Source organism: Cellvibrio fontiphilus (assembly GCF_042646205.1).
Lineage (GTDB): Bacteria > Pseudomonadota > Gammaproteobacteria > Pseudomonadales > Cellvibrionaceae > Cellvibrio > Cellvibrio fontiphilus_A.
Map to the genome: position 1 here is coordinate 807,399 of NZ_JBHRTF010000002.1, position 57,671 is coordinate 865,069.

Below are 57,671 nucleotides of genomic sequence, written 5' to 3' on the forward strand. Positions count from 1 at the left end.
TAGGCCAGTTCCATGCTGAATCCAGAGCAAGAGTTCTGTTGGGTGAACCGGTAAAAAATAAAGTAAAAAATGGGCAGGTCATTCAGGATACGGCACAACTGGATGCTGCTGAGCTATATCACCCTACAGTCCATTCTGCAGACTTTTGGTTGGGCAGCAAAAATACGCTTGCTTATCTGGCGTCTTTACCTAAGGTTATCGATCTTGGTTGGCCGGTGATTGCAATGGTGCGCCATCCGTTAGACACAATTACATCATGGCGTAATACATTCAACCACTTGCGTGATGCAAAGCCAAGTGAGTTACCCATCGCTAATCCACAATTCCACGGGTGGTCGGCGCAGCATCGAGAATATCTTTTAGAACTCGATTCTATGCCTGATGCTCGCCTGCGTAGAGTATTGTTTTGGCGCTTACTCGCCAGTGTTCTTATAGAGCATCGCAATGCGATTCAGTTGTATCGGTATGAAGATGTCATTACAGATCCTTCTTCATTTTTAGCGAGCGTTGCACAAAAGCTGAATTACCATAAACCAAATGTTTTAGCCTCGGGTAGTTTACGCAACCGTGTTGATCAATATGATCCTCTTGAGCGTGAAATGCTCGCCGATCTTTGTGCGAGTGAATTAGCCTTGCTGGGATACACGGTGTAGTTTTTATAAAAAGTACACCGATGCGTTCGCTAGAAAAAATTGTTATAGATGAGATAGATGATGAATATAGTGGCTACAACTTTACCGGACGTACTTGTCATTGAGCCTAGAGTATTTGGTGATGATCGGGGCTTTTTCTTTGAAAGCTTTAATCAACAACAATTTAATAAAGGGGTGGGCCGCGACATTAATTTTGTGCAGGATAATCATAGTAAATCTGCACGTGGTGTATTGCGTGGCTTGCATTATCAAATTGAACAAGCGCAAGGGAAGTTGGTGCGTGTTGTTACAGGCCGCGTATTAGATGTCGCTGTGGATTTACGCCAAACTTCCTCAACCTTTGGACAGTGGGTGGCAGTGGAGTTGACAGCAGAGAACAAGCGACAATTATGGGTTCCGGCCGGATTTGCCCATGGTTTTGTTGTACTGAGTGAAAGCGCTGAGTTTTTATATAAAACGACGGACTATTATGCCCCTGAAAAGGAGCGTTGTATTGCGTGGAATGACCCGGATTTGTCTATAGACTGGGGTATTGATTTTCCCCCTCTGTTATCTGCGAAGGATGCTGCAGGCGTCGCCTTTAAAGATGCTGATTACTATCGCTAGGACGGTACAAAATGAGCCCGGTATTTGATCTGCAATTTCAGGCGCGTCTGAATTGGTTGTCTGAGAAGACATTTTTAGTGGGGCGTGGCTACTCCTTGGCGTCAAGTGCTATCAGCGAAGGAAAGCTGCCGGTTACCGCAGTGCGTATCAAGCAGATATTGCAAACGTCGCAGCTCCCCGGGCGTAGCCGGTTGAACCAGTTATTTCCAGGGGACTCTGCGATCATTGAGTTTTCTTCTCCATCGGTGTTCCCACAAGCCGGCGTTTATGAGTCGGCGCCTTTTGTTGTCCTCGATTCACAAAGCAACGAATCGTTGGGCGAAGGCGTCATTGAATTTGTGTTGCGCCGCTCAACCAACATCCGCTGGCAAAACCTGACGATTAATAAGCAGGCTCGCGCTTTTGCCAAACAGCAGCAGCCGTGTTGTATCTGGTTTACTGGTTTATCCGGTGCAGGTAAATCAACTATCGCTAATCTGCTGGAAAAAAAACTGTACGACAGTGGTTGTCATACTTATTTGTTGGACGGCGATAATCTACGGCATGGTTTGAATCGCGATCTGGGGTTTACCGAGGCAGACCGTATTGAAAATATTCGCCGTGTTGCCGAAGTGGCAAAATTAATGGTGGATGCAGGCTTGATTGTTATCGCCTCTTTTATTTCCCCTTTCAAAGCGGATCGACAATTAGCGCGTGCGCTATTTGAGAGCGATGAATTTATTGAGGTTTTTGTTGATACACCTCTGGTCGAATGTGAGCGGCGCGATGTGAAGGGCCTCTATGCCAAAGCGCGACGTGGCGAATTAAAAAATTTTACCGGAATAGATAGTGGCTATGAGCCTCCGGAGAACCCTGAGTTGTGTGTACAAACAACTGTGCAAACGCCAGAGCAGTGCGTTGAACAGTTAGTCCAGTATCTGGTTACACAGAACATACTTTTGCAAAAAATAGTGGAATAATTTTTGTGGCTGGTGATAACAAATTACTGAGTGAAAAAAAATTAGTTGTGGTGTTAGGAATGCACCGCAGCGGTACCAGTGCGGTGATGAAGGCGTTGTCCTGCGTGGGTTATGCTTTGGGCGATAAATTAATGCCTGCGCGCGCAGATAACCCCAAAGGTTTTTTTGAAGATTCAGATATCGTTGAATTAAATAATCAAATGCTGGCGCACATAGGCCAGCACTGGTTTAGTTTGTCGCAAGTATCCAGCGAAAATGTTTCTGTGCTTGAACGTGCCGGCTTTGTTGATAGGGCGCTTGGGTTGTTACAGCAAAAACTGCAACAACACGCACAGCTGGCGATTAAAGATCCGCGTATCACCAAGCTAATTTTACTCTGGCAGCGAGTGTTCGCTCGACTGGATTGCCCTGTTAGTTTTGTCTTTAGTTTGCGCAATCCACTCAGTGTTGCCCAGTCTCTTTATCAGCGTAATCAGATGCCGCTTAAAAAAGGTTGCTGGTTGTGGCTGAGTCACAACATGGCTGCTGCCGAAGTGTTGCGCGAGCAGCCGATTAGTATTATTGATTACGATTTTTTGATGGATGATCCGGTTAGTTGTGTAAGTGGCTTGGCGACTGAATTAAATGCGCCGTTAGATGGTGAAATGTTAGCCGCCTTTGCCGCTGACTTTATCGATCCCGAGCTGCGTCACGCCAGTTATGACGAGCGTAGTCTTACTGATCATGCAAAGTGCCCCATGCCTGTAGGCAGCGCATATGCCTTGTTCAAAAACGCCCGCACAGGAACTGAAGGGCGGTTACAGCTGTGTGATTTTTTATCCGCACAGCGGGCGCTATTAGTTACCGAGTTTGCTGAAATAGATGCAATAGAAGCGGCAGCTATGCGTGCCACCGATATTGAATCGGTAAAACAATTGTTGGATGAACGCACCCACTGGGCCAAGGATTTGGAACAGCAGTTGGGTGAGCGCACACGCTGGGCTAAAGATTTGGAGCAGCAGTTGGATGAGCGCACACGCTGGGCCAAGGATTTGGAACAGCAGTTGGATGAGCACACGCACTGGGCCAGGGATTTGGAGCAGCAGTTGGATGAGCGCACGCACTGGGCCAGGGATTTGGAGCAGCAGCTTGATGAGCGTACTCAATGGGCTCAGACGCTCGATCGTGAGCTGGTGAGCAGTAAAGCGGATGCAGTGCGGTTGCTTGAACTGAACGCTACTCTAGAGCAAAACCTGCAGCAACAAATTGCCATAACGGCACAAAGCCAGCAGGAACTATCCCGGCAGCAGCAGCTTTCACACTATCTACAAAATCAGTTGGATGAATTACGTAGTAATTATCAACAGGTGATCCAGTCACGTTCCTGGAAACTGACCAAACCACTGCGTGCTATGGGGCGTTTATTACGTGGTGAGACGGCATTTCTGGTTCCTTATTTAAAACCGCGTGCTCAGCGTTTGGGGCGCTTGGTTTATCAGCGCTTACCTGTGCCACTGGTGGTGAAACACAAATTGGCCAGTTTTGCTTATCGCCTTGCCGGCCCCTTATTTGAAGGCGTAGTGCATTACGAAATGTGGCGCCGTAGCGGCAAGCCTGATCTTCCTGCTGTTGCTGCGAGCGGTGTTATCGCTCAGGAGAATATTCAACAAGCGCTGACTGAGTTGGTCTTGCCCTGTGCTGAAGCGCCGTTGGTGTCGGTGATTATTCCCAGCTACGGCAATCTACCGGTGACCTTGACTTGTCTTTTATCCATTGCACGGAACCTGCCCAGTGTTGATATAGAAGTACTGGTGGTAGAGGATCATTCATCAGATCACGATATTCATCTGTTGCAGCAGGTGAAAGGGCTACGCTATGAAGTTAACCCCGTTAACCTTGGCTTTTTGCGTTCCTGTAACCGCGCCGTGTCGCTCGCCCGTGGCACTTACGTCTATCTGCTTAATAACGACACCGAAGTGACACCCGGCTGGCTGGATAGCCTGCTGGATGTTTTCCAGCGTTATCCCGATTGCGGTTTGGTCGGATCCAAACTGGTCTACCCGGATGGGCGCTTGCAGGAGGCTGGCGGCATTCTGTGGCGCGATGGTTCGGCCTGGAACTATGGTCGTTTGCAAGACCCAAGTCTGCCGCAATTTAATTATCTGCGCGAAGCAGATTACTGCTCGGGTGCATCCTTGCTCATCGAAAAAGCATTTTTTACCCAATTGGGCTTGTTTGATGAGCGTTATGTACCGGCCTACTACGAGGACACAGATCTGGCGTTTATGGTGCGGGCCGCGGGTAAAAAGGTGTATTACCAACCAGCATCCACCATTATTCACTACGAGGGGGTCTCCAACGGCACGGATACGGGTGCAGGTATCAAGGCGTATCAAGTCACTAACCAGCAGAAGTTTTTTTCCAAGTGGCAGGCAAATCTGGCTGATCACTACCCCAATGCCGAGCGGGTTTTTACCGCCAAAGATCGCGCTTGGGAGAAACCCTGCGTACTGGTAGTGGATCACTATGTACTCCAGCCAGATCGCGATGCTGGCTCGCGCTCCACTTTGGCAATCATGACCGGATTGCAAAAGATGGGATTTGTGGTGAAGTTCTGGCCAGATAATCTTTGGTACGACCCTGAATACACTCCCCGTTTACAACAACTCGGGATAGAAGTGGTTTACGGCGGTGACCACTTGGGTGGCTTCCGCGAGTGGCTCAGTGCTGCAGAGGGTGGCATAAGCCATGTGTTACTGAATCGTCCGCATATTGCTAGCAACTATGTAGATACCCTTGCCAACTTTCCGAATATTCGTGTCGTGTATTACGGACACGATCTTCATTTTGAGCGCCTCGAACGTGAATATGCGCTCAACCCAAGTTCAGCCTTGTTGAAGGACAGAGACTATTTTTATCAACTCGAAACTGCCATTTGGAACAAGGTGGATGTGGTGCTCTACCCATCTGTGGATGAGGCTGAAACGGTTAAGCGAATTGCTCCCGGGATCAACGCTGCCGCCGTATGTCCCTATATTTACGAAGGCTTGCAGGCCTATGCAAATCGCTCCGCGGTAACAGGAAAAAAAGTGATTTTTGTAGCTGGTTTTGGTCATCCGCCAAATACCGATGCTGCGCTTTGGTTTGTAAAGGACATCTGGCCACTGATTAAAGCGCGCCAAGGCGATGCCACTTTATATCTGATTGGTTCAAAACCAACAGCGGAGGTTATGGGGTTAGCTGATAGCGATATTTTTGTCACTGGCTATGTAACCGATGAAGCGCTCGCTGCACATTATGCGTCAGCCAGGGTTGCTGTTGTGCCGTTACGTTTTGGTGCTGGAGTAAAAAATAAAGTGGTAGAGGCCATGGCCTTTGGTGCGCCTTTGGTTACCACTGAGGTGGGCGCACAGGGGTTGCCGGGGCTGAATGAATTAATTCCTGTGACGTCGCAGGCTGAGCTTTTTGCTGGCCATGTTCTGGATATCATTGAGAATGATAATGCCTGGTTGCGCTATTCGCATGCAGGCAATCAGTATGTTTCTCAACATTATTCTATTGAGTCGATGATCTCGACTTTACAGCTAGCATTTTTACAGCAGGAGTAGAAAGTTAATGGATGCCAAGCGTGAATATTTACGGCATGTCGATGGATTGCGGGCACTTGCTGTTCTTATCGTTATCTTTTTTCATTTTGGTATTAGTGGATTCTCTGGCGGTTATGTCGGGGTCGATATTTTTTTTGTCATTAGCGGATTTCTGATTACCCGTATTTTAATTGCCGAGATTGAAACTACCGGTAGTTTTAGTTTTTTGAATTTTTATAAACGCCGAATTCGCCGCCTATTTCCTGCGCTAATTTTTATTTTGTCGCTCTCTACTCTTGCTGCCTTAATAATTTTTGCGCCTGAAAATCTGGTTCAGCATGGCGGTGCGCTCGCTTCCGCTGCACTGTCTGTGTCAAATATCTTGTTCTGGTTTGAGAGTGGCTACTTCGATTCGGCGGCACATCTCAAGCCGCTATTACACACTTGGTCACTCAGTGTTGAAGAACAGTTTTATTTAGTGTGGCCAGCATTTTTATTATTGCTGCGCAATCGACTAAATATAGCAATCGGTATTACGCTGGTTGCTTTAATCAGTTTCTATTTGAATTTTCACTATGTGAAAACTGCGGAACCAGGTTTTGCTGACACACTATTTTTCTGGGCGCCGTTCAGAGGCTTTGAATTCGCCATAGGTGCGGCATGTGTGCTGCTGGAAAAGCGCCTCGAACTAAGCCAATTTGTGCGCAATGTTTTCGCTGTGATTGGTCTTGGTTTGATTAGTTACAGTGTGGTGACTCTTACAGATACCTCTGTTTTTCCTTACCTCAATGCACTTCCTCCTTGTATAGGCACAGCATTAATTATTTTGTCTGGCGGTAGCATGGCCAGCAAAATAATCTTTGAGAACAAGCTCGCGGTCGCCATTGGTCTATTGAGCTATTCGCTGTATCTTGCGCACTGGCCAATCTATTCATTTACCCGGTATGTATTAACGGATGTGAGTTCGTTTACCGTTATTTCTGCAATGCTGGTTGCGTCATTTTTATTGGCCTTGATTAGTTTTTTTGCAGTTGAGCGCCCCTTCCGCTTTGCAAGCAGCGGTTGGCAAAAGCGTTGGGTATATCCTGGTTCGCTGGCAGGTTTGTTGTTGCTTTGTATATTCGGCCTTACCTTGAAATTCTCTGATGGTTGGCCCTGGCGCTTCTCATCGGCTCCGCTCACAGCCTCACAAATAGAAGAAGGGAAAAGCAAACGTTTTATCGATTTGCATTCGGGCTGCAATCTACTGGTGCTGGAAAATACCGAACGCTGTCATATGGAGCGTCCAATCCAGATCCTATTGTTCGGCAACTCCCATGAGCCAGATGGCTACAATATCTTTAACTATTTGTATGGTGCTAACGCGAAGGTCAATATTATTTCCTTCGGAACAGTTAACGATTGTAACTTTATAATTAATGAACAGGGATTATCTTCGCCAGTAAAAGCTCTGGACTGTCAGCGTCGATTTGAAACGTTAAACAATCCGGAATTTATCAGTAAGTTGACGCATGTTGTTTACAGCAATCACACCGGCTTTGAATATGTTGCGCGGGATTTGTGGGCGGCACTCGCACATATCCAGCAGCGCAATAGCGCTCTAAAGTTGATTGTTCTTGGTAGTTATTTGGAGACATCCTTGGGGTGTGCCACTATCCGCAATAAAGAAGGAAGTTTTGATGCCTGCAAAAAGCCTGAATATATAAATTATTTCAAAACGGATGAGCGTGATCAATCAATAGTGCCAGAAGTAAAAACGTTAGAGTATCTCTACATCAGTAAGTTTGATTTGCTCTGCCCCGATGGAAAACTTGAGAGCTGCTTAACCTTTGCAAATGGTGAGCCTATGTTTTATGACGAACACCATTTGTCCTATGGTTTTGCCCAATATCTGGCCAAGCTTATCGCTTCCGAATATCAGCAGCCGCTAGTACAGTTGGGCCTGCCAAAACCATTAAGTTCGGAGTAAATACCATGTATGGTTTTTTTATGAATATCCAGAGGCTATGGAGGCAGTGCCAGCTGTGGTTGATTGCTGTTCTATTTGTTGCCGTTAATGCAGTTTTTATTCTTGGCGTTACCTTCGGTATTCCACTCAGTGATGAGTGGCGTTGGGTTAAAGAACTATTATTTCCGCTGCAACGTGGTGAGATTGGCTTAGGTCAGTATTTATTAGGTGAATATGCTTTTTTGTCCCATTCACATTATTTAGCTCTACTATTTTTGTGGTTCGATTATTCCTACCTGAGTTTGGATTTTCGGTATTTTAGCTACCTGGGTTTGTTGTTCTATTTGAGCACCTATGTTGCTTTACTGGTGTATTGCAAGCGTTATTTATTTCAAGATATAAATTTCAGCCTTGCTCCGATTCTTATACTCAGTGTCGGTTATTTTTGTATCACCAGCGATTTTCCTTGGTTGCTTGTAGTATTTGAATATGTGTATTTTTTTATTGCCATCATTACCTTGTTGATGCTGGATTCCTTCCTGCAGGGCAGAGTAGGCCTGAAGCTTTTGCTGGCGACAATGCTTGGTTGTTTAGTATTGGCTGACACTATTGGTATGGCGGCAGTTTTTATGTGCCTGTTCGCTTTGCTTATTAACGCCATTTTTGTACCCGCAAAACGTAAACCGTTTTTTCTTATAATGGCAGTAATCACTGCTTTTTTTGTATTGCAATATTTTTTGTTGGGAAAGGGCATAGGTATCAGTGCACATTCGCGTGTTGACACACTTATAGCCATGCTGCGTAACCCGGCTGATACATTGATCTCATTTATGTCCATATTTAGTCAGCCGCTAGTGGATATTAATATTCTCAAATATGTTGTCGGCGAGCGCAATGCGCCAATTTTGCAGTTTGGGCTTGGTATTTGTGGATTTATATTTACAGCTTGGATGTTGTATTACTATTTTAATGAACGCGGCTGGCAAAAATCCCAATTGCCCTTGCTTTTTATTGGTTACAGCATGATGACTTGGGCGTTGATTTTTATTTCCCGATATCAGGATTACGGTGTGTCGGTTATGGATGAGCCGCGTTACGTGCGCCTGTTTACGCTGATTTACGTGGGCGTTGGAATTGCTGCCTTTTGCATAACGCACACTGTGCAAATACGCAGAGTCTTCACTTCTGCCGCAGTTATTTTACTGTGCACATATTCTGGTTCTGCAGTCTTTAAATATTGGCAGGATCAATATATTGAATCCTACTTTAGCAATGCAAAGGCGGAGCTGTTGAAGGAGCCTATAGATTCGCAAGCGCTTGCTGTGTATATAGGTCGTTGTGCAAATGATTATTGCACCAGTGTTGTTGAGCAAATGAGAGCGGAGAAGCTAAGTATTTTTAAGGAGTCAGATATTACCCGCTAACTATAGCGGGCAATATTCTCCAGCGCCGCGCCCCAATTGCTTGGTTTGATACCAAAATTTTTTTCAATTTTGCTGCAATCCAATTTGGAATTTGCGGGGCGTTTGGCGGGGGTCGGGTAATCAGCAGTGCCAATAGCATTCAACTGTGGAATCGCTTTGTTATATAGCTTTGTTTTTTCTGCTGCGGAAAAAATTTTCTGCGCAAAACCAAACCAGCTGATATGCGGTGCACCTGAGTAGTGGTAAATGCCCCAAATAGTTGGGTTGCCCGAAGCATAGTGTTTGACAATCTGGATTAATGTCGTGGCGATATCACCAGCATAGGTTGGTCCGCCTTCTTGATCTGCCACTATACCTAAACTCTCCCGCGAGCTACCCAGGCGCAGCATAGTTTTCACAAAGTTATTGCCGTGCTCACCAAAAACCCAGGCAGTGCGCAGAATTATATGTTTATCGTTGGTGGCGATAACCGCGTGTTCGCCTGCTAATTTGCTCTGCCCGTAAATACCCTGTGGTGCAGCCTCATCTTCTTCGCGGTAGCTTCCACTGGCATCACCGCCAAATACATAATCGGTTGAGATATGCAAAATCGCAGCGCCTACTGTTTTTGCAGCACGTGCAAGATTAGCCGGGCCATCGCGGTTGATCGCATAAGCTAGCTCAGGTTCTTGTTCGGCTTTGTCTACTGCTGTGTAGGCTGCTGCGTTGATAATCACATCAGGTTTTAGCTCGGCAATACAGGTGTTTACTGCATTAGTATCGCTGATATCCAATTCGCTGCGGGTAAGTGCGACAAAATCAAAATCCTGCTCACGCAACTGTTGTTGCAGGCAATAACCGACCTGACCGTTAGCACCGGTAACTACAATCTTCATGCTTTTGCCTGCTCTGCAATTTTTAACAGATATTGACCGTATCCGGTTTTTGCCAGTGCTTTGCCTTCAGCAATTAATTGCTCTTTGTTGATCCATTTGTTGGCGAAGGCAATTTCCTCAAGGCAGGCAACTTTTAAGCCTTGCCGATGTTCAATGGTTTGCACAAAGTGACCAGCTTCAAGCAAGCTATCGTGAGTGCCGGTATCCAGCCATGCGTAACCACGGCCAAGCAGCTCTACATTTAAATCGCCACGCTCTAAATACGCATTATTAACACTGGTAATTTCCAGCTCACCGCGAGCAGAGGGTTTAATGGATTTGGCAATTTCTATTACGTCGTTATCGTAAAAATACAAACCCGTCACTGCATAATTGGATTTGGGTTTTGCAGGTTTTTCTTCGATGGAAATAGCGCGCATTTGTTGGTCAAATTCCACTACTCCGAAGCGGCCCGGATCATTGACGTGATAACCAAATACTGTTGCGCCGGTTTTACGTTTGACAGCATTGTGCAAGTGTTGGGTGAGGCCATGACCGTAATAAATGTTGTCGCCTAGCACCAGGCAGACATTGTCTTTTCCGATGAAGCCTTCACCAATAATAAAGGCTTGTGCCAAACCATCCGGGCTTGGTTGCACGGCGTAATTCAAACGGATTCCATACTGCGAACCATCACCCAGTAGGCGCATAAAGCTGGCGGAATCCTCTGGGGTGGTGATGATGAGAATGTCTTGAATGCCTGCCAGCATCAACACCGATAGCGGGTAGTAAATCATTGGTTTGTCGTAGATCGGCAGCAGCTGTTTGGACACACCCTTGGTAATGGGGTGGAGGCGAGTGCCGCTGCCCCCTGCGAGAATAATGCCTTTCATAAAAAATCCTGGTGCTTTGAATACGCATCGCCAACGCCGGTTGAGGATGCATAGATTGGATTATTGGTTGCCGAGGCGCTCACGCTGATAGCTGCCATCCTGGACGCGCTGCGCCCAGGTCAGGTTTTCCAAATACCAAATGACGGTTTTGCGAATACCTGACTCAAAGGTTTCCTCGGGTGACCAACCTAGTTCGCGTTTGATTTTGCTGGCATCAATTGCGTAGCGAATATCATGGCCGGGGCGATCCTGCACAAAAGTAATCAGTTCGCGATGCGCGTTGATGGGCAGGTCAGTGGAGGCCAGAGGGCGCAACTCATCCAGCAATTCGCAAATTTTCAGTACCACATCGAGATTTTGTTTCTCGTTGTGGCCACCGATATTGTACGTCTCGCCGATAGCGCCTTCTGTAACCACTTTGTAAAGGGCGCGGGCATGGTCTTCCACAAAGAGCCAGTCGCGAATCTGGTTGCCTTTACCGTAAACCGGCAGGGGCTTGCCTTCCAGCGCATTGAGTATGACCAGCGGAATCAATTTCTCGGGGAAGTGGTAGGGGCCATAATTATTGGAGCAGTTGGTAACCAGGGTTGGCAGGCCATAGGTCCGGCGCCAGGCGCGCACCAGGTGGTCGGAGCTGGCCTTGCTCGCAGAGTAGGGCGAGCTGGGGGCATAGGGTGTGGTTTCGGTGAATAAATCTTCCGGCCCTTCGAGGTCGCCGTAAACTTCATCGGTGGAAATGTGATGAAAGCGGAATGCGGCTTTGCGGGCTTCTGGCAGGTTTTTCCAGTAGTCGCGACTGGCTTCCAACAACTGGTAGGTGCCGACAATATTGGTTTCGATAAACGCGGCAGGGCCGTCGATGGAGCGATCCACATGGCTTTCTGCTGCCAAATGCATCACCGCGTCGGGTTGATGCTGGGCAAATACTCTATCCAGCCCGGCGCGGTCACAAATATCTACTTGCTCAAAAGCGTAGCGAGCATTGTCGGCAACACTGGTGAGTGATTCCAGGTTGCCGGCGTAGGTGAGTTTATCCAGATTAACTACCGAGTCATCGGTGTTATTAATGATATGGCGTACAACGGCAGAGCCGATAAATCCGGCGCCGCCGGTAACCAAAATTTTCATAACCAATCCCGTTATTGCTGGCGGCCAACCGAGTAGTAATTAAAACCGCGTTTGGCCATACGTTTAGGGTCATACATGTTGCGGCCATCAAAAATCGTGGCTTGGCTGAGCATGTCTTTAACCAAGTCAAAATCCGGTGCGCGGAAGGCTTGCCATTCGGTCACAATAATCAGCGCATCGGCATGTTTCAGCGCGCTTTCTTTGGTGCCGCACAACAGCAGGTCGTCGCGGTTACCGTAAATGCGCTGGGTTTCGTTCATGGCTTCCGGGTCAAAAGCCTGTACCTTGGCGCCGGCCGCCCAGAGCGCTTCCATTAATACGCGCGATGGTGCCTCGCGCATGTCGTCAGTGTTGGGTTTGAAGCTGAGGCCCCAGAGTGCAAAGGTTTTGCCTTTGAGTTCTCCGCCAAAATGCTTACTGATTTTATTGAACAGAGTGGTTTTTTGTTCATTGTTGCGCGCTTCGACGGCCTTTAGCACCTTGGCGTCAAACTTGATTTGGTCTGCGGTTTGGATGAGCGCCTGCACATCTTTGGGGAAGCAGGAGCCGCCGTAACCCACACCCGGGTAGATGAAGTGATAGCCAATACGTGGGTCGCTACCAATGCCATGACGCACTGCCTCAATATCTGCGCCAAGGATTTCGGCGAGGTTGGCCATTTCATTCATAAAGCTGATTTTGGTGGCAAGCATGCAGTTGGCGGCATATTTGGTCAGCTCTGCACTGCGTACATCCATCACGATGATTTTTTCGTGGTTGCGATTGAACGGCGCATAAAGCTCGCGCATTACATCTTCGGCGTCCTTGTTGTCGGTGCCAATAACGATGCGGTCCGGCTTCATACAGTCGGCAACGGCTGAACCCTCTTTGAGGAATTCGGGGTTGGAGATCACATCAAAGGTAAGTTCGGTTTTGCCTTTGGCTTGAAGTACTTCGGTGATACTGGCTTTGACTTTGTCACCAGTACCCACCGGCACGGTGGACTTATCCACCACAATTTTGTGGGATTCCATATGTTCGGCAATGGTGCTGGCTACGGCGAGTACGTATTTTAAATCTGCCGAACCATCTTCATCGGGCGGTGTGCCCACGGCGATAAACTGGACTTCGCCGTGTTTAACCCCCAGTGCGGCATCGATGGTGAAGCTCAAGCGGCCGGCGGCAAAATTCTCTTTGACCAAAGGTTCCAAGCCGGGCTCATAAATCGGGATTCGCCCCTGTTTCAAAGCCTCTACCTTATCGGCGTCCACATCTACACAAACCACATCGTGGCCCACTTCAGCCAGAATCGCGGCTTGCACCAAGCCGACATAGCCAATTCCAAATACGGTAACTTTCATGGTGACTTAGTTCCTTTGTAAAGAGAAAAATCCGGTTTCTACTCAGGAAACAACCTGGCTTAAATTGGCCTGGAGTTTCGCGAGCACTTGTTTTACCAGCGCAGCCGCGCGGGTCTGATCATTTGCTTCGGCATAACAGCGTAACTCGGGTGCGTTACCGGAAGGGCGCAGGTGAATAATCTCGCCATCATCAAAACGGATACGCAAACCATCGGTGGTATTAACAGCGCTTACTGTTTTGTCGCTTATGCCAAGCAGCTTGAGTAGCGCTGATTGATCCCCGCTAGCCTCGGCAATCAAGGTTTTACTGGTTGCTGTAGGCACATTCTGGATTCTATCGCTGGCCGTAAACCGTGCGGGCAGTGAAGCCACCTGCGCCGACAAACTGTGACTGGCTGCCGCCGCGATAAGCGCAATACCGGGCAGGAGTGCATCGCGGGTGGGTAAGGCTTTGAGCCATTTGCCATTGAGCTGCACATCGGAGCCCAATAAAAACCCGCCGTTGGCTTCAAACCCGGCAATCGCGGCATGGCTGCTGGCCAGCTCTTCCAATGCAGCAATGACATAAGGTGAGCCGATTCTGGTGCGGGCAACCTCGGCAAAGGCGCCACATTGTTCAATGGCGCTATTGCAGCTTACCGGAACCGCCAGCGCGTTAATGCCCAATTGGCGCGCGCACAATAGGCCAACTATGTCGCCGCGCAACCAGTTGCCGTTTTCATCCGCAATGAGTGGTCTGTCGCCATCGCCATCGGTGGAAAAAATCGCATCAAAACCATATTCCTGTGACCAGCGACGACCTTTTTCTACATCGGCATCGGCGACGGCTTCGGTGTCTATGGGCACAAAGGTGTCGGTGCGCTCAAGGCTGGTCACCTCGGCACCCAGGCTACGGAACAGATCGGCATAGAGGTCGCGGCCGGCGCTGGAGTGTTCATAAAGGCCGATATGCAAGCCTCGCATTATGCCCGGGGTGAACACCGCGCAATACCGTTGGATGTAATTGGCGGCGCCCGCCGGGTTAACCTCCGGCAGTTTGGCATCAAAGGTGGTCAGGTTTTCACGGGTATCGACAATTGCCAGTTCATCGGCTTTGGTGATTTCCCCGGTAGGGCGGTAGAACTTGAGGCCGTTGCGATCAAACGGGATATGGCTGCCGGTCACCATAATGGCCGGCACACCATCTTGCATCGCCTGGTAAGCCAGGGCCGGCGTGGGTAATACACCGTAATAATCCACTGCCACGCCCAAGGCTTCGGCGGCACCGGCGCAGGCGGCTGCCATGACCGGGCTGCTGGGGCGATTATCAATACCAATGGCAAGGCGTTTGACACTAAATTCGCGCTGCATAACACGCAGGAAACTCTGGGTAAAACTGGCGACTACCTCGTCAGTAAAATCGACAACCAGACCGCGTGCGCCGGAAGTGCCAAAGCTGATACCGCTTTGGCCAATAATTTCGTTGAGTAATTTTGTCATGACTTTGTCCACCTTAACGCTCGGAAAAACGCACTATATCGTCTTCGCCCAAATAGGCGCCGGACTGTACCTCGATCAGTTCAAGCGGGATCTTGCCCGGGTTTTCGAGTGAGTGCGCCGTGCCCAGCGGGATATAGATGGATTGGTTTTCGGTGAGAATGGATTCCTTGCCTGCTACATTCACCCGCGCGGTACCTGACACCACTATCCAGTGCTCGGAGCGGTGATGGTGCATTTGCATGGAGACTTTTTGTTCTGGCATCACGGTAATGCGTTTAACTTGATAGCGATAGCCAGTATCGATTGAATCCTGTTTACCCCAGCGGCGGTAGACTTCGCGGTGGACTCGATGCTCGGGGCGCCCGCTTTTTTTCAGGTTTTGCACTATGGCTTTTACATCTTGCACGTGATCTTTGGAGGCCACCAACACGGCATCTTTGGTTTGCACGACAATGGTATTTTCCAGCCCCACAGTCGCCACCAGGCCTGTTTCGGCAAACACGTAATTGTTCTGGCTATTAAAGGAAAGCACATCGCCTTTGTGGGAGTTGCCCTCGATATTTTTCTCCGAAACTTCCCACAGTGAGGACCAGGAGCCCACATCGCTCCAGCCCGCGTCCAGCGGAATCACTACCGCACTGTCGGTTTTTTCCATCACTGCATAGTCGATGGAGTCATCGGGGCATTTCAGGAAAGCATCTTTATTGACCCGGATAAAGTCCAGGTCGGGGTCGATATTTTCCATGGCCAATTCGCAGGCGGCAAAAATATCCGGGCGATACTCTTTCAGGTTGTCCAGATAAACGCTTGCCTTGAACAGGAACATACCGCTGTTCCAGTAGTAGTCGCCACTGGCGAGATACTTTTCAGCCGTTTGCAGATTGGGTTTTTCAACAAACTGCTGCACCACATAAGCGGTTTCGGCGCCGGCAATTGCTTGTGAATTGGCCGCTTGGATGTAGCCATAACCCGTTTCGGGTGCAGTAGGTACTATGCCAAAGGTGACCAGCTTATTTTGTTCGGCGCAGGGAATAGCCGCGCAGACTATGCGACGGAATTCGACTTCATCCAGAATGATGTGATCGGCGGCCAGTACCAGCAGCAATGGGTCCAGCCCTTTTTTGAGCGCAGCCAAGGCGGCCAGCGCAATCGCCGGGGCCGTATTTCTACCGGCAGGCTCGAGGATGATGTTGTTGTTGAGCTGGTTCAGTTGGCGCAATTGCTCGGCGGCAATAAAGCGGTGTTCTTCGTTGCAAATCACCAGCGGGGGTAGGGTATCCAAACCATTGAGGCGTTTGATGGTGGCCTGCAGCATGGTGGATTTGCCATCCAGATTCAAAAACTGCTTGGGCATCAAGTCGCGGGACAGTGGCCACAGGCGACTTCCTGAACCTCCGGCCATAATTACGGGTAGTATCATCACTGCCTCCTTGAAGGTTATGAACCCGAAAAAACGGCAACCGGGTTCAATGGACTAAGTGTATTGAATCGCAAACGGAAAATGGCGCACCCGACAGGATTCGAACCTGTGACCAACGGCTTCGGAAGCCGCTACTCTATCCAGCTGAGCTACGGGTGCTTGGTGAAATTATGCTGTTGTGCAGTATTTTCGATTTCTGATGGCGATTCCTGCCCGGAATTGCTTGCAAATAGTTGTCCAACTTGCGTGAACGGGCGCGATTCTACTGGGCTTAGCCAGTGTCGTCTAGGTTGACACTGGCGATTGTTTGGAAGTTTGTTCCCGGGCAAGTTCACTGAGCCTTAATGTCTGTTCTACCTTCGCTGTGCCCAAGCTCTCGCTCATGGTGCCAAAGTGAAAATCGCCGAGCATTTTTTCCAGGCGCGGCAAGCAGCGCTTGAGATTGGTGTAATGACGAAAGTTGCTGAACCAGCTGGCATTAGGCACGCGCGGCTGTTCCGGGTCTATTTCCCAGGGGTGCAGGTAAAAAATTTGCGGTTTGGTCTGGTTCAAACTGGCGCGCTCAAACAGCCATTTGGAGAGTGCATAGGGGTATTGGCGAAAGTAACCGCCTCCCGCTGCGGGTATAGATTGCCCCAGCACCTTGGCGGTGGTGAGCGGGAACTCCAGCAGGCTGGCGCCGCTGCTGGTAATAATCCGGTAGGGCTCTTCAGGGCTGCCGGGAATGCCGTAATTATCGTGGCGGGTGGGAAAAATGCTGGAGTCCCAGGTGAATCCCAGCTCGGCGAGAATATCCAAGGCCCAGAGCGACTTACGGGTAATGGAATAGCTGGCGGCGCGGTAGCCGGTAATTGGCGTCTGGGTCAAATCCTCAAGAATCTGTTTGGACTTGGCTGTCTCGGCGCGAAATACTTCCGGTGTTTGGGTGTAAATCAGCTGGTGGCTAAATCCGTGGGAGGCGATTTCATGGCCTTGTTGGTGGATTTTTTTCACCAGTTGTGGGTACTTCTCCGCTACCCAGCCCAGAATAAAAAATGTAATTTTTATATTGTGATCAGCAAAAAGTTGCAATAAACGCTCGGTGTTTTGTTCCACTCGCGCTGGCCAATTATTCCACTCGCTGGGTTTTATCACCTTGGCAAAAGCGGCTACATGGTAGTAGTCCTCTACGTCCACGGTCATGGCATGGGTGATGGCGTTTTGTTTCATTGCATTTAGCCTTTGGTTAATAAAACGGCATCTTGCGATGCCGTTTTATTGGTAACTTCAACTGATTTGGCCCGCGCATCCCAGCTTGCCACATTACATCCTTTAATAAACTGCCTTGTGCAGTGCTTTATTTATAACCCTACAGCTTTCTGTTTACACCTTGTAGTAGTCGCGATACCACTTCACAAAGTTTTCAATACCGACTTCCACCGGGGTGGTGGGTTTGTAGCCCACATCCTCAATCAGTGCGTCCACATTGGCATAGGTGTCGGGCACGTCACCGGCCTGCAGTGGCAACAGGTTTTTAATCGCCTTTTTGCCCAGGCAGTCTTCCAGCACTTCAATGTAGCGCAACAGCTCTACCGGATTGTTGGAGCCTATGTTGTAGATGCGATAGGGCGCGCTGGAGGTGGCTGGATCCGGGGTGTTGCCGCTCCAATTCGGGTTGGGAGTGGCGACGTTATCCAGCGTGCGCACGACACCTTCAACTATATCGTCAATGTAGGTGAAATCGCGGCGATGGTTGCCGTAGTTGAAAACATCAATCGGCTCGCCGGCGAGAATCTTTTTGGTGAAGATAAACAGCGCCATGTCCGGGCGACCCCAAGGGCCGTAGACGGTAAAAAAGCGCAGGCCGGTGGTGGGGATTTTGAACAGATGGCTGTAGGTATGCGCCATAAGCTCATTGGCTTTTTTGCTGGTGGCGTAGAGGCTGACGGGGTGATCCACGTTGTTGTGCACATCAAACGGCATAGCGGTATTCATACCGTACACCGAGCTGCTGGAGGCGTAGACCAAATTGTCGGTGCCAAAGTGGCGGCAGCCTTCCAGAATGTTCAAAAACCCGGTGATGTTCGCATCTATATAAGCCTGCGGATTTTCCAGCGAGTAGCGCACGCCGGCTTGTGCAGCTAGGTTCACTACGCGATCGGGCTTGTGGGTTTTAAACACATTGTCGATGGCGGCCTTGTCTTCCAGGTTGCAGCGAATATCGGTAAAGCCGCTGTTGCCGGTGAGATGGGCAAGACGGTCTTTTTTGATTTGCACATCGTAGTAATCATTGAGGTTGTCTATACCCACAACCTCATCGCCCCGTGCCAGCAGGCGCTTTGCCAAAGTTGAGCCGATAAAACCGGCGGTACCTGTCACCAATACTTTCATAACGCTTCCTTTATTAATCCTGACCGCTGTGCCTGATGGGATGCGCCCGCTTAGAGGCGAGCATCTACGGCATCTTTGGGGAGAATATGTTTTACGTCGAACAGCACGTGATTGCCTTTGCCCAGTGCGCGGATTTCGGCAGCGCCCATAGCGCGGAATTTATCGTGGCCTACACACAGGATAATAGCGTCATAACTGCCCGCCTTGGGTGACTCTATCAATTCCAAACCGTACTCGTGCTGGGCTTCGGCGCCATCGGCCCAGGGGTCGTACACGTGCACATTGGCGTTGTAATTTTTCAGTTCATTGATGATGTCGATCACCCGGGTATTGCGCAGGTCGGGGCAGTTTTCTTTGAAGGTCAAACCCATAATCAGAATATTGGAGTCCACCACATGACACTTGCGCTGGGTCATCATTTTGACCACGGAATCCGCCACAAACGTGCCCATGCCATCATTGATACGGCGGCCAGCCAGGATCACTTCGGGGTTGTAACCTACTTGCTGTGCTTTGTGGGTTAGATAGTAGGGGTCAACACTAATACAGTGGCCGCCCACCAAACCGGGGCGGAAGGGCAGGAAGTTCCACTTGGTGCCCGCGGCTTCCAGCACTTCCAGCGTATCTATATTCAAACGCTTGAATATTAATGACAGCTCGTTGATCAGGGCGATGTTGATATCGCGCTGGGTGTTTTCAATCACCTTGGCGGCTTCAGCAACTTTAATGCTGCTGGCTTTGTGGGTGCCCACCACCACAATTTTGCGGTACAGCTGATCCACAAATTCCGCGACTTCAGGCGTAGAGCCGGAGGTGATTTTGGTGATGTTGTGCACGCGGTGTTGTTTGTCGCCCGGGTTGATGCGCTCGGGGCTGTAGCCGGCAAAAAAGTCCTGATTGAATTTCAGGCCCGATACCTTCTCGATAATGGGCACACAAATCTCTTCAGTGCAGCCCGGGTAAACCGTTGACTCAAATACGACAATCGCATTTTTGCTAATCACGCGACCGAGCAGCGCAGAGGCTTTTTCCAGTGGGGTAAGGTCGGGTTGTTTGCTGTCATTGATGGGCGTGGGCACAGTGACTATATACACATCCCGCCCTTTGATATCGTCTTCGCGCGTGGTGTAGCTGATGTGGCTTGCCTCGGCCAATTCAGCCGCCGTCAATTCCAGCGTGCTGTCGATACCCTGGCGCAATGCATCGACTCGCGCCGGATTGATATCGAAGCCAACAGTATTCAATTTTTTGCCGAACTCCACCGCAAGTGGTAGACCGACATAACCTAAACCGATAATGCAAAGCGAGGGGTTGCTTGCGAGCATGGGAAAATTCCTTAGCGAAAGGTGAATCCAAAGAGGCGCTAAGTTACCACATTTGCCGCCATTTTTTGCATCGTGCTGTGTGTAAGTCGACACTTGGCGGCGGCAGGGTGAGGGTGCTGAATAATGTGACAAAATGCCGTCGTTGCCAATCAAGCTTTTGTCACACAATGTCGCTATAATGCGCGGCTCAAAAACGTTTACTCACAATCTGCCTGAAGGAATCGCGTTTGTCTTATATCAGACTTAATAAACACTATATTCATCTGCCTTATCTCTTCCTTGGTATTGCTGAAGCTATTTTATTGGGTTTGTCCTTTTGGGCGGCAAACCAGTTGATTGCCGCTGCAGATCCCACGCGTGAGTTGGAATTTAGTGCCTTGGGGTTAGTGGTGTTTGCAGTACTGCTAAGTTGCTGCACCCTTTCTATGGGAGTTTATACCGCTCTGGTGCGCGAAGGTTTTTCCAGCATGGTGTTGCGCACGCTGGTGAGCTTTTTCCTGTTAGGCAGTTTGGGCTTGTACATCCTCAGCGCGCTGCTAGGCGGGCTAATTCCCCAGGCGCAGATTTTTTGGGGCGTTTTAATCTCTACTGCGACCCTGATTGTTATCCGCCTTATTTTTGTCAAAGTAGTTGATGCTGATCAGCTCAAGCGCCGGGTCATTATTTACGGTGCGGGTGCGCGTGCACAAAAACTGTTGGAAGATCTGGAGCCTGAAATGAATGCTCTGGGTGTGAAAATTATTGGTTGTGTGCCGAGCGCTAATGAGGAAGTTTGTGTGGCGCCTGGGTTGGTTGTGGCTGAGCCTGCCGATTGGTTGGCTTATGTAAACAGTACGCAGATTTCTGAAATTGTAATTGCACCCGATGAGCGCCGTCGTTCAGGTGGCAATACCTTTCCGTTAAGCCAGTTTCTGGATTGTAAATTAGCGGGAGTGCCGTCCAGTGATGCGCTGAGTTTTTGTGAGCGCGAGTTGGGCAAAATTGATATCACCTTGCTTCAGCCCAGCTGGATGCTTTTTTCCGACGGCTTCAAATACTCCAAGCGGCGTTCAATCGCCAAACGCATCTTTGACCTGACACTGGCCTCATTATTTGTATTGGTGCTGTGGCCGTTTATGTTGTTAACCGCCATTGCGGTGCGTTTGGAAAGCCCCGGGCCAGTGCTCTATTACCAGACGCGCGTCGGTCTCAACGGTAAACCTTTCCGTATCTACAAATTTCGCAGTATGCGTCAGGATGCGGAAAAAAATGGCGCGGTATGGGCCAAGAAAAATGATGCGCGTGTTACCCGCGTTGGCGCTTTCATCCGCAACACCCGGCTCGACGAGCTGCCCCAGCTTTACAATGTGCTGGTCGGTGAGATGTCCTTTGTCGGCCCTCGGCCGGAGCGCCCGGAGTTTGTGGTGGATCTTGCAAAGCAGATTCCTTTCTATGAAACTCGTCACAAAGTGAAGCCCGGTCTTATGGGGTGGGCACAGCTTAAATATCCCTATGGCGCCTCTGTCGAAGACGCCAAAAACAAACTTCAATACGATCTTTATTACACCAAGAACCACAGTTTTCTCATGGATATGCTTATCATGATCCAGACGGTAGAGATCGTTCTGTTGGGCAAGGGTGTGCATTGATCATCTGCACTGCCACTTTTTAATCGCAACCACTGCGAAGGAGATGTTCCGTGAGAAAAATACTTTGGCTGGTTCAATTGATGGGCCTGGTGATTCTGGCTGGTTGTAGCACCAAACCTTCGGATATGCCTCCCCTGTCGGAAGCGGGGCTGCTCAGCGAATATCGCATTGGTGTCGGTGACTCAATCCAGATCAACGTTTGGCGCAATCCAGAGCTATCACTGGCAGTTCCTGTGCGCCCCGATGGCAAGGTGTCTATGCCATTAATCGGCGATATTTTAGCGGCCAATCAAACCGCGACCGAACTGTCGGCGGCAATTACCACCGGCCTGTCATCCTATGTGCGCAATCCTCAAGTCACGGTGATTGTCGCCAACCCCAGCAGCTCGGATTTCCAGCGCCGGGTGCGGATCACCGGCGCGGTCAGATCGCCCCAATCTATCCCTTATCGCGAAGGCATGACGGTATTGGATCTGGTGCTGATTGCCGGTGGGCCCAACGAGTTTGCCTCGGCTAATAACGCCAAACTCTATCGTCGTATTAATGGTGAAGTGAAGGTCTATCGTATTCGTTTGGATGACCTTATGGCGGATGGCGAGGTTGCTACCAATTATGATTTGCAGCCTTCGGATATTGTCAGTGTGCCCGAGCGCGCCTTCTGATTCGGTAGTCTTAACTTTTTGCAGATCAATTGGGTGAGCCTTGTCGCGTCACCGGTTAGTAGGGATGTTTCATGGATAAAGCTTATCTCAAAGACTTGTTGAACTCGCTGCGCGCAGAGCTGGTCAGGTTTCGCTACCTCTGCGTGGTTTTGTTTATCGCAGTGAGTTTTCTCGCCTTATTCCTGGGCATCGCCTGGCCTAAAAATTTCACTACCTCTGCAGTCTTATTTGCGGATCAAACCACCATTATCGAGCCGCTCTTAAAAGGCTCGGCAGAAATGACCAAGATTGATCGCTCCGAACAGGCGCGAGAAATTATCTGGACGCGCGGCATTATGCTCGCTGTTGCGAAAGAAGTCGGGTTGGTGGAAAACAACGCAACCCAAGAGCAGGAAGAGCAAGCCATTCGTCGTATCCGCGCTGGCCTCAGTGTTAAAGCCGAAGGTAACCGCTCTTACTTCCGCATCAGTTATGTTGCCAATGACCCGGATCGTTCGTTTGAAGTATTAAATGCCGTCGTGAATGTATTTATGGAAGATACGGTCAAGAAAAAGCGTGCAGAAAGTCTGGGTGCCTATAATTTTATCGATGCCCAGGTGCAGTCCTATAAAAAGCAACTTGAGCAAGCTGAAGCCCGTCTCAAAGATTTTAATTCACAAAATACCGATGGCTCCGAAGCCGATGTTGCGGCGCGTATTGCCGATTTGCGACGTCAAATTGAAATGCTGAATATCAGCATTGAAGAGTCGCAGGCGCGTTACAAAACTATCCAGCAACAACTGGGTTCTGAAGGGCAATATTTAAAGGCTAAAGGGCAGGTCGATGAGTTGCGGCAGCGGCGCCAGACCTTGGCAGCACAACTGGAGCAGTTGCTGCTGAGTTACGAGGAAGGCTACCCGGATATTATTTCTATCCGCACCCAAATTGCCGAGCTGGACGTAACTATTGAGCGTTTGCAAAGCTCCGGTGATATGTATGCCGATACCCAAAAAGCTGAAAACCCACTCTACGAAGAATTGCGCAAACAGTTGGCAAATGCCGACGTGGAGCTGCGTTCGCAAAAACGCCGCATGCAATCCTTAATGACATTGCAAGAGCAAGAGTTTGCCCGCCAGCAGCGCGTTGCAGCAAATCAGGCGCAGCTCTCCGAACTCACTCGCGACTACGATGTAATCCGCAAAACCTACGACGACATGCTGCAGAAAAAAGAAGCTGCACGGCTCTCCATGACATTGGATATTGAAGGGCAGGGCGTAAGCTATCGCATTCAGGAACCCGCAACCTTCCCACTGAAACCCTCGGGGCTGCACTTTATTCATTTTGCGATTATTGGCCCCCTGCTGGGCATATTGTTGCCATTGGGTTTACTTATCGCTTATGTGATGTTTGATCCGCATTTGCGCTCCGCGCGCACTTTGCAAAAACAATTGCCGGATGATATCCAACTGATTGGTGTAATTCCCCATTACCGCTCGCCATTGGGTGATCGTCTACTTAAAAAGGATATGTTGTTAATACTGGCCGCCAGTGCAATTGCAATGGCTTTGTATATTGCAATTGCCGTCTATTGGCAGATAACCAAGGGCTAATCGGGTAGCTAACATGGAACCAACAAAAGAGCGCAGCCTTAAACAATTAATGGCCGGTGTCGATGCGCTGGTAGAAACCAGTGATCAATTAGTTAAAACCGCCGTGCTTGAGCATCGCAAGCGCGAAAAAATAAAAAATATGGAGTTGCCTTGCCTCTGGACGCAAGACGAACTCTATGAAAAGAAAGTCATTTTTACCGGCATGCGTCAACGCGAATTGCTCAATGCATTCCGTGAAGTGCGCATCCGTTTATTGGAGCGCAGCAAAAGCGACAACATGGTGGTGCTGGTGAGTTCAGTATCCACCCATGGCGGCTCCAGTTTTGTAGGGTTTAACCTCGCAGCTACTTTTGCATTGGATCAACATAAAACTGCACTTTATGTGGATTGTAATCCCTACTCCTCGGCCGCTGAAAAATACATTACGCAAGATGTAGAGGAAGGGCTTACCCAATACCTCACTGATTACACTGTGCCGCTGAAAAACATTATCTACCCAAGTGGTATAGAGCGTTTACGGGTTATTCCTTCTGGCGGTTCAAGTGAATCGGCCGCTGAATTTTTTAACTCCAAGCGTATGGAAGTCTTTGTTGCTGAAATTAAATCCCGCTATCCGGATCGGTTTATTGTTTTGGATGCACCCTCGGTTCAGCAATCAACCGAAGCACGTATTCTCGCCAAGTATTGCGATCACGCCCTTCTCGTAGTTCCCTACGGTGCCGCTGTGACGGATGAAGTATTGGCAGCGGTAGATGCGGTTGGAAAAGAGCGTTTTGCAGGGCTGGTATTTAATAATTAACGCAGTATTTGTGTGAGGGATGCCCAAATGAAAAAATCGCCAATCGCTCTTTTGATTGCTGCCTGTACCAGTGCCACCGCAGCGGCAGCGCCCACTGCGCCGGCAGGTCAGGATTTTGGTGCAACTTTATCACTGAGTGCCCAGCACACAGATAACGCCCTCAAAACCGAAACCGATAAACTTTCCGAGCAGCAAAACGAACTGGCCGCGAGTGCATTTGCAATTTACAACAACGAATACATTGCACTGGATGCCAACTATGCCGTCAGTGAAATGCGCTACGAAGAAGACAGTCAGCAAGCGCGTACCCGAACCATTGGTAAAACTGATTTGGTGGTGGGCAAAACACACAACCCGTTTGATTTAAAAATCTCCCACAGTATTCAAAAACTTCCTAAAACATCCACCGCTCTGGATCTGGAAGAGGAAACGGATGAGAAGCAAATTTTAACGGTTCAACCCGGTTTTCGTACCCGCATTACCGGCGCCGATAATTTTTTTATCAATGCCAGTGCGACAGAAGTTGAATACCGTTTTGAGGAGCAAAAAAACTCCTCACGTACCGGTGGTTCAGTGGGCATTGTTCACGGTTTTTCGGCGGTAGATTCACTCAGTTTTTATGTCACCCAAAGCGATGTGGAATTTGAGTTCAGCCCGGATGTTGATTACAGCCAAACCATGGCAGTGCTTGCATTCGATACGCGTCTGCGCCGATTAAGTTACCGCATTGAGGCGGGGCAGAGTCGTACCGACTCCTCCAGGCTGGGGCAAAACGACGATCCTTATTATGCGCTGCAAGCAAACTACGATGCGGGCTTGCATCAGCTGGAGTTCTCCGCCAACCAGCAAATTACCGATTCATCCAGAGGCTTTAGCGCGAGCGATGTGCCGGGTGAAATAAGTGGCGGCAGCGATGTCACCGCAGAGCAGTTGGATCAGGTATTGCTGCAGCATATGCAGTTGCGCTGGTCATCCACCGCACTGTGTGAGCGCTGCACCAGCTACATCAGCGTGTTTCGCGATGAGCATGAATTTCAATCCCTGGCGCGCAATGAAGAGCGCACCGGTGGTGCTCTGGGCATGGCCTATCAACTCTCCCGCAATGCGACCTTGGGGTTGAATGCAACACGCACAGAACAACGTGTTGACGCGAGTGCCAATGAAGGGGAGTTCACTCTCGATCAGCTAACGCTGTATTACAGCTATGCGTTTTCGGGCGGAATTCGTCTGCGTTTATTTGGTATGCAATACGAGCGCAGCACTGAAGATAACCTTGGCGATTATGAGGAATTAAGAGCGGGAATAACGCTCGGCTATAACTTTTAATTGCATCAACAATATTCACTAACAATGGGAATGGTAAATTCCATGAAAAAAATTGCACAAATTGCAGCTATCACTTTGGGTGTTGCATTAATTGGATGTGGTGAAGATAAAAGTAAAAATGCAGAAACGGCATTGCGCCATCAGAATTCTGCCAAGGTTTATCAACAACAAGGGCAACTGCGAGCGGCAATGTTGGAAGCGCGCAATGCCATCCAGCTCGCGCCGGATTCAGCCGATGCCTACATATCACTGGCGCGAATTCTCAACGATACCGGTGCACACGCCTCGGCGATTAGCATGCTGGAATCAGTGGTTAAGGATGTGCCGGGAGTATCCGGTGAACTGGCCAAGGCGCATGTCGCACTAAAAAAATATCGCACTGCGCTCGATGTGATGCAAACCTATCCCGCAGCATCGGACAATCCCGCGTTGCAATATCAACAGGCCTATCTCACCGTAAAAGCAAATGTCGCTTTAGGTGAAAAAGATGCATATACCAAAGCGCTGGAAACTTTCAAGGCAATGCCAGATAGCAGTGCCGATGCGCAATACCTCGAAGCCACAGTGATGCTGGCGCAGGGGCAAACCGAAAATGCAATGCAGTTATTGCAGCAAGTGGTTGCACAAAATGATCAGCATTTTGAAGCACTGGTATTGCTGGGTAATCTTTCTCTTTACGACAATAAATTAACCGCGGCAGAAGAGTATTTAACCAAGGCTCTGGCATTGGTTCCCAGTACCGATGTCATCACGCTGGATCGCGCCAAAGTCCTCACCCAACTGACTGAAGTATTGATCCAACAAGGGCGCACCAGTGAGGCTTACACCTATCAAAAATTACTGGCCGATGCTAACCCCGAGCGCAACATTGCCCAACAAAAATTTAACGATGCAATGGAGCTTTATCAGCAAGGGAAATTTAACGACGCTGAAAAATTGTTGAAAGAGCTGCGCAAAGATTTTCCCGATGATAAAAACACTGCCACCTTATTAGGTATGGTTGAGTTCCAGCAGGGCGCAGACCAAAACGCGATAGATTTATTCGATCAATTTATTGACCCGGAAACCGCCGCGCCATCGGTAATACAGGCCGCTGCCTTGGCAAAATTTCGCAGTAACCAAATGGATGACGCGATTGCGTTATTAAAAAATGCGGCGGAGCGCCAGCCCAATAATGCGCTTATTCTCGCCACATATGGCTTGGCTTTGTTAGATCGCGATCCCACCAGTGTTGAAGGCGCTACAGTGCTGGAAAAAAGCCTTGCACTGGAACCAGGGCAGCAGCGTATTCGCATTGCTTTGGCAAAACGCTATATCGCCATTGATCAGCCTGAACAGGCCATTGCGCAGTTGCAAAAAGCATTTGAAGAGCAGCCAATGGACTTGCTGGTACAGCAAACCTATTTTAAAACCCTGCTCGCCAATGATCAGGAAAAACGTGCAGAAGAAGTGCTAAAAACCTTCCAGCAACAATATCCAGAAAGTCCTCGCGGTGCGTTTTTGCAAGGCTGGTTTGCGCTTTACAAAAAGGATTACAAAACCGCAGAAAAGTTTTTTGAGCAAGCGCTGTCAGTAAAAGGCAACAATGAAAAACAACTTTCATTTGCTGGATTGGCACAGGTTTACAATGAGCAAAACGAGCCACACAAAGCGGTAGTTGCCTGGCAATCTATTATTGAACTCGACCCTAAAAATCTTAATTCGTATCGCCTCTGGTTAGTGCAAATGGCACGTTTGGATCGCGCCAAAGAGGCCATTAGCTTTTTGGAAAATCTCGAATCAACAAGTGGTGAATGGCAGCCATCCGCAGTACTCGCGCAGCTGTTATCTTCACAGCGACAAAATCAGCAAGCGCTGGTGCATTTGGACAGGGCGCTGGAAAAAAGTAACAACGCACAAAATGTGCAGCAAATAGCAGCCAATCTATACACCGCCTATGCGGGTGAATTGATGACGGCAAATAAAATCGATGAGGCTCGAAACTATTTGCTAAAAGCCAGTGCCTTGTTCCCCGACAACATTACCTATCTCGCCGGTTTGGTGGAAACTGAAATCGCTGCGGGCAATACGGCAGAAGCGCAAAAGCTGCTCGATCAGTTCGAGAAAAGCAAACAAAATGAAGCTGGCTTGCTCTACTTGCAAGGCATGCTCCGCGCTGCAGAAGGCAAGGCGCCAGAGGCCTTTGAGTTTTATCAGCAGTCCTGGCAATCCAAACCAACCGAGTTGGCGGCAGATGCCATCTATAAACACCATCTTGCACAAAATAACAAAGCGCAAGCAGAAAGCTTTGTGGCTGAATGGCTGGAGAAATTCCCGCAAAGCTATCGTGCGAGTTTATTAAAAGCGCTCGATGCACAGGATAAAAATGATATTCCCGTGGCTATTGAAGGTTATGAGAGTGCACTGAAAAGAGCGCCAGACTCCCCCGTTCTTTTGAATAATCTGGCGTGGAGTTATTACCTGCAAAAAGATCCGCGTGCCGAAGAGACAGCTAAACGCGCCTATGAGCTGGCCCCCAATGCACCTGCAATATTGGACACCTATGGTTGGATTCTGGTTGAGTCAGGCAAGGTCAGTGAAGGCATAGTTTATTTGGAGCGTGCGGCTAATCTCGCGAAAGATAATGCTGAAATTCAGCAGCACCTTGAGGCTGCACGCAAAAAACTCAACAGCAATTAATTAATCGGTAATTGCTTATCAAATACACTGGGCCGGTCGGCCCAGTTTTGTTTTCAAGAAATCCGCCTGACACAAACCTGTACTAAAGCGGATAACCCGGGCATGGAAAATGGCAGTCGTGGAAAATAAATTGCAAACACAACAATTGTGGCAGCGCTTGGTGCCTTTTATTGTTATTGCTTTTTTGATTGCAGGCTATTGGCCAACTTTTGTTGGTTTATCTGTGGAGTGGACGCAATGGGATGAATCGCTTTCCCACGCATATCCGCTGTTGCTGTGGTTTTTGGTGCTGCTTTATAAGGTTGGCCCGCTGGGTGTTGAGCGGCAAAGTATATTTTTGAATCTATTATTTGCGGTAGGCTTGCTCACCAGCTCAGTCTTCTGGTTTTTACTGAATAGTATCCAAATCAAAATTCTGGAGCAGCTCATTCTCCTGCCAATATTATATTTAGCCTTGGCATTTACTTTCGGTATAAAAGTTCTCTGGCAGTTACGGTTTTTATTGTTGATGCCGCTGTTTGCGATCCCGATTTGGGATTACCTCAACAATAGCTTGGTACAACTTGCCAGCAACATAGTGGGCGAGATGGTGCGTTTAATTCGCATCCCGGCATTAATTGATGGCAGCAGCATTTTTATTCCCTCCGGCCACATTATGATTGCCGATGGCTGCTCCGGTTTGAGGTATCTGATTATTTCCCTGGCACTGGGGTATACCATCAGCTATCTCAATGGGTATCGCGAAAAAGGCCTGATCATTTCGTTATTTATTGCCGGTGCACTTGGTTTAATTGCCAACTGGATCAGAATATTTATTCTCATTTTGGTGGGCTATTACACCGAAATGCAAAGTTCACTGATGGAAGACCACGAAACCTTTGGCTGGATAGTTTTTGCTTTAATCTGTTTCCCTGCTATTTATTTTGCGCCAGTCATTAAAAAAGAATTTGTGCAAATAGGTGCTGCCGGAGTAAATGTCAGTTATCAAAAGCTAGTGTTGTTGGCTCTGCTTATGTCTCCGGGTGTCTGGCTGCAAGCATTCACCGCGCAAACTAACAATGCCAACCTTCCCCAAGTGAATCTTGGTGGCAGTGGGTTTGTTGCCACATCTGTTGCACTGCCACTGGCGCCTGCATTACCAACACCAAAATTAAGCCAGCAATTTGTAAACTCGCAAAACATCTATTTGCAAATTAACCAATATGCTCCGCAAAGCGAAAAAGAGCGATTGGTGCCCTACATAGCCCGTCAATTTGATAACCAATTCTGGCTGCAAGAAAATGTCCAGGTGCTGGTGTCTGGCGATAAAAAAGTACGCGCCGAGCAACTTCGGCAAAAATCCGGCTTGAAACGTGTAGTACAGGTGCAGTGGTTTGATGTGGGCGGCATAACTACTGCCACAGTTGCACAAGCAAAATTACTGCAAATTCCGGCGTTATTCAGTCGGAAACAATACTTCTCTATATTCACTTTACAGGTGGAGTGCACACAAGTTGACTGCAAGGAAAGTTTGCAGCACTTGTTGCGTGCCAGCGAATCTATTCACTAAAAGGTAATTTATGGAACTGCTTTTTTGGTTGTCAGTGTTGGTCGTTTTTTATATTTATATTGGCTATCCGATTCTGCTGCGCTATTTGCCCAAGCGCAAATCAATGGTTGTAAATGAAAGCAATGAATTGCCGCGCGTGACAGTATTGATACCGGCGTTCAATGAAGCAGCCGTAATCGGTCAAACCATCCACAATAAACTTACCCAGAATTATCCTGCCGACCGATTGGAAATCATCGTGATATCCGATGAATCTGAAGATGGCACCGATGACATAGTCACACAAATAGCCGCGCAAGATGCGCGTGTGAAATTGGTTCGCCAAGTACCACGCCAAGGAAAAACATCTGGCTTAAATCTCGCAATGCCGCAGGCTAATGGCGACATTGTCGTGTTCTCCGATGCCAACAGCCACTACCAGCCAGACGCTATACGCCAGTTAATAAATTGTTTTAATGACCCGGAGGTAGGTTACGTCACCGGAAAAATGGTGTACGTAAATGAGGAAGGTAATGTTATTGGCGATGGTTGCAGCGCCTACATGAAATATGAAAACCATTTGCGCGCACTGGAATCCCAAGTCTCCTCAGTAGTGGGTGTTGACGGTGGGGTGGATGCAATTCGCAAGTCACTCTATCAACCCATGAATGCAGATCAGCTACCTGATTTTGTATTGCCACTTAAAGTGGTCACCCAAGGTAAGCGAGTTATTTATTGCGAAAATGCCTTGCTCAATGAAGAGTCCCTGAGCAATTCCCAATCAGAATTCCGTATGCGTGTGCGCGTTTCCCTGCGGGCATACTGGGCCATGTGGGATATGAAACACCTTTTCAATCCTTTTAAATATGGCTTGTTCAGCTTGCAATTGGTATCGCATAAATTGTTGCGCTACCTCGCGTTTATCCCACTTTTTCTGGCGCTAATCAGTAACGGGCTAATAACTGGCGAAGGCTGGCTCTATCAAATCGCATTCATAACCCAGATTATTTTTTACAGCGCCGCCGCCTTTGTATCGCTCAACGATGGCACCAAAAATAAATGGCTCGCACTCACCAATTATTTCTGCCTTATTAATATCGCTGCTGCAATGGCGTTTATTAAATTTATCAAACGCGAAAAAATTGTTATCTGGAAGCCGCGGGTGGGCTAATGAAAGTTTTTCATTTAATAGATAGTGGTGGTTTTTTTGGGGCAGAGAGAGTACTGCTTACTCTGGCAGAGCAGCAAATTTTAAATGGGTATGATGTAACTGTTGTAAGTTATGGAAGTGTTGGTCTTGCTGTCAAGCAAATCGAGTCTGAATGTGAAAAGTTAAATATCCCCGTACTTAAATGGCGCGGTTTAGCTTATTCAAATCTTGCTACTTTAATTAAAAAAAATATTGACGCTGTTTTTCATTCTCATGGTTATAAATTCAATATTTTTTTAGCTTTGATTAGGCTTAAAAATAAAAAAATATTTGCCGTCTCTACAGTGCATGGGTATACCAATGCGCCACTCTTATCTAAATTAAATCTCTATTATATTGCTAATAAAGTTGCACTAAGGCTGCTTACGGGTAATGTGTTTGTATCAAAAGTAACGGCACGTGTTTCACACATTCGTTTGACTGAAAAAAATGTAGTCATCCACAATGGTATTGCGAGCCAATTGCCTCTCCGTAACAAAGAGCAGTTTACGTTTGATGGCGGGGAATATCTTGTTGCTGTTGGTCGTCTTTCTCCTGAAAAATCTTATGACAAATTAATACTGGCTTTTAATCTCATATGTAAGAAATATGAAAATTTGTCTTTGGTAATAATTGGTGATGGCCCTGAGAGAGATAAGCTTATAAATTGTTCTACAGGCAATCCGCGAGTTCTTTTTAAAGGACACATGAGTAATCCGATTCCCTTGATTGAGTCTGCAAGGGCATTAGTAATTTCTTCCTCTTCTGAAGGGCTACCGATTGTACTTCTTGAGGCGATGCGAGCTGGTGTCGATATAGTTAGTACATCTGTGGGCGCTATCGCTGATGTAATCACTGACGGTAGTGATGGTGTTTTATGTGAGGCGGGGAGTGAGTCTGCACTAGCTAACGCAATTGATTCTGTGCTTCAGAATGAAAAAGGGTGCTTTGGTTCAGTAGCCAAAAGAAAATTTCAGTCTGATTTGACGGCACAAAGAATGTTTTCTAACTATGACGCTTGGTATAAAAATGTGGTGGCAAAATAAATGAATAGTATGAGCGTATCACTTGTAATTCTTACCTATAAGCGAAAGCCACTTTTATTATCTTTGATGGATTCTTATTGGAGCCTTCGAGATGTTTTAAAGGAAATTATTATTGTTGATAATGATTCCGGTGAAGGACTAAAGTCTGAGATTGAAGATCGATATCCTTCTGTTTCAGTAATTGAATTGCAAGAGAATGTTGGAACTCAAGGGAGGAATGTTGGTATTTCTCGCGCAACAGCAGACATAGTAATTCTTCTGGATGATGATGTTTTTGATTTGTCTATTGATGAAGTTGGAAGAGTCGTTTCTGCTTTTGAAAAAAACAAAGAACTTGCGGCTCTTTGTTTTAAGGTGGTGCATGCCGATTCAAGTGAGCTTATAAATTGGTGTCACCACAAGCCCAAAGAGTTTTTTGCAAATAAATCCTTCGAGACATATGAAATTACAGAAGGTGCAGTCGCCGTTAGGCGAGATGCTTTTTTAGCTGTGGGTGGATTTCCAGGGCACTTCTTCATCAGCCATGAAGGGCCCGATTTGGCTTTGCGTTTAATGGATGCAGGATATTCAATTTGGTATTCGCCCGATATTGTAGTTAAACATCACCAATCTACTCTAGGGCGACCCTCGTGGCGTAGGTATTATTACGATACGCGCAATGTCATCTGGCTATCAGCACGCAACTATCCTTTACTGAGAGCTATCCGTTTCCTATTTGTTCAGTTGGGCGCAATGCTTGTCTACTCAGCTAGGGATGGGTATTTAAAGTACTACTTTAAAGCTATTTTTAATGCTTTAAAGGGGCTAAAACAAGAATTAAAAGAAAGAAAGGTAATATCAAATAATACCCAGCAAAGACTTAAGCTGTTATCAGCAGAAGATGAAAGTTTTTATGTTAAAGCTAAAAGGCGTTTCCTGAAATCCGGCGTTGGCATATAGATCAATTTTCTTGAAGTCAAATAGTATATTCATATGTCTATTGTCGCTGTAAACAGTGCTAGTATAAAAGTTAGTTGTGTCTAACAGGGGGCGCGTATGCGAGTGTTTAGAGGGCTCATTGCGAGCTTTTTTTTAATTTCAGGTTATAGCGGGGTCTGTTTTGGTTCCCCAACAATCGCTGGTGTTCATAATGAAGTTCAGCCCGATGCGACGTTCATATCTGTTGTGGTCGATGGATTAAATTTAGGCGAGAGGCCTAACATTGTTTATTACAATGACTTCAGGAAAGAACTTGCATTTACGAGTTTATCGGCAGGTGGACAACTTGCAGGTACCACTAGATTGCGATTGGGTAACGTACCTATGGTGTCAGTCTATAATTCGACACCCGGTTTCCTTGCAATAGATGATACCGTTGATAAATTGACAATAGTCGAAGCATTTCTCGGTGAGGCTCAGTCTAAAGTATTTCTTTCATATTCAGTCGCTATCCCTGAAGGATATACAGCCCCCGCATCTACGGAGCCAAAGAAGTGGTACGAGGGTTCTAGTTGGAAACTCAGCTGGTTACTTGAGAGCCCTCAAGCTTACAGCCAGAGTGCTGAATTCGATTTGTGCGCACCAACGATGGTGGGCAGCAATTCGGCGTTGATGGGTAACTCGTCATTATTTGTTTCTGTTCCTTCGGGCTTTAGTTATTTTCATGCCAAGGTAAGTGATTGGTGGGCGTGGGATGTGTTCAATCATATGCAAGTCGTATTTTCGGGCGATCTAGATGACCCCCTGAGATCTGCAGGTTCTTTTTCGGTAGTGAATTCACGTATCAAATATATTAATTTCCCTCACAAGTCTGACACCACAGCCTATAAAGGCCCATCGCCTAAGATTACTCAAATCAACTTTCCAGGATGGGTTAGAAATACAGCTGAAGATAAGTTTCAGGCGATATATTCCAACATTTATGTTTCTGCAGGCGACAATTTCTTGAGCCGCGTAGAGATAACCGATTCTGCCGAATACACAAAAAGCCAATACAGGAGAGTTGTTTTTCCTACGGAATGGACTCCAACAAGGATTAAATTCGATATATACAAGTCTGAAATTAAGGCTAATACTGATATTTTCATGCATTATTTTGATGCCAATGGAATTCAGGTAGGCGGTGCCCATAAGGTATGTACACATTGTCCTATGCCTGTTACTCCGAGCAGCTCGCCCGCTGTAAATTAAAGCTACAAAGTTTTTAACTAAAAAGAGACACTTACGTGTCTCTTTTTTTTGCTTGTTTTATAAAGGACTAGAAATGAAGTTAATCATTTTATTTTTTGCTTTTTTCTGCTCGTTAGCGTTTGCTCAAGTACACATAGAAAAAGTAACAGACAAAGGAAAAATACTTGAAATCAAGATAAAAGGTTCTGGATTTGGGGAAAAGTCTCTACCTATCTTTTACGATAAAGTTGGATTGGCTTATGAGAATGGGGTGGCAAATAATAATTATGATAGTTTTTCGCCTGATCAACTGCTTACCAAGCAGGATGTTATGGGGAATGCTCTATCTCCATGGAGTAACTTATACGGAGTGATTTATATAAGAGACGATATAAGCTTGCGCAGAGGCCGGCATACAGGAAAGTTTTATAATGGGTTCGGTGTTAAAGTAAATTTACAAAATCCTAGGGTCTATCCACGTTCAGGAACTCAGCAAGAGTCTAAGAAAGTCTATATAAGCTGGTGGTTCCGTCAGCAAAATGAAACTCGCAATTATTTCCAATTTGAATTGAGCAATATAGATGCGGAATTCAACCCTAAAGAGGGAGATGAATTTTCTGTCGATGCCGGCGAGCACTGGACTGGCATCACTACCATCTATGGGCGTGTTATTGCTTATTACCCTGCCACCAAAATTCTTCATGCTAATTACTACGGTCAGTACAACACTAATCGGTTAACGGGAAATCGTTTAACACTCAATGCGAGCAACAAATCTGCAACCTTAGCGGTGAATACCCGTGGGCCTGGCTCTAATAAATACATTCGTGTTTGGGAGAGTGATGGTACTGAAGGTACGTTCCGATCATCTTGGACTAATACCGAAGTTTACCAAGCGGATTTCCGTCGCGTTCAGCGTTCTAATGTTGTGCCGCGCGAATGGAATCATCTGGAATATTTTGCTGATCAAGATAAAAAATATGTTAAGACAAAAGTAAATGGTGTTGTGGATGCTGAGGGTTATTACACACTACCCTCGGATATTGCAGGTCATTCACCAACAATTGGCTTAATTGGTCAGGATGGCACTCAAACTGAAATGCATCAGGAAATTTGGATGGATGATATCTACTTGGATGGTTCCTTCAAGCGCATAGTGTTGGGTAACGCACCTAAATATGCGGATGTAACCCATGAAGAAGTCCAGTTCTTTTCCAGTTGGACTGATACTGAAATCAAATTTTCTCCCTACTATGGATCGCTGGATAGAAAGCTCCCCGCCTACATATACATTTTTTCAGAGGATGACGTACCCAATTCTGAGGGTATTGCCTTTGAGAGCCCTCCAAAAATGGATTAATAAAATAAGCCCCCTGATTTAACGTTTAGGGGGCTTTATTTCTTGTATGTGAAAAACCCCATTTCCCTCCTATGTAATGTAAGCAACCGCCTATTTTGCTAAGATGCGCGCCTATTCTCGAGTTCGGAAAGGATTAGGCAGCATGAGTTACACACCCGGTCTGGTATCGGTATTAATTCCTCTTTTTAATCGCGCCAAATATATCCAGGAAACGATTAATTCTGCGTTGTCGCAAGAATATGACAACTTTGAAATTATCGTGGTGGATGATGGCTCCACCGACGGTGGTGATAAGTTGGTGGAGGCTTTTCTCGACACAGGGCGAGTAGAGTTGTTTCGCCATGCTGGTGGGGCCAATCGCGGTCAATCCATTTCGCTCAATATGGCACTGTCTAAAGCGCGTGGTGAGTACATCGCGGTGCTGGATAGTGATGACATATTTCTCCCTAACAAACTAAAAGATCAGGTCGGCTTCCTGCAGGCTAACCCCGATGTAGGGTTGGTTTATGGCATGGGCTTTGGTGTTGATGCAGCGGGCAAGCAGGTCTACAAGATTCTCTCCGAAACACATATCGAAACTAACGACCCGAACCGCATCCTATTAGATTGCTATTTTCACCTGCCGGTAGGCTCCTTGGTGCGCAAGTCTGTTTATGACCAAGTGGGTGGATTTGATGAATCACTGCGTGCCGGGCAGGATCACGATATGCAAGTGCGCATGGCAGAAGTGACTCGTTTTGGTTTTTTGCCGGTGCGTGTTTATTGCTATCGCCGTCATGGTGAATCTATTAGTCATCAGGGGCTGGAGCGCCGCTGGCGTAATGCGCTAATTATTTTAAATAAAGCAATAAACCGTTATCCCTACCGCAAAAGCACCATCCGTAAGCGCCGCGCAGTTATCAATTTCCGTTTGGCCCAAGCGCTGCTGCAGAGTAAAAAATCTTACTGGGAAGCCGCTTGGCGCTTTTTTTACTCGGGTTTGTTGGATCCGGCGCGGGCAATCGCTGTTATTACAGGGAAGGAAAAAGTCAGATGAAAATTTTATTAGTCATCGACAGGCTTACTAATCCCCATGCTGGAACCGAAGGCCAATTTTTATTGTTAATTAATTTGCTGCAGCAGGCAGGCTGTGAGTTGCGGGTTTTGATCTTGGCCGACAGTGAATGGCTGCGCGCTAACCCCTTGCCCTGTGCCACCCGCCTTGTTGGTTCCTCCTCTGTCAAATCCCCCACAACCTGGTGGCGTGTATATCAGGAGGCCCGCCAAGCAAAAGCGGATGGCTTCGATCTGGCGCATATCTTTTTCAATGACGCCTCAGTGATATGTCCGCCAATGTTTGCCTTGGCAGGAATCAAATCCATTATTTCCCGCCGCGACATGGGCTTTTGGTATACGCCCATGTATCGCAAGCTGCTCCCATTTACCGGCAAGTATGTCGCCTGCGCGCTCAGCAATAGCCGCGCTGTTGCTGAAGTAACTGGCGCGGTTGAGCGTATCCCCGCCGCCAAACTCAAAGTCATTTATAACGGATTTAACAGGAGCTTTAATCCGTCGGTCAAAATTCCTGAATTGGAATCCTTGCGGACAAATGGGGCAACTCTGTTTGGCTTGGTTGCCAATATTCGCCCCATAAAACGCATGCAAGATGCGATTGCTGCGCTGGCCCGGTTAGATCGCGATAAACACAACCCGCATTTGGTGATTATTGGTGCTGGTGATGCCACTGAATTGACATCGCTAGCCGGCAAACTGGGCGTGGTGGAGCGAGTGCATTTTTTAGGTTCGCGCAGTGATATTCCTGAATGTTTGCAGTATTTGTCAGCAGGGCTTTTGTGTTCGGAGTCTGAGGGTTTTTCCAATGCCATTGTTGAATATCAGTTTGCCGGTCTGCCGGTTATTTGCAGCCGTACCGGTGGCAACCCGGAAGCGGTAAGCCAGGGTGAAACGGGTTGGTTATATGAGGTGGGCGATGTGCCTGCATTAAGCGCAGCAATGGTCAGTGTGTTACAGGAACCAGAGTGCGCCGCCGCTATGGGTGCTGCAGCAAAACAACACGCTGAGTCGCGTTACACCATTAGTGCCATGTTGAATCAACATCTGGCGCTTTACCGTGAACTAACAGGAGCAGGGCAATGAAATCTGCCGCAATCGAACTCGCGGGCAAATTGGGTGGCTATCAGCTGGCGCGTTTGCTCACGCGCAAGCAGCCAAAAATTTTAATGTATCACCGTTTTTCAGCGGAAAAAAAAGGGCATGAAGTTACCGCTGCTACTTTTGAGCAACAACTGCGCTTGATAAAAAAATATTTCCAACCCATGACCCTCGCAAACCTCGCGCTAGCGATTCAAAAAAATGGCACTGCTCCCACCAATGCTGTGGTGATAACGGTAGATGATGGCTATAGGGATTTTTATGAAGTGGCCTATCCGCTATTAAAGCGCTATCAGGTGCCTGCCACTTTTTTTGTGACTACCGGGTTTGTAAATCAGGATTTATGGCTCTGGCCGGATCAGGTGTTGTGGTTGTTGCGCAATCGTCAGTGCGCCGAGGGTAGTCTGCAGGTGGGTGATAAAACATTTGATTTGACCCAGCCAGTAAAACAATTGTGGTGGCCATTAGTGCTGCATTTATTGAATGTTGCTAACGCCATTCGCCTTAATGCTATTGCTGAACTGGCGCAGCGTTCGGCTGTGGATTTGCCTTCAAAAGCGCCGGAAGAGTTTGCAGCCGTAAATTGGGAGCAGTTGCGTGAAATGCAACAGCACGGAATAGAGATAGGCGGCCATACACGCTCCCATCCATCGCTTGGGCACATGCCTGTGCTGGAGGCGCAACAAGAAATCGAGACGAGTTTTAATGATCTTTGCCAGCATCTGGGTGAGCAGCCGCGAACCTTCTGTTATCCCAATGGTCAGCCAGCGGATTACTCGGAGGATATTAAAAAAATAGTTTCCCAATCCGGTTTCCTTGCTGCAGTGACAGCCTATTCAGACAGGTTTAATACCGATCTGCCCTGGGCCTGGCGGCGTTTTGTGGGTTGCGAGGAGCAGTTTCAATTTTACAAATCACTGTTTGGGGTGGAGCATCTTGGCAATCGCATACGCAATACCCGCCGCTGTGATTATTAACTGGTGAACCTGTGGAAAAGCTAAGTGCAACAAGCCTGACGGACAGGTATGGCAGAAAAATTGTAGGTGTATCCACCTTTACGTTTTTCATGTTTTTGATGTATCAATTGTTTTTATTTCTAAACATACCTGCCCGTTTCTCCGGTATAGGCGTGTTGCGTCCTACGGTTCTCTTATTTCTTATCATAAGTCTTTTGCTTGTGGCGCAACGAGATAAAATCGCGCATAAATTCGATCAGCCCATCTTTAAAACATTTAGTGCCTTCTTGATTATGTTGGTACTGACGCTGCCATTTGTTAGTTATCCGGGCAGTGTTATCAAAATGAACTTACAAATATTTATCAAGGCAATTGTATTTCTTTACTTTTGTGCATTAATTCTCGACTCTGAAAAACGGCTAAAAATATCGCTTTTTGTTTTTGTTGCTTGTCAAGTATTTCGTGTGCTCGAACCCCTCTTTCTAAATATCACGACTGGTTATTGGGGTAGCTCCACTTATATGGGCGGTGGGGAATTTGCTAATCGATTATCCGGCGCACCTGAGGATGTAATTAACCCAAATGAATTGGGTTTTGTAATTGTTACGGCTATTCCTTTTTTGCATTATTTTTTATTGCCACGTGGCTGGATCAGCAAGTTACTTTACTTTGGTTTGCTGGCGCTATTGCTCTATGCCTTGATCCTGACTATGTCTCGCGGTGCATTTCTGGCACTTATTGTTGTTGGCTGGTTTGTATTTAAAGATAGCAAGCGAAAAATACTCTTGATCTGTTTTGGCGTTGTCGGTGTTATGGCCGCGTTGAGTGTAATGAATGACACTCAACGTGAACGATATTTATCCCTCTTCTCATCTGATACCAAACAGTCTGCAAGTGCTGAGGGGCGCATAAACGGCATAATCAAAGAGTTTGAGCTTGGTTTGAAGCGCCCAATTTTCGGTTTTGGTCTGGGTACAACGCCAGAGGCAAAATACCATAATTTTGGGCGTAAGCAGGCGAGCCACACTATGTATGGTGAACTCTTGATTGAAGTGGGTATTGTCGGTATGTACTTTTTTATACGCTTTATTATTGCGATTCGACGGCAATTAACCGCGGCCATGGTTAGCGCAGAAAATTGCAGTGATTTTTATAAGTCGCTATTTAAAATTTGTAATGTGATCTTTTGGATGTTTGCCGTTTATAGCATCAACTACTGGGGTCTAAGTCAGTACTACTGGTATAACTTGGCCGGCATTGTAATAGCGGCGTCTTTATTGATGAATATGAATAAAACCAAGGAATCAAACGCGTGAAAATATTATTGGTGGCGCGCTGGCCAGTAGGTGGAATAAAAACCTATTTTCGTTATATCTATGGTTGTGAGGTATTTAAAAACGCTGAAATTTTTTTGATTGCCCCCGAAGATGGCTTGGCAGATTTTCTTAATACGCAGCTTCCTCAGGGGCGTATAACCTTATTGCCGGTGGCGGGTGATGGTGCTTCGATTAAAGCCAGATTAAAAGCAGAGTTAGCCAAGGGTAATTATGACCTGGTGCATTCCCATGGTTTTTCGGCATCATTTTTTGTGCAACAAGTAATGTGGTTGAAAAAAATACCGCATTTAATGACCGCACATGATGTTTTTCTGCCTAATACATTTACAGGTTTTAGCGGGTTTTTAAAAAAGCTGGCTATGCGTTGGTTGCTGGGTTCGGTTTCCAAGGTGTTATCCGTATCCGATGATGCGCGCAATAATATCTTTGAGTATTTCCCCCGGTTGCCTGCAGAGCAAGTGAAGAACATTACCAATGGTATAGACACGGATTTTTTCGCTAAGGGCGTTGCACGTAACTTGCGTGCCGAATTAGATATTGGCGATCGGCCAATTATTGGTTTTTTTGGTCGATTTATGGCGCAGAAAGGTTTTCGTCAAATCGTTCAGGCGATTGAAATTTTAGTAAATAAAACACCCGCTTCAGCCAAGCCTTTAGTGCTGACATTCGGTTGGGGTGGTTTTATCCGCGAGGATTTTGCGTTAATTGAGTCCAAGGGCTTAAGCGATTATTTCATGCAGCTGCCGGGCACAAATGATATGCCTGCGGCAATTCGCGGTGTTGATCTGGTGGTGATGCCCTCGCGTTGGGAGGCCTGCCCTCTACTTCCAATGGAGGTGTTAAGTTGTGGTGTACCTATTATTGGAACCAATTGTGTTGGCTTGCGTGAAGTACTTGCCGGCACACCTGCAAAAGTGATTCCCGTAGGCGATGCAGAAAAATTAGCTGCTGCTATCGCTGAACAGTTGCAAGAGGGTAATACGAAATTTATTGAATACCAGCCAGCCGCACTCAAACGATTCTCGGCCGAAAATCACGCGCAGGCATTACACGATCTGTATCGTGATATAGCTGGAAACCCAGCCAATGTATAAGCGTCTCGCCTTTAACACAGCATCCAATCTTGGAACCCTGTTTCTCAAGTTGGGCATCACCTTTGTGATGACTCCCATCCTGATTAAAAATATGGGTAACTATGATTATGGTATTTGGGAAATGGTGGGTGCTGTTATAGGCTACATGGGCATGTTGGATATGGGCATCAGGCCGGCGGTAAGCCGATTTGCTGCCCGCTTTATTGCCCAGAAAGATCAGTCAGCACTCACCACTTTGTATGCAACGGCCTGGTATTTCTTGCTGGGTGTCGGGTTGTTGATTGCGATTATTCTGAGTATTGGCGGTGTTTTTTTTGCCGAGTTAATTGCCCCGGAAGCCAGCACCGATAATCTGCGTTATACCTGGTTTCTATTGATATTGGCTGCGCAATTATTGATTACCTTTCCCTCTTATACGGCAGAGAGTTATTTAGAGGCGTATCAAGAATATTATTTAAAAAATAATGTCACTATTGTTAATTCAATATTAGGTAGCACCATCTTATTTTTATTTATCACACCCGAGAATGCTCTGGTGTTGCTTGCTGCAACTAACGCCATTGGGATTTGCTCGAAGTATCTATTTTTAGTTTGGCTTATGCAGTACCGTCGGCCTTTCTTGAGTTTACGCCGCGCTTATTTTTCATTAATTCAATTAAAAGAATTATTGCGCTTTAGTGTGAAAACGCTGGTACAAGGCGTGGCAACTAAAATGGAGAACGCCACTGACAGTTTGGTGATAGGTTTTGTGATGGGGCCTGCGGCTGTTCCGCTCTACAGTATTCCCGCCAACCTCGTAAGCTATATTCGCCTTATTTCCTATAATTTTACCCATGTGTTTATGCCTTATTTCAGCTCTCTTGGGGCGTTGAATGATCAGCAGAAAATTCAGGAAGTGTATTTAACCGGGAGTAAATTCACTGTCGCTCCTTGTTTGATCCTGGCAATTGGCGCTTACACCCTGGGGCCTGAATTTTTATCACTCTGGGTTGGTGATGAGATAGCAAAGTCTGCGCAAACATTTTTGGGCGTGTTAATTGCTTTTTTGGTGCTGCCGTTATTTAACCCTATGGCCAGTCGTTATCTCACTGCCATCGATAAACACGGTTTTTTTGCCAAGTGGCAACCAATTGTAGCCTTGTCCAATCTCGGTTTAAGTCTGTTATTAATTTATCCATTTGGCATATTGGGTGTCGCGTTAGGCTCGCTAATTCCCGCTTTGGTTTTCCAGCCAATAGTGCTCAGTGTGTGTTGTAAACATTTAGGCTTCTCGCCTTTTGTATATCTTCGCTCTGCGTTGCTGCCCTGGTTAATACCTTGTGTTGCTATGGCTGCTACGCTGGTAACTGCCAAACAATTTTTTGTTGTAAGTAATTATTCTGTGTTGCTGGCTATAGCAACTATGGCTTCTATGGTATTCATAGTGGTAGGTGCGCTATTGGCGCTCAATCAAAATGAGCGCGCTCAGTTAATCACTATTGTGAAACGCAAAAAAAATTAAGGGTAAGGAAATATGTGCGGTTATGCCGGAATGGTTCTAAGTTCTGCATCAATAAATCTGCTGGCGCCTGAGCTGCTTAAGGCGATGGGTGATAGCATTCGATTGCGCGGGCCTGATGATCAAGGAATCTGGCTGGATGAAAAAATCGGCGTGGGTTTGGTGCATCAGCGTCTTGCGATTCAGGATCTCTCGCCCTTGGGGGCGCAGCCAATGCACTCAGTATCCGGTCGCTTCACAATTGCTTTTAATGGCGAGATATACAATTTCAAACAGCTCAGGACACGTTTGATTGCAGCAGGTTTTCACTTCAAAGGTGGCTCTGATACGGAAGTGATACTGGCGGCTTTTGAGGCTTGGGGAGTTGATGCTGCGCTAAAAGATTTTGTTGGAATGTTTTCGATTGCCTTGGTTGATCATCAAGAGAATCAACTTTGGTTAATTCGCGACAGAATGGGCGAGAAACCGCTGTATTACTATCAGGCGAATGGCAATCTCCTGTTTGCATCTGAACTGAAACCACTCATGTTATGCCCGCTCTTCAAAAAAGAAATAGAGCCCGGTGCAGTGGGTTTGCTCATGCGACACAACTATATTCCTGCGCCCTGGAGTATTTTTAAAAATACTTTCAAGTTGGAGCCGGCGCACTATTTACGTTTTAATTTAGCAGAAATAAGTGCAGCGCCGGTAAAAGTAAAATATTGGACGCCTTCACTCACATGGAATAAGGATCTTGATGCTCAAACACTGCATCAGCAGCTAGAGCCATTGTTAAGCCAGATTATCTCGGATCAAATGATTTCTGATGCACCTTTGGGAGCATTTTTATCGGGCGGTATAGATTCATCAACAATCGTTTCATTAATGCAGAAACAGTCATCGCGGCCGATAAAAACATTTTCGGTTGGTTTTAATGTTCCCGGTTTTAATGAGGCGGAACATGCAAAAGCGGTAGCAAAACATTTAGCTACTGAGCATAACGAGTTTTATGTTGAGCCTGAGGATGCGTTAAACATTATCGACCTGTTGCCCGATATTTATGATGAGCCTTTTGCCGATTCGTCACAAATTCCTACCTATATTGTTAGTCAGATGACTCGCCAACAGGTGACAGTTGCTTTATCCGGTGATGGTGGTGATGAACTCTTTGCTGGTTATAGTCGCTATGCGAGTTATGCACGAAGTTTCTCCTCCCGCAAAGCGGGTTTGGCGAATAACATAATGAATGGATTGCCCACGTCTTTTGTGGCTCACTTTACCCGTTTACTTAAAGCCAATCAGCGGGAGTTATCACCTGCATTGGTATTGGAAAAAGTGCAGCGTTATAACCTTGGCTTTAATGCCGCAGATGCGCGTAGCTATTATCAAAATCAGGTTGGTTATTGGCTCAACCCGGAAGCCCATTTGAAATCTGCAACACGTTTGCGTTATGCCCTGGATGACATGCCACTGCGTGAGGATGCAACCTCAACCTTTCAGTGGTGCGATATTAATTCGTATCTGCCGGATGACATTCTGGTAAAAGTAGATCGCGCTGCAATGGCAAATAGTCTGGAAACACGTGTGCCTTTGCTGGATCATCGCTTGGTTGAGCTCTCCTTAACTGTGCCAACGGCGATTAATGTGGTGAGTGGCGTTACCAAACAACCTCTGCGTAATATTTTATATCAATATGTTCCGCGCGAACTGGTTGATCGACCAAAACAAGGTTTTGCCGTACCTGTTGGCCATTGGCTTAAAAATGAATTGCGTGCATGGGCTGAAGACTTATTGTCAGAACAGGCGTTGCATCAAACCGGTGTTTTTAATAGTTCATTGATTCGTGAAAAATGGTTGGCCCATCTAAACACCAGTCATGATTATTCATTTCATTTGTGGTCGGTACTTATGTTCCAGAGTTGGTACAGGAAGTATATGTAACCATGGCTATTAAGGTTTCCACAGAAGTTATTACTGATCAGCTACTGACTGAGATAGCTGATTTGTATGCAGCAGAAAAATATAAACAAGCACTGTGGAAGTGGCAGTTTTGTGCGCGCTTTGGTCGCGATTCGCAATGTATAGTTGCAAGAGATGGCGAAAAAGTTATCGGCTTTAATGCAACTATGCCTATCGTACTAGTCGATGACTCGGGTGAAAGTATCGATGCAATATGGAGCTGTGATTTTATTGTCGCACCGGATTATCGTGGTCAAGGTGTCGGGCAGGCAATCAAGGATGAAATGGCGCGATCATTTACTATGCCTATCATGTCTCTCGGAATTAGTAACAGTGCATTCCCGTTATTGCTAAAAAAAGGCTGGCATTCACCCTCGAAATTAGATGTTTGGGATTTGATCCTTCGCCCTAAAACCCTAAAGCAATGTATTTTATTTTTTTGGGCTAGTATTTGCCGAATTTATCTTTCCGTTACAACAAAATTATCCAGAAGCAAACTTATCGTTAATGAATTGGGCTTTTTGCCACAGCAAACTGTAGTGGAGCATTTGTGGAAGTTGCATCGCGCGCAATCTGCAGATGTGGAGGTGCGGCGGGATTATGATTATTTAAAATGGCGATATCTGGATTGCCCATTCAAAGTGTATCGATTTCTCCATATTGGCTCTGCAGCTGAAGGCGCTTTGGCGCTGGTGGTGTTTAGAATTACCCCGGGAGGTTCTGTTGAAATCATTGATTTTATTGGAGTCAAAAGTACCTCTTTGGTGTCAGCGGTTTGTGCTTATCTACTAAAAAACTATCCTGCTGTTTTGGCAATACACTGGAACACCTCTGTCTCTTGTTTGCGCCCGGGTTTTATCGCAAACGGATTTGTGAAAAAAAGCTACGGCTCTCGCTTTGCTACTCTATCACCTTACCGTCAGCAGCAATGGGGGTTGGTAGCCGGTGATTCTGATGGCGATTTTCTTCGTGTCGCTAAAGAAGAGTTTACTGCCGGTTCTGCGTCTGCTGAGTTGCAGATGCTCAGATCCAGATCAACGCTGACTATTAATCTGCTCGGAAAACCGGTTTATTCTTGCCCGGAAGGATTTCTTTACCGGGAGCTTTCAGGGCAAGAGTTTGAGAGTATGGAGTCAATATGGATGTTGCTCTTGAGTAAATCTGATGCCAATCCGTTATTTATGGGGTGGCAGTGGATGATAGCTTGGTGGAATCAGTGGGGGCTTCATTTGCAACTGGAGCTTAATCTGATTTTGATATTCGATAAGGACTCTCTAGTCGGAATCCTTCCTTTATATCGCTATAAAAAAAACCTGATGGTGCATTATCAGTTTATCGGAAATGCTTGGGGGCTTGCACCAACGGTTCGCTCAGAATACATATCGCCTATTTTTGATCGACAAAAATCTGTCTCACTGTACAAAAGTTTGACGTGCTTTATTTCAACTCGCGCACCAAATTCTACGTTTGTATTTCCCGATACGACAGGAAATTACATGCCCGGCCTAAGCTCTTGGCAACATCGTATGGATGCAGGTTATAAAGTTGATGTTACGGGTAGTTTTGATAGCTATGTAGATTCCCTTGGGCGAATGACTAGGCTGAAAGCGTTTAACCGGCGCACCTATCTTTTGGAACATTATTCCAAGGTGGAGTTTGTTGAGTTGGATCAATCTGCTAAACACTTGGAAGAATTCTTTACTAATTTAAACTCGTTTCATCTTTTGCGTTGGGGTAAGCCTTGTTTTTCCCTGCGGGCGGTTGAGTTCCATAAACAATTATTATCTTCATCGAATATTACAGGGTTACTCTCTTATCTAAGGGTAAATAATCGCATAGTCTCTGCTTCCTATAATATTCAAGTGGCCGATGTTATTTACAATATCCAGTCAGGTTATCTCGAAGAATTTGACAAAAAGATTTCTTTGGGGACTTTGCACATGGGTTGGGTTATTGAATCTGCGTTTGGAAAAAAGGACGTGAATTACTTTGATTTTCTGGCGGGCTTTGGTCGTGCAGAAGATTACAAACGCCACTATCGTGGATCATCCGTTGAATTTTTCACGCTGCAATATTTTTCATCCAGCATAGTTGCTGCTGTTCATTTTTCCTATTTCATTATGAAATCCAAGCTCAGAAAGCTGATTGCTAAGGTGAGGCATTCTGTTGGAGGGGTACAGTGAAGTTTGAAATTTATTATTCGCGCGCTGGCTTTGGGCTTTCAAAAGATGCAAAGATCTTAAGTGAGGCGCTCACTTCTTTGGGGCATAGCCCTTCGGTAAGTGAGTTGCCAAAAGCTGGAGAAGGTTTTGGTGGGAAATTTAACGAGAAGTTGCAGTCAGTATTTGTGCTATTGGGCGTTCTATTTTTTTATCGAAGATTACAGCGATTAATTTTTGGAAAGCCAACTGTTGTTGCTGTACATCTGGAGAAAATATTTTACTGGAAGCTGTTTTTGCATAGACATCAGATATTGATTCCAAATCAGGAGTGGTTCAATCCAAAGCAGTATTCGCTGTTATCTTTTATCGATGGTGTTTGGGCAAAGACTTCTTTTGCTGCAACTATATTTTCTGAATTTAAAACCAATGTTGAAAAGATCGGTTTTAGTTCCAGTGTTGAGCCTACCTGCATCCAAAAAAAAGGCAGGGATTATTTTTTTTCCAGAGTAGGAATGAGCCGATTTCGTGGTGCTGAGGTGCTGGTGAGTTTATGGCGGCGCCACCCTGAGTGGCCAGTATTGAAGCTGGTTATCGACAAATCATGTAGGCCCTTGAATCCGCCAATAAATGTAGAATACCTCGACATTTTTTTGAATTATGAAGATTATGTTGCTTGCTCTAATACAGCGCTGTTTCATATATACGCGACAGAAACAGAAGGATTTGGGCACTCTATTGTCGAGGCCATGGGGAGTGGAGCAGTAGTGTTGGTAACTGATGCCCCTCCCATGAATGAAATTGCTAATTCAACTTGCGCACTAATGATTGGTGCGTCTTATGTAGGGCAGAAATGGTTTTCCCCTAGATTTTCCGTCGATCCAGCTGCACTGGAGGCGGCTGTCAATAAGGCCTTGAAAATGAACAGCGAAGAAATCCAGAAAATTGTTGATAATGCCATGCTGCGTCCAAATAGTTTAAAACAAGATTTCTATTCCAGTTTGGCTACTGCCATTAATAAACTTTAATCGCTGCGTTCTGGCGGCACACTTGCTTACGGATGATATTATGCTCGTTACTATTATTACACCTACCTATAATCGCGAAGCCTTCCTTCCTGCCGCAATCGAGAGCGTACTTGCACAAACCTATAAAGATTTTGAATTTATTATTGTTGATGATGGATCAGAAGATAACAGCCGCAAATTGATTGAATCTTATGCGGAGAAAGATTCCAGAATTAAATATTTATACCAGGAAAACCAGCGGCAAAGTGTTGCGCGTAATTACGCATTGTCTGTTGCTAAAGGTGATTTTATTTGTTTTTTGGATTCAGATAATTATTGGCCCAATGATAAATTAGAAAAATCACTCAAGGCGTTTGCGGATCATCCTGATGCAGATATTGTGTATGGCGATTGCATAACTATCGATGAACAGGGTAATGAGCTGCATCGTAATAATATGCGTCGTTATTCAGGCCGTATTGCCGGGCTTCTCTTGAAAGATAACTTTATCAGTATGAATACCACTATGACTCGGCGGAAATGTTTCGATGAGATGGGCGGGATGAGCGGTAAACGCAGGGTGGCAGACGATTATGATCTGTGGTTAAAGTTTTCTGCGCGCTATACATTTCAATATATCCCCGAGTTCCTAGCTTATTATCGAGTGATGGAAAACCAAATTTCCACCAATAAAAAACTACGTTTTGAAACTAACGAAAGCATTATTCAGGATTTTCTCGCGGCCTATCCGAATGCAGTTACTGCGCAGGAGAAAAAGGTGGGGCTATGTGCTTTTTACACTCGAAAAGCCAGACATTATGCTGCAAGCGATAAGCGTGAGTCCTATGCGGCTATACGCAAGGCATTGGCTATCAGCCCTTTCAGTCAGGGAGTATGGCGAGCATTAATTAAAATCTTGATATCTTAAAAATCACAGGCATAAAAAACCCGGCATTGCCGGGCTTTTTTATGCAGAGCTTAATTAGATTAAGCCTTCAAGCGACGAGCGCCGAACAAACCAAGTAAACCCATGCTCATCAAGAGCAGAGTGGTTGGTTCTGGTACATCAGTAACGCGAACACCAATCAACAAATCGTCATGGTTATCGTCGTCGCCAGCGTTAGGGCCGGTATCGTCCAAGAACAAGATGGCATCGTAATTGCCAGCATGAGCAGCTTTTGCGTTAGGGCCTTGACCGCTGAAATAAGCATTGAGGGCTACGGCAAAAGAATAAACGCGGTTATTAGTACCAAGAGTTGAGCCTTGGGCGTTGGTAACGCTCAAATTGTGACCTGGCAATATTGCAGTTGGCGGTACAATACTGGTGAACAAGAAGTCAAACAGGGCGTCTTTTTCTACGTAGGTAGTAATAGTGCCTTTGTTGGTCTTGCTCAGGCCTGCTTCTGCATCACCAGGAACTGAAAAAGTATTTTCCCAGCTAGATTCTTGGCCCAAGAAATAATAAGTAACAGCCAATTTAGCGTTAGCTTTCAGGCTACCAGCGATGGTGTAACTGCTTGGCGTTACATAGCCTGGGGTAGTGAAGTTGTTGTTGGCGTAGGCTGCAATATTAGGTGCATAAGCACTGCTACCGCTGTCTACTACTGAGATCAAGCCTGCGCTTGCACTGATTGAGCTGAGCGCGAGTACCGCTGCTGCTGCCAGTTTGATGAGTTTCATATGTTTCGTCCTTTAATGTGTTGCAATGAGTGAGTTAAAAATAGCCTAAGCTCCGTATGTGAAAGCATTATTTGGGCCACTTTAATAAATAATATAAAAAACAATGAGTTATGTGTTTTTTGCACTTTGCCAAACTGTACCCTGTAAATTTTCCCGACTGCTTGCGGCTCAGGTTTTCTGGTTTCTAATCGGCATGCTCACTAGCCTTTCCAATCGGCTAAACAGGCTTTGCATACATCCTTTAAATACTCTTGAACCGCCTGGCTCCAAGTAGCGAAATACTAGATAAGAGAGGCATAGCATCATGGTTGTAGTTATTACTATTGCTGCGCTCGGGGGGACAAGTTTGCTTAGCTCGCCGATGATCAATTTCCCTGCATGATTGTGTAATAAATAGAGTGGATAGGTGATTCCGCCGAGTGTCGCGTATATGGCTAGAGGTTTTAAGGTAACTTTTTCCAGCGCAATCAGCAGGAATACTACGTGGAAAGAAATGACTATTAGGCCAGCAATAAGGCTTTGCCCTATGTCGCTGTTTGGCATAAACCCCTGTGCTTGGTTGAAGCTCTGCACAATGCAAAGCAGGCTGGAGATTACCAAAGTCAGGTTGGTAATAGCTGTGTGTTTTTTGTCCCAAATTAAATAAAGACAGATGCCAGAGATGAAATAACAAGAATAGCCCGGGTTTATAAACCAACCCATTTTGGAGGGTTGGCCCAATGTCAGGTTGCTCACAGTGAGAATCAGCCAAAATGGCAGCCAAATGTTGTAGCGATGAAAGCTTTTTAACAGCATGAGCAGAAAGATGCAGGCATAGAATTTCAGCTCTACCTGTAGCGTCCAATAGACCCCATCGATATTTTTTACGCCCAGGTAATCATTCAGCATGGTGAGGTTAACCAATATGTCGCTGATTGAGGGTGGTGAATCGCTGAGTGTGTAACTGATACCCGCCGTAAATAACACGCCGATCCAGAAGGCAGGGTAAAGGCGTGCTCCACGTGATATGAGAAACGTGATAGGGCTGCGCCTTTCTGCAGAAGCTGCAATGACGAAACCACTGATCATAAAAAACAGGGGTACCCCGAGATATCCGTATTGGGCGATAGCTGCTAATGCCGGGTAGGAGGGGTTGGGTTCGGCAAGGTAGTGATAAAACACTACCGCCAGTGCTGCAATAAACCGCAGCAAATCGAGCGCCTGTAATCTCATAGTGGTTCCTTGAGTTATTGAGGCGCTGATTATCTATTATGTTGAGCCGGGTCTACCAGTTGTGCTTTTTACTTGGGAGTCAGTTGTATAAAGCGACTGTATAGCCCATTGGTGTCAATCGCAGCGATCAGAACGATTGTGTTGCTAGTGAAGTCTGGGCGCACTAACTGGGTTGTGGTGTTGCTGCTAATTATTTCGCTGATGTAACTGCTGCTATTGGAAGGTTTATAGCGAATCTCATAACCGCTGATTTCCTCCAGTTCAAGATAAGTTCCATTTTCACGTTGTGACGGGATATTCCATGTCACCCTCAGATTGCCATTAGCGGCAACTGAACTGTTGCTTGCTGACGACGGTGCTCCGCTAGAACTACTTGAGCCGGACGAGCTGCTTGGTTGGATGCTGCTTGAAGCACTGGTTGTCGCCAATGAGCTAGAGGTAAGGCTAGTAGAGGACTGGCTTTTGCTTGATTGGGCACTGCTTTTGGATGAGCTTGCGATGCTGCCAGACGCAGTGGTTTTGACTATCAGCGAATTAGAAAAATTTGACCTGTTGCCGACTATATCAATAGCCCTGACGGTGTAGGTGTAGTAAGTGTTTGCTTTGAGATTGGTATCCTCAAATTCCAGATTGCTGGCGGTAGTTGTGCTGATTGCAATGCCATCACGACGAATTTCATAGCGGGAAAGCCCCACATCATCCGTTGATGCATCCCAGCTTAAAAGGGCATTGTGGGCAGTCACTGCTAACAAACGCAGAGCTTTTGGGGTGCTGGGAGGCAGGTCTGTAGAATTTGAATCGTCCTCTGGAAAAGCGCTGTCATCAGGAAATTCACCGTTGGCAGTGCTACTAATAGCGATGCTGGACGACATGGCGGTACTTGAGCGAATCGAGGAGGCTGCACGACTGGACGAGGATTTGCTGGTGCTCGATGGTGACGCAGAGGGTGAGGTGGTGACAATCGGTGTTGAGCTGGCCGCAGCGATGGGCTGGCTGCTGGCGGAGCCTTGTGCCTCGGTTCCACCACCGCCACAGGCGCTCAATAGAAGGCTGAGAGATATTGCGAGTAAACTCCGGTCCAATCGATGTGTTACGTAGCCAAATATCATTCTAATTTCCAAAAATATCCTGGATATGGGCGCATGGTTCAAGCGTCTGATCATGCGGTAGGCGAAGCATTAGATTTAGCAGCAAGCAGTGGGGGGCACTGCGTTGGCTGCGCATTTTTTTTCATTAAGCGAAACGGTTGGGGCATTTTGTGATAACTGGCTCGTTATAGTGAGTTTTTTTATATGTCCAATTGTTATATCTGGTTTATGCGCCGCGCGACTCATTCACTGCTTGTATCGGTTTCATCTAGTTGGCTGCTGGGAACCACATTCATGTCATATTTTTTGATGAGGTCGTAGAAGGTTGGGCGAGTAATACCCAGCAGTTTGGCAGCGGCGGAAATGTTGTTATCGGTCATGCTCAGGGCGCGCAATATAGCGCCGCGTTCAGCCTCTTGGCGAACGTGGCGCAGGTTGAGCGACAGCTCTCCGGCCTCGGCAAGGCCCAGATCTTCCCGGGTGATGTATTTGCCATCAGCCATGATAACTGCGCGTTTGACCTTGTTTTCCATCTCGCGGATATTGCCCGGCCAGTTGTAATTCTCGATGGCGGCTATGGCATCGGGGGTGAAGCCTGTGACGTTTTGGCCGTGCTCTTTGGCAAATTTGAGTTTGAAGTGGCGCGCCAGCAACACTTTGTCACCCAGGCGATTGCGCAGCGGGGGAATGTTTACTGTCATTTCGCAAATGCGATAGAAGAGGTCTTCGCGGAAGCTGCCCTCTCTGACCATGGCCTCCAAATCTTTGTTGGTGGCGCAGATCACCCGTACATCCACCGGGATCTCGGTGCGGCCGCCAACCCGCTCAATAACCCGCTCTTGCAGGAAGCGCAGCAGTTTGGCTTGCAGGTTGAGTGGCATATCGCCGATTTCGTCGAGGAACAGGGTGCCTTCATTGGCAGTTTCCACCTTGCCCAGGGTGGTTTTATTGGCGCCGGTAAACGCGCCCTTCTCATAGCCAAACAGCTCACTTTCAATCAGGTTTTCCGGAACGGCGGCGCAGTTGATTGCCACAAAACGTTTGTTTTTGCGTGGGCTGAGTTGATGGATCGAACGCGCCAAGACCTCTTTACCTGTACCGCTTTCACCCAGGAGGGTGCAAGTCACAGTAGTGGGCGAGATCTTTTCCAGTTGACGGCAGATCTTGAGCAATTGCGGATCGTTGGTAATCAAACCTTCCAGCGGCTCTTGCTGGGAAAGGCTTAGGCGGCGGTTATAGTCTTCCAGTTCAAAAATGTGGAAGGCGCGCTGCACGATCAGGTCCAAAGTATTGGGATCGACCGGTTTTTGATAAAAGTCGTAAGCACCCATGGCAACCGCGCGCAGGGCATTGTCGCGGTCGGTTTTACCGGTCATCACAATAATTTTGGTGTTGGGCGATATGCGCAGAATGTCCTGAATGCATTTAAAACCTTCGTCCACGCCATCTTCATCGGGCGGCAGGCCCAGATCCTGAATCACCACCGAGGCTTCATGCAGGCGAATGGCGGCTATGGCGTCCTGACGGTTGTCGGCGACGACTGTCTCGTATTGATCAAAGTGCCAACGCAGCTGGCTTTGCAGGCCGGCGTCGTCTTCCACAATCAGCAGAATAGGTTTGGAGGCAGCTGTTTTGCTCATGCGATCCCGTTAATCCTTGTTCAGAGGGAGGGTGATGGTGATGGTGGTGCCTTCGCCCGGTTCACTGGCGACATTCAGTGTGCCGCTCAGCTCGCTGATGTATTCGCGCGAGAGGTAGACTCCGATCCCCATGCCTTTGCCGGATTTGGTCGTTTCAAAGGGTTTGAATAAACGGTTGTGGATAAAATCCCAATCCATGCCTGAGCCGTTGTCTTCGATAATCACCGTGGCCCAGTCATTGTTGACGCGCAGTGTAACATGAACCCGGCCATCGTCCGGTGTGGCCTCCAGCGCATTTTTGATGAAGTTAGTGATGGTCATCACCAACCGCACCTGGTCGGCATTGATGGTGCGTTCGGTATTTTCGATATCGCTGCTGAGTTTGCTGCAGTTGCGCTGGCATTCGCTCACCGCCTGTTGGACAACCTCAAGAATAGAGAGACGTTTAACCAGATCCGATTCATCGCGGCGCAACTTTTTCAGCAGGTTGTTCATGCGATCCACCGAGTTGCTGATGGTTTTGATGGCATCCTCAAAAAACGCAGGGTTGCCTTTGTGTTTTTCGGCGTTGCGCACCACCAGTGCCTGCTGGGCGATCAGGTTATTCAGGTCGTGAATAATAAAGGCCACCAGTTTGTTGTAGGTGTCGAACTGGCGCCCCTCTACCAATTGCTCTGCCTGCTGGTGACGCTTGAGGTAGCTGCCAATTTGCCGGCCCATGGTTTTGAGCAGATCCAAATCTTCCCAGGTCAAACTCTGGTCGCCGGCTGGTTTGGTCAGTGCCATAAAGCCCACCAGCTCCTGCCCCACTATCAACGGAAATAACAGCCAGAGATCGGGGATGTTATGGGCCCAGTGAGGCAGTAATTCGTTGTGCTGGCTGAGTGCTTTGTTGTCGCCACTGTCGGGAATAAATACCCATTCAGCGTCGATAAATGCCCGGCAGAAAGGGCTGTCAACCGGCTCCTCCTGCAGGGTTACATAGTTGGGCAGGTTGGTGCGGTAGACCGGTTCATAGAAACCCTGTTTGCGCAGCCAGATGACTCCGCCGGGCGCTTTGGTGGTGGAGGCGACAGCGTAAAAGGCGCGCTGGTTTACCTCGGCGGCATCCACCGGTTGCGCCAGATAATTGATCAGCCGCAACCATTCGTTGCGATAGTCGTATTTATAGCGAAACAGGTGCTTGTTAATCAGCACCGAGAGTTTCATGCGAATCCGGCTGGAGATAAAAACCGTCGCAATCAATAACACGGCAGCGGCTAAGAGCAAGCTGTAGAAAACCGTTCCCCAATTCCCGCCGTATAAACGCACATAGTAACCACCCAGTGACAGCACGGTGATTAAAATCCCGACACCCACCAGTGAGGTGGTGTAAAAGGCGATGGGGCGCGACAAATTGAAGTTCGCCGGGCGGTCGCTGCGCTGTAGCAGCAGTATTCCACCCAAGGCCATAAACAGGCAGGTGGCGATAGACACCGCCGCGCGCGACTGCCACAGCATGGGGTCCAGGCCTTTGAAGATAAGCGCGTGGGTGAAGAGGTAAATGTCGTAGAGGAAAATAGCCGCGAGGTTCATGCACAGGAGTTTGATCTGGCGGTCATTTTCCGCTGCAAACCGATAGAGCTGTTCCACGCTGACCAGTGCGATAACGGCCAGGCCCAAGGCAAACCAGATGGAGAGTCCGGCTTGGTTGAGATCCGGTATAAACAGCATCACCAGTGCCAAGGCGGTAATGGGCCAGCCGCCGCTGAACAGGAGTTGCAAGCTGGCGGGCAGTTGGCGGCGATTGCTGTTGTGTTTTAAGCACAGCCAAATACAAAAGACCCAGGCGTTAAAGTGCAGGTATTCAAAGGTAATGAGCAGGTAAAGTGGAATTTCGTAACCGGAAAAGGAGAGTGCAATAGCGCCCAAGTGCGCGGTATGCAGGGCGGCCGCCCAGAAAAAAATCCAGGTTTTTTGGCCGCGCAGCAGCTGAAACAGGTAGGTGGCGGTGAGCAGCGAGGCCACAACAGCAGCGCTAAAATAGGCGACGAAGGTGACGCTGTTATATTCCATCTCCGGGGCGATCCTGTGTTGGCTATAAATCTTGGCAATAAGCATAACAGCTGCGATTGCCGGATAGAATGCGCGCCCGGTGTAGCATCTGAATACTGCCATCGCCTGTGTGGGTATTTGCAGCTATAATGCGCGCCGACCTTATCCAGCCCTTACCTCCGGGAACATCCGGGCGCCTGGGCAGATTTACCTGGCTAAGCTGAGCTACATCAGCCGCCGTTGATACCCATGAGGAAAATGCCGTGATCCAGATGAAAAAGTTGTTCGGAGTTCTGTTTGTTTCGGGTTTGGTGGCACTGTCTGCCGTAGCTCACAGTGATGATGAGATTAAAGCGCGCATTGCACCTGTTGGTAGCAGCTGTATGTCAGGCGACGAATGTGCTGCTGCGCCGGCACCCGCCGTTGCCGCCGGGCCAAAATCCGGTAAGGACGTGTACGGCAGTTTCTGTACTACCTGTCACGGTGCTGGCGTAATGGGCGCCCCCAAATTCGGCGATGCGGCTGATTGGTCTGCCCGTGCGGGCAAGGGCCTGGATACCCTGTATACCCACGCGATCAACGGCTTTAACGCTATGCCAGCCAAAGGCATGTGTGCGGCCTGTTCTGATGACGAGATCAAAGGCGCTGTGGATTACATGGTCGAAAACAGCAAATAAGCTGACGCGCTGCCAGAACGAAAAACCCCCGCCATTGTTGCAATGGCGGGGGTTTTGTTTTTTGGCACCGGCTGCCTGACAAGCGCAGCCGGGTCGCTGGTTTAGAAATTAGCCTTCAGGATCAGCGCCGCACGGCGGTCGTTTACAAACCATGAGCGGCCAGCCTCAGCCCCTTTGCCATCGAGGATCATGATGGTCTTGGTCTGGGTGTTGGCGATATTGGTCAACTGCAAACCAACGGTGACATTCTCATTCACATTGTAAAACGCCGAGCCATCCAGGAAGCCTGAATCATCGTTCCACAGTGGGTATTTACTGATTACATCGCGGGTGGTTAACAGGTACTTGGAGCGCCAGTTGTAGGCTAAGCGCAGTGACCAGTCGTTTTTGTCATACATGGCGACAATGTTGAAAGTATCGCGCGATTGGCCCTGTAGTGGCACCTCGTCAAACTCCACCCGCGCGCCTGTGTCGGTTGCGCTGCCGGCAAACCCATCGGCACTGCTATCGCCACTGTTAGGTACACCGCTGGCTTCGATGTAGGTGTAGTTCATCTGTAAACCCAAGCCATCCCAGGGGGCGGGCAGCATGTCGTAGAACTGCTGATAAGCCAGCTCAAAGCCCTGCATACTGCCATCGCCACCGTTGCGTGTACCTTCCACGTCTGCGGTTTGGGTAACGCCGGTTACCGGGTTGGTGAAATCCCGCGCGAAGCTGCCGTATACAAAGAAGTTGCTTAAGTCTTTGTAGAAGAGCGTGGTGGTGAGTGAGCCAACCCGCGCAAAGTACCATTCCAGCGAGGCGTCAAACTGGGTGGATTCCATGGGTTTGAGGCCGGGGTTACCTGAATCGCCGCGCCAGCCGGAAACGCTGGCACCCAAAATTCCACTACCGCCGGCACCGGGGTTGGTTGGGTCGATTTCCGGTTGTACCACGGTGAGTGACAATTGGCTGAGGTTGGCCTGATTTTTCACTGCCTCCATATCCGGCAGGGCGATGGCCTTGGCGACCGCAAAGCGAGAGATGAGGTCGTCGGTCAGCTCCAGTTTGAGGTTGAAGCTGGGCAGGCTAGCGGAGTAGGTGGAATTGGCATTTTGCACAGTGAAGGCATTGTTGCCAAAACCGCGTTCGCTATCGCTGAGGAAGTTGTGGGGGTCAGTGGTCCAGCGCGACTCGGGCATGGCCATCAGTGCCGCGCGTGCCGCGGCCAAATCGGCGTAACCGCCCTGGTCAAACAGTGCCTGGCTGGCTTGGGTTGTCCAGGCATCCACGGCGCCCGGT

Annotated in this window: 44 protein-coding genes and 1 tRNA gene (2 of these 45 cut by a window edge); 29 read left to right on the forward strand and 16 right to left on the reverse strand. The window is 47.5% G+C overall.

All coding sequences use genetic code 11. The annotated features are described in order from the left end of the window. The 6 genes in view from ACFODX_RS05345 to ACFODX_RS05370 are tightly spaced (at most 60 nt apart) and all read left to right on the forward strand, a layout consistent with a single transcriptional unit that may run on beyond the window. On the forward strand, window positions 1-653 hold the 3' portion of the coding sequence (locus ACFODX_RS05345; protein ID WP_378116806.1) for a sulfotransferase. 1,015 nt of this gene lie to the left of the window's left edge; 653 of the gene's 1,668 nt are visible here — the last part of the coding sequence; the start codon falls outside the window, past its left edge; it ends in the stop codon at window positions 651-653. 60 nt (window positions 654-713) lie between these two features. Beyond that, a complete protein-coding gene (rfbC, locus tag ACFODX_RS05350; protein ID WP_378116970.1) occupies window positions 714-1,259 on the forward strand; it encodes a dTDP-4-dehydrorhamnose 3,5-epimerase in 546 nt (181 codons plus the stop codon). Between the two features lie 11 nt (window positions 1,260-1,270). Then, on the forward strand, window positions 1,271-2,218 hold the full coding sequence (cysC, locus tag ACFODX_RS05355) for an adenylyl-sulfate kinase (protein ID WP_378116808.1): 948 nt from the start codon (window positions 1,271-1,273) through the stop codon (window positions 2,216-2,218). A 59-nt stretch (window positions 2,219-2,277) separates the two neighbouring features. Beyond that, on the forward strand, window positions 2,278-5,805 hold the full coding sequence (locus ACFODX_RS05360; protein ID WP_378116810.1) for a glycosyltransferase: 3,528 nt from the start codon (window positions 2,278-2,280) through the stop codon (window positions 5,803-5,805). A 7-nt stretch (window positions 5,806-5,812) separates the two neighbouring features. Continuing rightward, complete coding sequence (locus tag ACFODX_RS05365) at window positions 5,813-7,753, forward strand: acyltransferase family protein (protein WP_378116812.1); 1,941 nt, start codon at window positions 5,813-5,815, stop codon at window positions 7,751-7,753. A gap of 5 nt (window positions 7,754-7,758) precedes the next feature. After that, window positions 7,759-9,156, forward strand: a complete 1,398-nt coding sequence (locus ACFODX_RS05370) for a hypothetical protein (protein ID WP_378116814.1) — start codon at window positions 7,759-7,761, stop codon at window positions 9,154-9,156. On the opposite strand, the gene rfbD is transcribed toward ACFODX_RS05370, so the two are convergent. From rfbD to tviB, 10 genes are all read right to left on the reverse strand, one after another. Beyond that, window positions 9,153-10,031, reverse strand: a complete 879-nt coding sequence (gene rfbD / locus ACFODX_RS05375) for a dTDP-4-dehydrorhamnose reductase (RefSeq protein WP_378116816.1) — start codon at window positions 10,029-10,031, stop codon at window positions 9,153-9,155. The genes ACFODX_RS05370 and rfbD overlap by 4 nt on opposite strands. Then, window positions 10,028-10,903, reverse strand: a complete 876-nt coding sequence (rfbA, locus tag ACFODX_RS05380; protein WP_378116818.1) for a glucose-1-phosphate thymidylyltransferase RfbA — start codon at window positions 10,901-10,903, stop codon at window positions 10,028-10,030. Before rfbA ends, rfbD begins: the two co-directional genes overlap by 4 nt. Before the next feature lie 60 nt (window positions 10,904-10,963). Then, window positions 10,964-12,031 carry a dTDP-glucose 4,6-dehydratase gene (gene rfbB, locus ACFODX_RS05385; RefSeq protein ID WP_378116820.1) on the reverse strand — a complete coding sequence of 356 codons (1,068 nt, stop codon included), beginning with the start codon at window positions 12,029-12,031 and terminating at the stop codon, window positions 10,964-10,966. 11 nt (window positions 12,032-12,042) lie between these two features. Next, on the reverse strand, window positions 12,043-13,371 hold the full coding sequence (locus ACFODX_RS05390) for a UDP-glucose dehydrogenase family protein (RefSeq protein WP_378116822.1): 1,329 nt from the start codon (window positions 13,369-13,371) through the stop codon (window positions 12,043-12,045). A gap of 42 nt (window positions 13,372-13,413) precedes the next feature. Then, window positions 13,414-14,850 (reverse strand): phosphomannomutase, encoded by a 1,437-nt coding sequence (locus ACFODX_RS05395; protein WP_378116824.1) that lies wholly within the window; start codon window positions 14,848-14,850, stop codon window positions 13,414-13,416. A 13-nt stretch (window positions 14,851-14,863) separates the two neighbouring features. Then, window positions 14,864-16,270 (reverse strand): mannose-1-phosphate guanylyltransferase/mannose-6-phosphate isomerase, encoded by a 1,407-nt coding sequence (locus ACFODX_RS05400; protein ID WP_378116826.1) that lies wholly within the window; start codon window positions 16,268-16,270, stop codon window positions 14,864-14,866. 82 nt (window positions 16,271-16,352) lie between these two features. Next, window positions 16,353-16,429: transfer RNA gene (locus ACFODX_RS05405), tRNA-Arg, on the reverse strand. Between the two features lie 126 nt (window positions 16,430-16,555). Beyond that, entirely contained in the window at window positions 16,556-17,479 is a 924-nt protein-coding gene (locus tag ACFODX_RS05410) for an XrtA system polysaccharide deacetylase (RefSeq protein WP_378116828.1), read from the reverse strand. A 153-nt stretch (window positions 17,480-17,632) separates the two neighbouring features. Next, on the reverse strand, window positions 17,633-18,640 hold the full coding sequence (locus ACFODX_RS05415; RefSeq protein WP_324257488.1) for an NAD-dependent epimerase: 1,008 nt from the start codon (window positions 18,638-18,640) through the stop codon (window positions 17,633-17,635). Between the two features lie 50 nt (window positions 18,641-18,690). Next, a complete protein-coding gene (gene tviB, locus ACFODX_RS05420) occupies window positions 18,691-19,965 on the reverse strand; it encodes a Vi polysaccharide biosynthesis UDP-N-acetylglucosamine C-6 dehydrogenase TviB (RefSeq protein WP_378116831.1) in 1,275 nt (424 codons plus the stop codon). 227 nt (window positions 19,966-20,192) lie between these two features. Here tviB and ACFODX_RS05425 point away from each other — a divergent pair, with 227 nt between their 5' ends. The 22 genes from ACFODX_RS05425 to ACFODX_RS05530 all read left to right on the forward strand — a co-directional run bounded on the left by ACFODX_RS05425 (window position 20,193) and on the right by ACFODX_RS05530 (window position 48,987). Beyond that, on the forward strand, window positions 20,193-21,593 hold the full coding sequence (locus ACFODX_RS05425; RefSeq protein WP_378116833.1) for a TIGR03013 family XrtA/PEP-CTERM system glycosyltransferase: 1,401 nt from the start codon (window positions 20,193-20,195) through the stop codon (window positions 21,591-21,593). A gap of 125 nt (window positions 21,594-21,718) precedes the next feature. Continuing rightward, window positions 21,719-22,255 (forward strand): XrtA/PEP-CTERM system exopolysaccharide export protein, encoded by a 537-nt coding sequence (locus ACFODX_RS05430; RefSeq protein WP_378116973.1) that lies wholly within the window; start codon window positions 21,719-21,721, stop codon window positions 22,253-22,255. 71 nt (window positions 22,256-22,326) lie between these two features. Continuing rightward, on the forward strand, window positions 22,327-23,844 hold the full coding sequence (locus ACFODX_RS05435; protein WP_378116835.1) for an XrtA system polysaccharide chain length determinant: 1,518 nt from the start codon (window positions 22,327-22,329) through the stop codon (window positions 23,842-23,844). A gap of 13 nt (window positions 23,845-23,857) precedes the next feature. After that, window positions 23,858-24,643 (forward strand): CpsD/CapB family tyrosine-protein kinase, encoded by a 786-nt coding sequence (locus ACFODX_RS05440; protein ID WP_378116837.1) that lies wholly within the window; start codon window positions 23,858-23,860, stop codon window positions 24,641-24,643. Window positions 24,644-24,670: 27 nt separating this feature from the next. Continuing rightward, on the forward strand, window positions 24,671-25,969 hold the full coding sequence (locus ACFODX_RS05445; RefSeq protein WP_378116839.1) for a hypothetical protein: 1,299 nt from the start codon (window positions 24,671-24,673) through the stop codon (window positions 25,967-25,969). 42 nt (window positions 25,970-26,011) lie between these two features. Beyond that, entirely contained in the window at window positions 26,012-28,648 is a 2,637-nt protein-coding gene (locus ACFODX_RS05450) for a tetratricopeptide repeat protein (RefSeq protein WP_378116841.1), read from the forward strand. Between the two features lie 109 nt (window positions 28,649-28,757). Next, window positions 28,758-30,197 carry an exosortase/archaeosortase family protein gene (locus ACFODX_RS05455; RefSeq protein WP_378116843.1) on the forward strand — a complete coding sequence of 480 codons (1,440 nt, stop codon included), beginning with the start codon at window positions 28,758-28,760 and terminating at the stop codon, window positions 30,195-30,197. 10 nt (window positions 30,198-30,207) lie between these two features. Continuing rightward, window positions 30,208-31,347 (forward strand): glycosyltransferase family 2 protein, encoded by a 1,140-nt coding sequence (locus ACFODX_RS05460; RefSeq protein WP_378116845.1) that lies wholly within the window; start codon window positions 30,208-30,210, stop codon window positions 31,345-31,347. Continuing rightward, complete coding sequence (locus ACFODX_RS05465; protein WP_378116848.1) at window positions 31,347-32,411, forward strand: glycosyltransferase; 1,065 nt, start codon at window positions 31,347-31,349, stop codon at window positions 32,409-32,411. Before ACFODX_RS05460 ends, ACFODX_RS05465 begins: the two co-directional genes overlap by 1 nt. Further along, window positions 32,412-33,350: a glycosyltransferase family 2 protein gene (locus tag ACFODX_RS05470; protein WP_378116850.1), complete on the forward strand. Its 939-nt coding sequence runs from the start codon at window positions 32,412-32,414 to the stop codon at window positions 33,348-33,350. A gap of 96 nt (window positions 33,351-33,446) precedes the next feature. Continuing rightward, window positions 33,447-34,580, forward strand: coding sequence for a hypothetical protein (locus ACFODX_RS05475; RefSeq protein WP_378116852.1), 1,134 nt, complete (start codon window positions 33,447-33,449; stop codon window positions 34,578-34,580). Window positions 34,581-34,653: 73 nt separating this feature from the next. Next, the gene (locus ACFODX_RS05480) at window positions 34,654-35,919 is read left to right on the forward strand and encodes a hypothetical protein (protein WP_378116854.1); all 1,266 of its coding nucleotides are present in this window, start codon (window positions 34,654-34,656) and stop codon (window positions 35,917-35,919) included. A gap of 142 nt (window positions 35,920-36,061) precedes the next feature. Continuing rightward, window positions 36,062-36,955: a glycosyltransferase family 2 protein gene (locus ACFODX_RS05485; RefSeq protein WP_378116856.1), complete on the forward strand. Its 894-nt coding sequence runs from the start codon at window positions 36,062-36,064 to the stop codon at window positions 36,953-36,955. Next, a complete protein-coding gene (locus ACFODX_RS05490; RefSeq protein WP_378116858.1) occupies window positions 36,952-38,055 on the forward strand; it encodes a glycosyltransferase in 1,104 nt (367 codons plus the stop codon). Before ACFODX_RS05485 ends, ACFODX_RS05490 begins: the two co-directional genes overlap by 4 nt. Further along, entirely contained in the window at window positions 38,052-39,047 is a 996-nt protein-coding gene (locus ACFODX_RS05495; RefSeq protein ID WP_378116860.1) for a polysaccharide deacetylase family protein, read from the forward strand. Before ACFODX_RS05490 ends, ACFODX_RS05495 begins: the two co-directional genes overlap by 4 nt. Window positions 39,048-39,058: 11 nt before the next feature. After that, window positions 39,059-40,342 carry an O-antigen ligase family protein gene (locus tag ACFODX_RS05500; RefSeq protein WP_378116862.1) on the forward strand — a complete coding sequence of 428 codons (1,284 nt, stop codon included), beginning with the start codon at window positions 39,059-39,061 and terminating at the stop codon, window positions 40,340-40,342. Beyond that, window positions 40,339-41,457 (forward strand): glycosyltransferase family 4 protein, encoded by a 1,119-nt coding sequence (locus ACFODX_RS05505; RefSeq protein WP_378116864.1) that lies wholly within the window; start codon window positions 40,339-40,341, stop codon window positions 41,455-41,457. Before ACFODX_RS05500 ends, ACFODX_RS05505 begins: the two co-directional genes overlap by 4 nt. After that, the gene (locus ACFODX_RS05510; RefSeq protein WP_378116866.1) at window positions 41,450-42,958 is read left to right on the forward strand and encodes a lipopolysaccharide biosynthesis protein; all 1,509 of its coding nucleotides are present in this window, start codon (window positions 41,450-41,452) and stop codon (window positions 42,956-42,958) included. Before ACFODX_RS05505 ends, ACFODX_RS05510 begins: the two co-directional genes overlap by 8 nt. 12 nt (window positions 42,959-42,970) lie before the next feature. Next, window positions 42,971-44,875: an asparagine synthase (glutamine-hydrolyzing) gene (gene asnB, locus ACFODX_RS05515; RefSeq protein WP_378116868.1), complete on the forward strand. Its 1,905-nt coding sequence runs from the start codon at window positions 42,971-42,973 to the stop codon at window positions 44,873-44,875. A gap of 2 nt (window positions 44,876-44,877) precedes the next feature. Next, window positions 44,878-47,076, forward strand: a complete 2,199-nt coding sequence (locus ACFODX_RS05520) for a GNAT family N-acetyltransferase (protein WP_378116870.1) — start codon at window positions 44,878-44,880, stop codon at window positions 47,074-47,076. Further along, a complete protein-coding gene (locus ACFODX_RS05525) occupies window positions 47,073-48,080 on the forward strand; it encodes a glycosyltransferase (protein ID WP_378116872.1) in 1,008 nt (335 codons plus the stop codon). Before ACFODX_RS05520 ends, ACFODX_RS05525 begins: the two co-directional genes overlap by 4 nt. Window positions 48,081-48,120: 40 nt before the next feature. After that, entirely contained in the window at window positions 48,121-48,987 is an 867-nt protein-coding gene (locus ACFODX_RS05530) for a glycosyltransferase family 2 protein (protein ID WP_378116874.1), read from the forward strand. A gap of 59 nt (window positions 48,988-49,046) precedes the next feature. Here ACFODX_RS05530 and ACFODX_RS05535 read toward each other — a convergent pair whose 3' ends face one another. The 5 genes from ACFODX_RS05535 to prsK all read right to left on the reverse strand — a co-directional run bounded on the left by ACFODX_RS05535 (window position 49,047) and on the right by prsK (window position 55,734). Continuing rightward, window positions 49,047-49,739 carry a PEP-CTERM sorting domain-containing protein gene (locus tag ACFODX_RS05535; RefSeq protein WP_378116876.1) on the reverse strand — a complete coding sequence of 231 codons (693 nt, stop codon included), beginning with the start codon at window positions 49,737-49,739 and terminating at the stop codon, window positions 49,047-49,049. A 168-nt stretch (window positions 49,740-49,907) separates the two neighbouring features. Beyond that, window positions 49,908-50,951 (reverse strand): acyltransferase family protein, encoded by a 1,044-nt coding sequence (locus ACFODX_RS05540; RefSeq protein WP_378116878.1) that lies wholly within the window; start codon window positions 50,949-50,951, stop codon window positions 49,908-49,910. A gap of 68 nt (window positions 50,952-51,019) precedes the next feature. Then, the gene (locus ACFODX_RS05545; protein ID WP_378116880.1) at window positions 51,020-51,994 is read right to left on the reverse strand and encodes a fibronectin type III domain-containing protein; all 975 of its coding nucleotides are present in this window, start codon (window positions 51,992-51,994) and stop codon (window positions 51,020-51,022) included. 287 nt (window positions 51,995-52,281) lie between these two features. Further along, entirely contained in the window at window positions 52,282-53,679 is a 1,398-nt protein-coding gene (prsR, locus tag ACFODX_RS05550) for a PEP-CTERM-box response regulator transcription factor (protein WP_378116882.1), read from the reverse strand. Window positions 53,680-53,688: 9 nt separating this feature from the next. After that, window positions 53,689-55,734, reverse strand: a complete 2,046-nt coding sequence (gene prsK, locus ACFODX_RS05555) for an XrtA/PEP-CTERM system histidine kinase PrsK (RefSeq protein ID WP_378116884.1) — start codon at window positions 55,732-55,734, stop codon at window positions 53,689-53,691. Window positions 55,735-55,985: 251 nt separating this feature from the next. Here prsK and ACFODX_RS05560 point away from each other — a divergent pair, with 251 nt between their 5' ends. Next, window positions 55,986-56,390, forward strand: coding sequence for a c-type cytochrome (locus ACFODX_RS05560; RefSeq protein WP_378116975.1), 405 nt, complete (start codon window positions 55,986-55,988; stop codon window positions 56,388-56,390). A gap of 101 nt (window positions 56,391-56,491) precedes the next feature. Here ACFODX_RS05560 and ACFODX_RS05565 read toward each other — a convergent pair whose 3' ends face one another. Beyond that, window positions 56,492-57,671, reverse strand: partial view of a TonB-dependent receptor gene (locus ACFODX_RS05565; RefSeq protein WP_378116886.1) — the 3' portion only. It continues 2,126 nt past the right edge of the window; the window shows 1,180 of its 3,306 coding nt (coding positions 2,127-3,306); its start codon lies beyond the right edge, outside the window — the gene reads right to left on this strand; the stop codon is at window positions 56,492-56,494.

What these genes read in the sequence shown, in the direction of transcription:
- rfbC (WP_378116970.1), top strand. Translation starts at nt 714, where the DNA reads ATGAATATAGTGGCTACAACTTTACCGGACGTACTTGTCATTGAGCCT.
- cysC (WP_378116808.1), top strand. Translation starts at nt 1,271, where the DNA reads ATGAGCCCGGTATTTGATCTGCAATTTCAGGCGCGTCTGAATTGGTTG.
- ACFODX_RS05360 (WP_378116810.1), top strand. Translation starts at nt 2,278, where the DNA reads ATGCACCGCAGCGGTACCAGTGCGGTGATGAAGGCGTTGTCCTGCGTG.
- ACFODX_RS05365 (WP_378116812.1), top strand. Translation starts at nt 5,813, where the DNA reads ATGGATGCCAAGCGTGAATATTTACGGCATGTCGATGGATTGCGGGCA.
- ACFODX_RS05370 (WP_378116814.1), top strand. Translation starts at nt 7,759, where the DNA reads ATGTATGGTTTTTTTATGAATATCCAGAGGCTATGGAGGCAGTGCCAG.
- rfbD (WP_378116816.1), bottom strand. Translation starts at nt 10,031, where the DNA reads ATGAAGATTGTAGTTACCGGTGCTAACGGTCAGGTCGGTTATTGCCTG.
- rfbA (WP_378116818.1), bottom strand. Translation starts at nt 10,903, where the DNA reads ATGAAAGGCATTATTCTCGCAGGGGGCAGCGGCACTCGCCTCCACCCC.
- rfbB (WP_378116820.1), bottom strand. Translation starts at nt 12,031, where the DNA reads ATGAAAATTTTGGTTACCGGCGGCGCCGGATTTATCGGCTCTGCCGTT.
- ACFODX_RS05390 (WP_378116822.1), bottom strand. Translation starts at nt 13,371, where the DNA reads ATGAAAGTTACCGTATTTGGAATTGGCTATGTCGGCTTGGTGCAAGCC.
- ACFODX_RS05395 (WP_378116824.1), bottom strand. Translation starts at nt 14,850, where the DNA reads ATGACAAAATTACTCAACGAAATTATTGGCCAAAGCGGTATCAGCTTT.
- ACFODX_RS05400 (WP_378116826.1), bottom strand. Translation starts at nt 16,270, where the DNA reads ATGATACTACCCGTAATTATGGCCGGAGGTTCAGGAAGTCGCCTGTGG.
- ACFODX_RS05410 (WP_378116828.1), bottom strand. Translation starts at nt 17,479, where the DNA reads ATGAAACAAAACGCCATCACCCATGCCATGACCGTGGACGTAGAGGAC.
- ACFODX_RS05415 (WP_324257488.1), bottom strand. Translation starts at nt 18,640, where the DNA reads ATGAAAGTATTGGTGACAGGTACCGCCGGTTTTATCGGCTCAACTTTG.
- tviB (WP_378116831.1), bottom strand. Translation starts at nt 19,965, where the DNA reads ATGCTCGCAAGCAACCCCTCGCTTTGCATTATCGGTTTAGGTTATGTC.
- ACFODX_RS05430 (WP_378116973.1), top strand. Translation starts at nt 21,719, where the DNA reads ATGCCTCCCCTGTCGGAAGCGGGGCTGCTCAGCGAATATCGCATTGGT.
- ACFODX_RS05435 (WP_378116835.1), top strand. Translation starts at nt 22,327, where the DNA reads ATGGATAAAGCTTATCTCAAAGACTTGTTGAACTCGCTGCGCGCAGAG.
- ACFODX_RS05440 (WP_378116837.1), top strand. Translation starts at nt 23,858, where the DNA reads ATGGAACCAACAAAAGAGCGCAGCCTTAAACAATTAATGGCCGGTGTC.
- ACFODX_RS05445 (WP_378116839.1), top strand. Translation starts at nt 24,671, where the DNA reads ATGAAAAAATCGCCAATCGCTCTTTTGATTGCTGCCTGTACCAGTGCC.
- ACFODX_RS05450 (WP_378116841.1), top strand. Translation starts at nt 26,012, where the DNA reads ATGAAAAAAATTGCACAAATTGCAGCTATCACTTTGGGTGTTGCATTA.
- ACFODX_RS05455 (WP_378116843.1), top strand. Translation starts at nt 28,758, where the DNA reads ATGGCAGTCGTGGAAAATAAATTGCAAACACAACAATTGTGGCAGCGC.
- ACFODX_RS05460 (WP_378116845.1), top strand. Translation starts at nt 30,208, where the DNA reads ATGGAACTGCTTTTTTGGTTGTCAGTGTTGGTCGTTTTTTATATTTAT.
- ACFODX_RS05465 (WP_378116848.1), top strand. Translation starts at nt 31,347, where the DNA reads ATGAAAGTTTTTCATTTAATAGATAGTGGTGGTTTTTTTGGGGCAGAG.
- ACFODX_RS05470 (WP_378116850.1), top strand. Translation starts at nt 32,412, where the DNA reads ATGAATAGTATGAGCGTATCACTTGTAATTCTTACCTATAAGCGAAAG.
- ACFODX_RS05475 (WP_378116852.1), top strand. Translation starts at nt 33,447, where the DNA reads ATGCGAGTGTTTAGAGGGCTCATTGCGAGCTTTTTTTTAATTTCAGGT.
- ACFODX_RS05480 (WP_378116854.1), top strand. Translation starts at nt 34,654, where the DNA reads ATGAAGTTAATCATTTTATTTTTTGCTTTTTTCTGCTCGTTAGCGTTT.
- ACFODX_RS05485 (WP_378116856.1), top strand. Translation starts at nt 36,062, where the DNA reads ATGAGTTACACACCCGGTCTGGTATCGGTATTAATTCCTCTTTTTAAT.
- ACFODX_RS05490 (WP_378116858.1), top strand. Translation starts at nt 36,952, where the DNA reads ATGAAAATTTTATTAGTCATCGACAGGCTTACTAATCCCCATGCTGGA.
- ACFODX_RS05495 (WP_378116860.1), top strand. Translation starts at nt 38,052, where the DNA reads ATGAAATCTGCCGCAATCGAACTCGCGGGCAAATTGGGTGGCTATCAG.
- ACFODX_RS05510 (WP_378116866.1), top strand. Translation starts at nt 41,450, where the DNA reads ATGTATAAGCGTCTCGCCTTTAACACAGCATCCAATCTTGGAACCCTG.
- asnB (WP_378116868.1), top strand. Translation starts at nt 42,971, where the DNA reads ATGTGCGGTTATGCCGGAATGGTTCTAAGTTCTGCATCAATAAATCTG.
- ACFODX_RS05520 (WP_378116870.1), top strand. Translation starts at nt 44,878, where the DNA reads ATGGCTATTAAGGTTTCCACAGAAGTTATTACTGATCAGCTACTGACT.
- ACFODX_RS05530 (WP_378116874.1), top strand. Translation starts at nt 48,121, where the DNA reads ATGCTCGTTACTATTATTACACCTACCTATAATCGCGAAGCCTTCCTT.
- ACFODX_RS05535 (WP_378116876.1), bottom strand. Translation starts at nt 49,739, where the DNA reads ATGAAACTCATCAAACTGGCAGCAGCAGCGGTACTCGCGCTCAGCTCA.
- ACFODX_RS05540 (WP_378116878.1), bottom strand. Translation starts at nt 50,951, where the DNA reads ATGAGATTACAGGCGCTCGATTTGCTGCGGTTTATTGCAGCACTGGCG.
- prsR (WP_378116882.1), bottom strand. Translation starts at nt 53,679, where the DNA reads ATGAGCAAAACAGCTGCCTCCAAACCTATTCTGCTGATTGTGGAAGAC.
- prsK (WP_378116884.1), bottom strand. Translation starts at nt 55,734, where the DNA reads ATGGAATATAACAGCGTCACCTTCGTCGCCTATTTTAGCGCTGCTGTT.
- ACFODX_RS05560 (WP_378116975.1), top strand. Translation starts at nt 55,986, where the DNA reads ATGAAAAAGTTGTTCGGAGTTCTGTTTGTTTCGGGTTTGGTGGCACTG.